The sequence below is a fragment of the Tabrizicola thermarum genome (assembly GCF_003574395.1).
Taxonomy (GTDB): domain Bacteria; phylum Pseudomonadota; class Alphaproteobacteria; order Rhodobacterales; family Rhodobacteraceae; genus Tabrizicola; species Tabrizicola thermarum.
In genome coordinates this window covers 163,108-218,396 of sequence record NZ_QMJY01000083.1, presented here as the reverse complement: position 1 = coordinate 218,396, position 55,289 = coordinate 163,108, and the positions used below count along the sequence as shown (strand labels likewise).

Sequence of the window (55,289 nt, the reverse complement as noted above, 5' to 3'; positions counted from 1 at the left end):
GGCGTCGTCGCGTTTGGCCAGCCGCTTGCCCTGATCGTCGCGGATCAGGCGGTGGTGGTGGTAGTCCGGGGTCGGCAGGCCGAAGAGATGTTGCAGGATCACCTGGACCGGGGTGAAGTCGAACAGGTCCTCGCCGCGGATGACATGGGTGATCCCCTGATCGGCATCGTCGAAGGCCGAGGCGAGGAAATAGGCCACGATGTCCTCGCCCTTGCGCGACAGGACCACATCGCCGATCTGGCGCAGGGCTGCGTCCGGGTCAACCCGATGGTGGCCAGCATGGGCGGGGCCGGTCTCGGTGAAGCTCAGATCGGCGGCCGCAAGAAACTCCAGGGCGGCGGCAAGGTTCAGGCGCAGGGCGTCGCCGGGTTTGCGGCTGTCCATCCGGCGGCCCCGGCAGGTGCCGGGGTAGACGTTGAACGCAATGCCTTCCTGCGGGGCGGCAAGGGCCGCGCGGATGTCGGAGCGGGTGCAGGAGCAGGGGTAGAGAAGTCCTTTGCCGTCAAGGGCTTCGAGGCGGGCGTTATAGCTGGCGATGTGCCCCGCCTGGCGGTGGATCGGGCCATCCCAGGTCAGGCCGAGCCAGGTCAGATCCTCCTGGATCAGGGCGTCGTATTCGGGCTTGCATCGGTCGAGATCGGTATCTTCCATCCGCAGAAGGAAGCGTCCCCCTGCGGCCCGCGCCATGTCATGCGCGAGGATCGCGGAATAGGCATGGCCAAGATGCAGGGGGCCGGTAGGAGACGGGGCGAAGCGGGTTACGAACATGCGACCCCGTCCCGGGCTTGACCCGGGACCTCTCGGGTTGCGGGAGGCCCCGGCTCGGGGGCCGGGGCGGGGTTTCCCGGGAAGGCGTTCAGCCCGACAGCCATGCGGTGAACGCCTGTTTGGCGCGGTCGGTATAGGCCTTGTAGCGGTCGTGGCGGCCTCGACGACCTCCGCGCGCGTCGATGGGGGGAAAGAGGCCGAAGTTCACGTTCATCGGCTGGAAGGTTCTTGCCTCGGCCCCGCCGGTGATGTGGGTGACAAGCGCGCCCATCGCCGTTTCCGGGGGCGGAGGGGGCAGTTCGCGCCCGAGGGTCTCATGCGCAGCCATGCGGCCCGCGAGAAGGCCCATCGCGGCGGATTCGACATAGCCCTCGACCCCGGTGATCTGGCCCGCAAAGCGTATATACGGGCGTGATTTCAGCCGTAGCTGCGCATCAAGGAGTGTGGGCGAATTGATGAAGGTGTTGCGGTGGATGCCGCCCAGACGCGCGAAACTGGCATTCTCCAGACCCGGAATCATTCTGAAAACAGAGGTTTGCGCGCCGTATTTCATCTTGGTCTGGAAGCCGACCATGTTGTGCAGCGTCCCCAGCTTGTTGTCGCGGCGCAGCTGGACCACGGCATAGGGTTTCACGTCCGGCTGGTGCGCGTTGGTCAGGCCCACCGGCTTCATCGGCCCGTGGCGCAGCGTTTCGCGTCCGCGTTCGGCCATCACCTCGATGGGCAGGCAGCCGTCGAAATAGCCGGCCGTCTCGCCCTCGTGGAACTCCGTCTTTTCGGCGGCGAGGAGGGCGTCGATGAAGGCCTCGTACTGATCCCGGGTCATCGGGCAGTTGATGTAGGCGCGGCGTTCGTCCTCGGTGTCGCCCTTGTCGTAGCGGCTTTGCAGCCAGGCGACAGACATGTCGATGGTGTCTGTATATACGATGGGCGCGATGGCGTCGAAGAAGGCGAGCGCCTCGGCCCCGGTGGCGGCGCGGATGCTTTCGGCCAGCGCGGGGCTGGTGAGCGGGCCGGTGGCAATGATCCAGCGGCCGGATGAGGGAAGGGATGTAACCTCCTCACAGGACGTGGAAATCAGCGGATGCGACTTCAGTTTCGCCGTCACGGCAGCGGCAAAGGGCTCGCGGTCCACAGCGAGGGCGCCCCCGGCGGGAAGGCGGTGCCGATGTGCCATCTCCATCACCAGGCTGCCCGCCTGACGCATCTCCCAGTGGATCAGACCCACCGCATTGCGTTCGTGATCGTCCGAGCGGAAGGAGTTGGAACAGACCATCTCGGCGAAATCGCCGGTCCGGTGCGCGAAAGTGCCGACCCTGGGGCGCATCTCGTGCAGCACCACGGGCACGCCCAGGTTCGCGGCGGCCCAGGCAGCCTCGGAGCCCGCCATGCCGCCGCCGATGATGTGAAGGGGCTCTGTCATGGGGCGGATGTAGCGGGGCGGGCGGCGGCGAACAAGGCCCGGCGTTCGGCGTCGATGTCCACGCTGCGGCCAAGCGCGGCGGCCTTGGCGAAGAAGCCCGGGGCCGGGTGGCCAAGGGGCGAAAGCCGCTGGCGGAGGAGCGCGGCGCGGAAGGGCTGACCTGCGGCGGCGTCGGTTTCCATCAGGGTTTCCAGGCGAGCCGTCAGATCGGCCATGCGCAGGCCGAGTTCGCGCGCAAGATCGCCATAAGAGATGGTCTCGCCCGCCGCCGCGAGGGCGGCGAGGCGGTCCTCAAGCCGCATCACCCTGATCCGCCACGCGGGCGACGGAGACGACTTCCTCATCCGCGCCGATGGCGAAGATCTTGACGCCGCCCGCCGAGCGCGAACGGAAGCTGACCTGATCGACCGGCACGCGGATCGACTGGCCGGTGGAGGTGGCGAGCATGATCTGGTCGGAAAGCTCCACCGGGAAGGAGGCGACGATGCGCCCGCCGCGCGGGCCGGGGGAGATGGCCTTGACGCCCATGCCGCCGCGGCCGCGGACGGGGTAGTCGTGGCTGGACGACAGCTTGCCCGAGCCGCCCTTGGTGACGGTGAGGATCAGGTCCTCGGCCGCGGACATCTCGCTGTAACGTTCGGGGCTAAGCTGTCCTGCTGCAACGGTTTCTTCGTCATCGTCCGCCTCGTCCTCGGTGATCCCGGCCATCAGGCGGCGCTGTTTCAGATAGGCGGCGCGTTCCTCGGGCGTGGCCTCGAAGTGGCGGATGATCGACATGGAGACCACCTGGTCGCCGGGGGCCAACTTGATGCCGCGGACGCCGGTGGATTCGCGCGACCGGAACACGCGGATCTCGGTCGTGGAGAAACGGATCGCGCGGCCGGCTTCCGTCACCAGCATCACATCGTCGTTCTCGTCGGCGATGGCGGCGTTCACCAGGGAGACACCCTCGGGCAGCTTCATCGCGATCTTGCCGTTGCGCATGACGTTGGTGAAGTCGGAGAGGTCGTTCTGCCGGACGTCGCCATCGCTGGTGGCAAAGACGATCTGGAGGTTGCCCCAGTCTTCCTCGGGCACGTCCACCGGCATCAGGGCGGCGATGGAGATGCCGGCCTCGATCGGCAGGATGTTGACCAGAGCCTTGCCCTTCGCGGTGCGGCCGGCAAGCGGCAGGCGCCAGGTCTTCAGCTTGTAGACCATGCCGTCGGTTGTGAAGAACAACAGCCAAGTATGCGTATTGGCGACGAAAAGTGTCGTCACGACATCGTCGTCCTTGGTCTGCATCGACGACAGGCCCTTGCCGCCGCGGTTCTGGGCGCGGAATTCGGCAAGCGGCGTGCGCTTGATGTAGCCGCCCGAGGTGATGGTCACGACCATGTCCTCGCGTTCGATCAGGTCCTCGTCCTCCATGTCGCCGGACCAGTCGGCGATCTCGGTGCGGCGGGGGACGGCGAAGAGCGCCTTCACCTCGCGGAGTTCATCCGAGATGATCGCCATGATCCGCTCGCGGGAGCCGAGAATGTCGAGGTAGTCCTTGATCTTGGCGGCCAGGTCTTCCAGTTCGTCGGTGACCTCTTTCACGCCAAGCGCCGTCAGGCGCTGAAGCCGCAGGTCGAGGATGGCGCGGGCCTGGATTTCCGACAGGTTGTAGGTGCCGTCGTCATTGATCGTGTGCGACGGGTCATCGATCAGCTTGATATACTGGGCGATGTCCTGGGCGGGCCAGCGGCGGGTCATCAGCCTTTCGCGGGCCTCGGCGGCGTCGGCAGAGGCGCGGATGGTGCGGACGACCTCATCCACGTTCGACACCGCGACGGCGAGGCCGCAGAGGACATGGCTGCGCTCGCGGGCCTTGCGGAGTTCAAAGGCGGTGCGGCGGGCGACAACTTCTTCGCGGAAGGTGATGAAATGGCTGAGGAAATCGCGGAGCGTCAATTGTTCGGGCCGCCCGCCGTTCAGGGCCAGCATGTTGCAGCCGAACGAAACCTGCATCGCCGAGAAGCGGAAGAGCTGGTTCAGCACCACATCGGGCGTCGCGTCGCGCTTCAGCTCGATCACCACGCGGACGCCGATCCGGTCGGATTCGTCGGCGATGTTGGCGATGCCCTCGACGCGCTTTTCGCGGACCAGTTCGGCGATCTTCTCGATCATCGTGGCCTTGTTGACCTGATAGGGGATCTCGTCGATGACGATGGCCCAGCGGTCCTTGCGCAGCTCCTCGATATGGGTCTTTGCGCGGATGATGACAGAGCCGCGGCCTTCCAGATACGCCTTGCGCGCGCCGGAGCGGCCGAGGATCACGCCCCCGGTGGGAAAATCGGGGGCCGGGATGATCTCCATGAGTTGCTCCATGGAGATGTCGGGGTTCTCGATCAGCGCCAGCGTGCCGTCGATCACCTCGCCCAGGTTGTGGGGCGGGATATTGGTGGCCATGCCGACCGCGATGCCGCCCGCGCCGTTGACCAGCATGTTCGGGAACCGGGCGGGCAGGACGGTGGGTTCGCGGTCCTTGCCGTCATAATTGTCCTGGAAATCGACGGTTTCCTTGTCGATGTCGGCCAGGAGGAAGGCGGCGGGCTTGTCCATCCGCACTTCGGTATAGCGCATGGCGGCGGCGTTATCGCCGTCCATCGAGCCGAAATTGCCCTGGCCGTCCAGCAGCGGCAGCGACATGGAGAAAGGCTGCGCCATCCGCACCAGCGCGTCATAGATCGCAGAGTCGCCGTGGGGGTGGTATTTCCCCATCGTGTCGCCCACCGGGCGGGCGGACTTGCGATAGGGCTTGTCGTGGGTATTGCCCGATTCCTGCATGGCGAACAGGATGCGGCGATGCACCGGCTTCAGCCCGTCGCGCAGGTCGGGGATTGCCCGCGAAACGATCACGCTCATCGCGTAATCGAGATAGGCGGTCTTCATCTCGGCCGCGATGTCGATCTGGGGGCCGTGCCAGCTGGGACGCTCCGGGCTTTCTTCTTTTTTATCAGTCTCTTCCGGGGTATCGGCCATGGTGGCGCGCGCCTTCCTTGCGGGATCAAGATGTAGCAGGCGCGACGATACACCATCCCAGCTATGGGGTGCAATGGCGGGTTGCAGTCGTGCTGGCAGCCATCAAGTGTGAGTGACAACATACTGTTTTCATTGATTTTTAATCGCACCCTGTCATGATTCCGTCATGGACCGACGGAAAGGAGGATCGGAATGGTCGGACGCGAGACGGAGCTGATGCTGAAGGGCTATGGGCTGACCACGGCCGAGCTGTATTACCGGATGCCGGATTATCGCAATGTTCTCAACAGTTTCCTCTGGCAGGAGTATGATCTGGCACCGGATTACCCGGAGCTGTTCAAGTTCATCGAGTTCTGGCAGGAGAAGATCGAAGGGCCGCTGCATTCGGTGCGCTTCACCCATCGCAAGCTGATTGCGCCGGGCGAATGGCGCAATGTCGTGGGCGAGTTCCGGGTGCATTAGCGACCGAGCATCGAGCCCGGCCCATGGGGTTGCGGTCGGGCCTGACCGGGGATAGGCGGCGGGCGATGAAGACCGGACCGATCCCCGAAGCCCTGACCCGCCTTGACGCGCTGGAGCGTGAAGGCCTTACCGATCCTGCCGAGCGTAAGGCTCTGGAGGCGGTTGCAGCGGAATTCCGGGTCCGCGTCTCATCCGCCATGGCGACGGTTCCCACCGCGGGCGTGCGGGCGCAGTTCCTGCCCGATGTGCGCGAGTTGCAGGTCCGACCCGAGGAACTGGTCGATCCGATCGGGGATGAGGTCCACGCTCCCGTGCCCGGGCTGACCCATCGCTATGCGGATCGGGCGATCCTGCACGCGACCAAGGCTTGCGAGGTCTATTGCCGGTTTTGCTTCCGCCGCGAAACGGTGGGGGAAAGCGGGCACCTGGGCGAGGCGGAGTTCGACCGGGTGGTCGACTATCTGGGCCGGACCCCAATGGTGCGTGAAGTGATCTTCACGGGGGGCGACCCGCTGGTTCTGTCGCCCCGGCGGCTGGGGGCGATGCTGGACCGGCTGGAGGGCCTCGGGACGCTGGAGGTCGTCAGGTTTCATACGCGGGTTCCGGTGGTCGCGCCCGGGAAGGTGACCGAAGCCCTGGTGCGGGTGCTCGACCGGGCGCTGCCGGTCTGGATGGTGGTGCATACCAACCATCCCGACGAGATCACCGAAGCGGCCTCGGCGGCGTTGCGGCGGCTGAACCGGGCGGGGGTGCCGCTTCTGTCGCAGACGGTGCTGCTGAAGGGGGTGAATGCGGATGCGGATACGCTGGAAGCCCTGTTCCGAAAACTGATCCGCAACCGGGTGAAGCCCTACTACCTGCACCATCCCGACCTGGCGAAGGGAACCGGACATTTCCGGGTGACGCTGGCCGAAGGGCAGGCGATCATGGCGGCATTGCGCGGGCGGCTGACGGGGATCGCGCAGCCGCTGTATGTGCTGGACATTCCGGGCGGCCACGGCAAGGTGCCGGTGGGGCCCGGCTATCTGCGCCGTGACGGAAAGGCCTGGATCGTCACCGATCCGCGGGGGGCAGAGCATCCCTACCGCGACCTTTGAGACGGTCGCACCCGCCTCAGGCGGCGCGCAGGATCATGCCGAAGAGGTCGCGCGGATCGTCGGGGTCGGCAATCATGTCGAGAGTGTCGTAAAGCCCGGTCTCCAGTGCTCTGTCGCGGATGTAGCGCAGGGCCGAGAAATCCTCGATCGCGAAGCCGACGCTGTCGAAGAGCGTGATCTCGGCTGCACTGGTGCGGCCGGGCACCTCGCCGGCGATCACGCGCCAGAGCTCGGTGACGGGGTGGTCGGGGGCCAGCTGCTGGATTTCGCCTTCGATGCGGGTCTGGGGCGGATATTCGACGAAGATCGAGGAGCGAAGAAGGATGTCGCGGTGCAGTTCCGTCTTGCCGGGGCAGTCTCCGCCGACCGCGTTCAGGTGCACGCCCGCGCCCACCATGTTGTCGGTCAGGATCGTGGCACAGGTCTTGTCGGCGGTGACGGTGGTGATGATGCCCGCGCCCTGGATCGCCTCTTCCGCCGTGCGGCAGGTCGTGACGGTCAATCCGCGCCCGGCGAGGTTTCGCGCACATTTCGCGGTGGCGGCGGGGTCGATGTCGAAAAGGCGGACCTCGCGGATGCCGCAGATCTGCTGGAAGGCCAGCGCCTGGAACTCGGCCTGTGCGCCGTTGCCGATCAGAGCCATCCTGTCGGTCTGCGGTGCCAGCCATTTCGCGGCCATGGCGCTGGTCGCGGCGGTGCGCAGGGCGGTGAGGATGGTCATCTCGCTGAGCAGCACCGGATAGCCTGTAGCTACATCGGCCAGAAGTCCGAAGGCAGTAACAGTTTGCAGCCCCTTCTTCATGTTGGCGGGGTGGCCGTTCACATATTTGAAGCCGTAGGTTTCCCCGTCCGAGGTGGGCATCAGTTCGATCACGCCGACGTCGGAATGGCTGGCGATGCGCGGCGTCTTGTCGAAGAGCGGCCAGCGGCGGAAGTCGGCCTCGATCTCGGTGACCAGGTCGTGCAGGACCCGTTCGATGCCAAGCTGAAGCACGAGCTTCATCATGCTGTCGACCGAGACGAAGGGAACGAGATTCAGGGTCATTTCGATCTTTCCTATTTCGACCTTGTGGGACGGTCGAAGACCTTCTTGCCCATCAGCGAGCCCACCAGATCGACCATCAGCCGCGCGGTCATGCCGCGGTCGTCGAGGAAGGGGTTCAGCTCCACCAGGTCAAGCGAGGTCACGAGGCCGGATTCGTGGAGGAGTTCCATCACCAGATGCGCCTCGCGGAAGGTGGCGCCGCCGGGGACGGTGGTGCCGACGGCGGGGGCGATGGAGGGGTCGAGGAAATCGACGTCGAGGCTGACGTGCAGCATCCCGCCCTCGCGCCGGACGAGGTCGAGGAATTCGCGCAAGGGCGCCACGAGGCCGCGTTCGTCGATCACGCGCATGTCGTTGATGAAGATGTCGCGTTCCAGCATCGCGGCCTGTTCGGCCGGATCGACCGAGCGGATGCCGAACATGCAGATCCGGTGCGCGGGGACCGGCGCGGGGAAGGGCGGGAAGGCATCGAACCCGTCGCGGCCGGCGATATAGGCCAGCGGCGTGCCGTGGAGGTTGCCGGAGGTGGTGGTGAGCGGTGTGTGGAAATCGGAATGGGCGTCGAGCCAGAGCAGGAAGAGCGGGCGGTCCTGACGCGCGGCGAAGGCGGCGGCCCCGGCCGCGGACCCGAGCGCCAGGGAATGATCGCCGCCCATGATGATCGGAAAGCCGCCCGCGCTGAGGGCATCGTCGACGCGGTCCCTCAGGATCTCGGTCCAGCCCACGGTTTCGGCCAGGGAGTGGACGGCCGGGTTGGAGCAGGTGACAGGCTTCAGTTCGGGAAGGCTGAGATCGCCCCAATCCTCGACCCCGTGGCCTTCGGCGGACACCTCGCGCGCGATACCGGCGACCCGGTAGGCGGCCGGGCCCATCAGGCAACCGGGGCGCTTCTGGCCCGAGTCGATGGGCGCGCCGATCAGGATACATCTGGGCATGGAAACCTCCGCTTTGCGCACGATGTAGCGGGGCGGCCGGGCGCGTGGCAACCGGCAAATCGGCGGATGCGGCGGGCCGGGACGGGCAAAATGGAGTCCGTGGCGCGGCGGAACGGCGCAGGCCTTTCCCCCGGGCCCGTGGGAGCCTATCATGCTGACAGCAACGGGAGAGGCTGATGGTCGTCGAACTTGGACATTTCGCGCTGATCCTGGCGCTGATGGTGGCTTTGGTGCAGGCCACTCTGCCCCTCTGGGGCGCGCAGCGCGGCGATCCGCGCCTGATGGCGCTGGCCGGACCGGCGGCGGGGTTGCAGCTGCTGCTGGTCGGGGCGTCTTTCGCGGCGCTGATGTGGGCCTTTGTGGTGTCGGACTTTTCGCTGGCGGTGGTGGTGGCGAATTCGCACACGGCAAAGCCGCTGCTGTACAAGATCTCGGGGGTGTGGGGGAACCATGAGGGCTCGCTCTTGCTGTGGGTCCTGATCCTGGCGGTCTACGGCGCGGCGGTGGCGGTTTTTGGCGGCGGGTTGCCCGACCGGCTGAGGGCGCGTGTCCTTGCGGTGCAGGGCTTGATCGGGGTGGCCTTCATGGCCTTCCTTCTGTTCACCTCGAACCCGTTCTGGCGTCTGGCGACGCCGCCGCTGAACGGGCAGGACCTGAATCCTCTGTTGCAGGACCCCGGTCTGGCCTTCCACCCGCCGTTTCTGTATCTGGGCTATGTCGGCCTTTCCATGGCGTTTTCCTTCGCGGTGGCCGCGCTGATCGAGGGCCGGGTCGATGCCGCCTGGGGGCGTTGGGTGCGGCCCTGGACGCTGGCGGCCTGGATCTTCCTGACCATCGGCATCGCTCTGGGATCCTGGTGGGCGTATTACGAGCTTGGCTGGGGCGGGTTCTGGTTCTGGGATCCGGTGGAGAATGCCAGCTTCATGCCCTGGTTGCTGGCGGCGGCCCTGCTGCATTCGTCGATCGTCGTCGAAAAGCGCGAGAGCCTGAAGGCCTGGACGATCCTTCTGGCGATCCTCGCCTTCGGGTTCAGCCTGATCGGCACCTTCCTCGTGCGGTCGGGGGTCATCACATCCGTTCACGCCTTTGCCAATGACCCGGAGCGCGGGGTGTTCATCCTGATGATCCTTGGCGTCTTCACCGGCGGGGCGCTGCTGCTGTTCGCCGCGCGGGCCGGAACGATGGAGTCTCGGGGGGTGTTCAGCCTGGTCAGCCGCGAAAGCGCGCTGGTGGCGAACAATATCCTGCTGAGCGTGTCGGCGTTTGTGGTCTTCATCGGGACAATCTGGCCGCTTGTGGGGACAATGTTGCTGGGGCGTGACTTGTCGGTGGGCGAGCCGTTCTTCAACGCGGCCTTCTCGCCCTTCATGGTGGCGCTGGCGGTGATCCTGCCCCCGGGTGCGATGCTGGCCTGGAAGCGGGGTTCGATCGAACGCAGCCTGCGCGGGCTGGTCCCGGCGCTGGTGCTGGCGCTGGCCCTGGGGGCGCTGGCCTTTGCGATGCAGACCGGGCGGTCGGCTCTGGGGCCGGTGGGTCTGGCCCTGGGGGCCTGGGTGGTGTTCGGGGCGCTGACCGACCTGTGGGCGCGCACCGGGCGCGAGGCGGTGGCGGCGCGGTTTGCGCGGCTGTCGCGGTTGCCCCGGGCGGACTGGGGCAAGGCCACGGCGCATATGGGGCTGGGGGTCACGATCTTTGCCGTGGCCGCGATGAATGCCTGGAAGATCGAGGACATCCGCGTGGTGCAGGAGGGCGAGAGTTTCCCTCTGGGCGCCTATGAGGTGCGGCTGGACCGGGTCGAGGAGGTTCAGGGGCCGAACTATGTCTCGACCATGGGCACGATGACGGTGACGCGCGGCGGTGCGCTGGTGGCGGTCCTGAACCCCGAAAAGCGGGTCTATCCGGTGGCAGGGATGCCGACCACGGAGGCGGCGATCGACTATGGCCTTGTCCGCGATCTGTATCTGGTGCTGGGCGACAGGCAGAAGAGCGGGGGCTGGGCGGTGCGGAGTTACATCGAACCTTTCGCCAACTGGCTGTGGGCAGGCGCGTTCCTGATGGCGCTTGGCGGCGGGCTCAGCCTGTCGGACCGCCGGTATCGGGTGGCGGCGGGGGCGCGGAAGGTCCCGGTCGGAGTGCCGGCGGAATGAGGCGATCTGCAAAAAGGCGGTGGGCAGATTGCCCACCCTACTTCCTGGCGCTGTTCCTGATGCTGAGCCCGGCCTGGGCGGTGCAGCCCGACGAGATGCTGGCCGACCCCGGGCTGGAGGCGCGCGCCCGCGCGATCAGCCGCGACATCCGCTGTCCGGTCTGTCAGGGCGAGACGATCGACGATTCGAACGCCCCCATCGCGCGCGACCTGCGGATCATCATCCGCGAGCGGCTGGTGGCGGGCGACAGCGACCAGGCGGTCATCGACTATGTCGTGGCGCGTTATGGCGAGGGAGTGCTGTTCAATCCGCCGGCCGAGGGGGCGAACCTGATCCTGTGGCTGGCGGGGCCGGTGCTGCTTGTGGCCGGGATCGGCGTGGCCATGGCGGCGGCGCGGCGGCGGGTGGCGCCCGAGGCGTCGCTGTCGGCCGAGGAAGAGCTGCGCTTGCGGGAAATCCTGAAGGAGTGACGCCGCGTTCGTCTTTGGCCGCGCGCCGCCCGTCGCTAGGGTGGCGCAGCGGCTTTGGAGGGCGGATGATGGCGGAACTGGTGCGGGTCGAGACGGAAGGTGGCATTCACCGGATCACGCTGAACCGGCCCGAGATGATGAACGCGCTGAACCGCGATCTGCGGCGGGATCTGACGGCGGCGCTGCTGGCCGGACACGCGGCGCGGGTGATCGTGCTGACGGGCGAGGGGCGCGGGTTCTGTTCCGGCCAGGATCTGAGCGATGCCTCGGGTCTGGATGCGGCGGGGTTCGAAGCGACCCTGAACGACGAATATGTGCCGATGATCCGGGCGATCGTGGAGGCTCCGGTCCCGGTGATCGCGGCGGTGAACGGGGCGGCGGCGGGGGCGGGGGCGAATCTGGCGCTGGCCTGCGACCTGGTGATCGCCTGCGAAAGTGCGGTGTTCATCCAAGCTTTCACGCGCATCGGGCTGATCCCGGATGCGGGCGGCACATCCTTCCTGCCGCGCCGGGTGGGCTTTCAGCGCGCGATGGGGGCGGCGCTGCTGGCCGAGCCGGTTTCCGCGCGCCAGGCCGAGGCCTGGGGGATGATCTGGGAAGCGGTGCCGGACGAGCGGTTCGCCGAGGTGGTGGGCGCGCGGGCGGCAAAGCTGGCGGCGGGGCCGACGGGGGCCTATGCGGCGCTGAAAGCGGCCCTGCGCGGGGCGTTCGACCAGAGTCTCGAGGCGCAACTGGCGGTCGAGGCGCGGTTGCAGGGGGCCTGTGGCGTGTCCCGGGACTTCCGCGAAGGCGTGGCGGCGTTTCTCGAGAAGCGCGCACCTCGCTTTGTCGGGCGCTAGGCCCGGGACGCTTCGCCAAGGCTTCCCGAAGCGGCGGGGTTCAGACCCCGCGCTTCAGACCCGCGACGCCGGTGCGGGCGATTTCGAGGAGGCCAAGGGGGCGCATCAGCTCGGCGAAGGCGTCGATCTTGTCGGGCGTGCCGGTCATTTCGAAGACAAAACTTTCCAGCGTGGAATCGACGACATTGGCGCGGAAGATCTCGGCCAGTTGCAGGGCCTCGACCCGGGCGGCGCCGGTGCCTGCCACCTTCAGGAGCGCCAGTTCGCGCTGGACGGATGGCCCCTCCATCGTCAGATCGTGGACCTCATGCACCGGGACCATGCGCGACAGTTGCGCCTCGATCTGGTCGATCACGGCAGGCGTGCCGCGGGTGACGATGGTGATGCGGCTGCGGTGGCCGGTATGGTCCACCTCGGCCACGGTCAGGCTGTCGATGTTGTAGCCGCGCCCGGAGAACAGGCCGATCACGCGGGCCAGGACGCCGGGCTCGTTCTCGACGATCACGGCGAGGGTGTGGGTTTCCTCGATCTCGGAATTGGTGGCGCGGAGGTCATAGGCGGAATGGCTGCTTGAGCCCTTCTTGATGTTCAGTGCGGACATGGGGTCCTACCTTTTTCTGGCTGTGTGCATGGGGTCTAGAAGCCGATCCAAGAGGGGCGGCCGATCCGGCGGATGAGGACGTAGATGACAAGCGGGCCGATGATCCCGGCGAGGGTGCCGGCGATCATGTGGAGCGTGATGTCCTGGGTCAGGCGGGACAGAACGGCGCGGGTTCCGGCCGAAAAGATGGTGTGGGCGAGGTAGATGCCCATGGAGCCTAGCCCAAGCCAGGCCAGAAGGCGGATGGTGGCGGACTGGCGCGCCGTCGTAAGGATGTAGACTATCGCCAACGCCAGAACGGCCAGGGCGGTGCCGAAAAGCTGGCGGTTCAGGAGGTCCTGCGGGACACGGAAGCTGAGCAGCTGGAGGCCGACGAAAAGGGCTGCGGCAAGGGCGAAGGCAATCGCGCCGTGCGGACGCCAGGCGATGCCGCCAAGGGCGAGGCCGGCCAGGAAAGATCCGGCATAGGTCAAGGCGCCGTGGGTCCAGGCGCTCCAGCCGAACGGGCTGTAGCTGGAGGCAAGCGTTGCCAGCGCCGCAAGGGCTGCCCAGGCGGTGGCAGAGAGCGGGCCGGTGACGAAGCGGATCAGGGCGAGGATCGCAAGCTGTTGCAGGAACAGCGCCCAGAGGAACCAGAAATGGTCGCGCGGGGGCAGGGGGAGGAAGGCCAGGCTGTGCCAGCCGACGACCCGGGTGTTGGCGGCATCCCCGGCAGCGAACCGGGCGATGGTGAAGATGTAGGACCAGAGGATGAGCGGCCAGAGGAGGCGGGTGACGCGGCTGATCGCGGCCTCGGCCACGGGGCGGCGGAGCGCCCAGTCCTGAAAGGTCATGCCGGAGAGCAGGAAGAAAAGCGGCATGTGGAAGTTGTAGATGAGCTGGTCGATGACCTTGAACAGTGTCAGACTGCCGATCATCCCCGCCGAATACAGCCCGCGCCAGGCATGGCCGACCACCACGAGGAGGATGCCGACGCCCTTGGCGACGTCCAGCGACAGGTCGCGGGTCTTTGGAGTGGCCTCGACAGAGAGGGTCATCGGGAGTCCGGTTCTGCTTCCTTGCGGTGTCGGTCGTCGGTCCCCGAGACGTCTTCGGGGACCGCGCGGATCACACCAGCACCGCGCCCTTGGCGCCGATCACGCCCTGGGTGTCGGCCTCGCCCAGCAGCATCTCGTTGTGCGGCTTGCCCGAGGGGATCATCGGGAAGCAGTTTTCGTGCTTTTCCACCAGGCAGTCGAAGATCACCGGGCCGTCGTAGCGGATCATCTCCATGATCGCGTCGTCGAGGTCCTTGGGATCCTTGCACTGGATGCCCTTGCAGCCGAATGCCTCGGCCAGCTTGACGAAATCGGGGAGCGATTCCGACCAGGACGACGAATAGCGTTCGCCATGGAGAAGCTCCTGCCACTGGCGCACCATGCCGAGGCGTTCGTTGTTCAGGATGAACTGCTTGACGGGGGCGCGGAACTGCATCGCGGTGCCCATTTCCTGCATGTTCATCAGCCAGGAGGCCTCTCCGGCGACGTTGATGACCAGCGCCTTGGGGTGGGCGATCTGTACGCCGATGGAGGCGGGCAGGCCATAGCCCATGGTGCCGAGGCCTCCGCTGGTCATCCAGCGGTTGGGATCCTCGAAGCCGAGGAACTGCGCGGCCCACATCTGGTGCTGGCCGACCTCGGTGCAGATGTAGCGGTCCATGCCCTTGGTCAGCGCCTCGAGCCGTTCCAGCGCGTATTGCGGTTTGATCGTGGTGGTCGAGGGCTTGTAGGACAGGCACTTCACCGCGCGCCATTCGTCGATCTGTTTCCACCATTTGGCCAGCGCGGCCTTGTCGGTGCGGCTGCCGCGCGCGCGCCACTGGCGCAGGACTTCCTCGAGCACTTTCGTCACGTCGCCGACGATCGGCACATCGACGCGGATCACCTTGTTGATCGACGAGGGGTCGATGTCGATGTGGGCCTTCTTCGAGCGGGGCGAGAAGTCCTTGACGCGGCCGGTGATCCGGTCGTCGAAGCGCGCGCCGATGTTGATCATCAGGTCGCAGCCGTGCATGGCGAGGTTGGCCTCGTAGAGCCCGTGCATGCCGAGCATCCCGACCCAGTTCCTGCCCGAGGCCGGATAGGCGCCAAGGCCCATCAGGGTGGAGGTCACGGGGAAGCCCGTCTCGTTGGCCAGTTCGCGCAGCAGCTGGCTGGCGCGGGGGCCGGAGTTGATGACACCGCCGCCGGTGTAGAAGATCGGGCGTTCGGCGGTTTCCATCATCTCGACCAGGCGGGCGATCTGGGCCGGGTCGCCCTCGGTGCGCGGCTGGTAATGGGCGACCTTGGCCTTTTCCACGGGCACATAGTCCGAAGTGGCGAATTGGACGTCCTTGGGAATGTCGATCAGCACGGGGCCGGGGCGGCCGTGGGTGGCGACGTGGAAAGCCTGGTGGATGGTTTCCGACAGTTTCGCGGTGTCCTTCACCAGCCAGTTCATCTTGGTGCAGGGGCGGGTGATGCCCACGGTGTCGGCCTCCTGGAAGCCGTCGGTGCCGATCATGAAGGTCGGAACCTGGCCGGTGAGGACCACGATCGGGATCGAATCCATCAGCGCGTCGGTGAGGCCCGTGACGGCATTGGTCGCGCCGGGGCCGGAGGTGACCAGCGCCACGCCGGGCTTGCCGGTAGAGCGGGCATAGCCTTCGGCCATATGGACCGCACCCTGTTCGTGGCGGACGAGGATATGGCGGATGTCGTTCTGGAGGAACAGTTCGTCATAGATCGGAAGCACCGCACCGCCCGGATAGCCGAAGACGACCTCGACGCCCTGGTCCTTCAGGGCCTGGATCACCATCTTCGCACCGGTCATCTGCTTCGACATTTCCGTCTCCATTCAGCCGCAACAAAAAGCCCCCGAGGTTTCCTTCGGGGGCGCATGGGAACCTTTATGGTCAACCGTCACCGGCCCATGCGCGTCCTTCCTACGATGACAAGAAGTCTGGCCATCGGCCCATCCCCTTCACGTTCGGTCGGAACAGTAGGGCGGGGTATGCCGGGCGTCAACCGGATTTGCAATACGAAAGTGTCGCGTTCAGGCGCGGATTTTGAACTTTTCTTGCGGCAGGGTCTCTCGCTGCGCAACATTCCGAACAGAAGGTATCGCCGAGTGACTCGCGCCACTCGGCGAGGGGGTCAGCCGATGAACCAGACATAGGCGCCATAGGCTGCCAGAAGGCCGGCGCCCGCGATCCGGGGCAGACCGCCTGAGGCAAAGGCCACGATGGCAAGGCCCAGCGAGGAGGCCGCGACCCACCACATGTCGATCGCGGCAAAGCGCGCCTCGGCGGGGATCGGGGCAATCAGCGCGGTCAGCCCCAGGATGCCGAAGATGTTGAACACATTCGACCCGACCACGTTGCCGACCGCGATGTCGGTGTGCCTGCGGAAGGCGGCGATGACGCTGGTGGCAAGCTCGGGCAGCGAGGTGCCGACCGCGACGATGGTCAGGCCGATGACGGCTTCGGAGATGCCGAAGTCGCGGGCGATGATGGTGGCGCTGTCCACCAGGAGGCGCGCGCCGATCACCAGCCCGACGAGTCCCGCGCCGGTCATGACCCAGGGCTTCCAGTTCGGGCCGAAGGTCTCGGTGATGCCGTCTTCCGGCAGGTGACCGCTGCCGGCGATGAAGGCCACGGTCAGGAAGGCAATCAGCCCCGCGACGAGGATCAGCCCGTCGATCCGTGTGATGTCGCCGTCAAGCAGCATGACCCAGACGATTGCGGTGGCCGCCAGCATGAAGCCGAGGTCGCGCCAGAGCCTGCGGCCGGGGATGACGAGCGGCGCGATCAGCGCCGAGATGCCGAGGATCAGGAGGACGTTCGAGATGTTCGAGCCGATCACGTTGCCGATGGCGATGCCCGGCTGACCGGCAAGGGCGGCCTGGACCGAGACGATCAGCTCGGGTGCCGAGGTGCCGAAGCCGACGATGGTCAGGCCGATCAGCAAGGGCGACAGGTGGAAGGCGCGGGCGATGGAGGAAGCACCGCGCACAAGAAACTCTCCCCCCGCCACAAGAATGACGAGGCCGACGACGAACAGAAGATAGGTCACAAGGAGCCCCCGTTTTGTTTTGGGGAAGGTTGGGTTCCGGTGGCCGAATGCAAGGGGGCAGGGCACCGTTTTCGCCTCGCACGGCGACGATTTGCCGGGGGGCAGGCGGGGGCCGTGGCGCGGCAGTAACAGGCGGCGTTCAGCGTGCTGCCGTCTGGGTGCGGATCAAGGCGGCGTGGAACGCCTCGACGGCGAGGCGGGTTTCGGCGAGGAGCCGACCATCGCCGCGGTCCCCGGCGTGGGGGTGCTGCACTGAAGGGCCGGGACTGTCCAGCTCGCGGGCGGCCGTTCGGTGCCCTGGGTCCCGGGTCTTGATCCGGTGATGGCCGATGCAGGCGAAAATCGCAGCGTTGAAGGTCGGGGCGTCGGCAAGGTTGCGGGGGCCGGAGACATGGCCGAACATGCTTTGCACCATTTCGGCACAGCGATTCACCGCCCGGACAGGCATGTTTGCCTGCTTTCCCGGCAGATGCCTGCGCTATCGCGCCCCCGGACCGGAATGATAGCGCCAACACGGCAAGGCAATCAGAGCTTGCGGGCCTCTGGTAAGGTAATCTGACCAGATTGGCGCCTGTGGTGCAGATTTGGGTTCTCATCTTGCGCAAGCTTGTCTAGGTTCTATGTCGCAGAGATGCCTGAGCCGGGGCCAACGATCCCGGACGGGCCAACAGTGGAGGAGAACTGCATGGATAGACGTTCGTTTCTGACCAAGGCCTCGATCGGTGGTGTCGCGGCCGCCGGGGCGGCTGCGCTGGCTGCGCCCGCGATTGCGCAGGAGGCACCGACCGTGACCTGGCGCGTCACCTCGTCCTTCCCGAAATCGCTGGACACGATCTACGGTGCCGCCGAGACGATGTCGAAATATGTCGCCGAGGCGACCGACAACAAGTTCCAGCTGCAGATCTTCCCGGCGGGAGAACTTGTCCCGGGTCTGGAAGCGGCGGATGCCGTGTCGGCTGGCACGGTCGAGGCCTGTCATACGGCCAGCTACTACTACTGGGGCAAGGACCCGACCTATGCGCTGGGGACGACGGTGCCCTTCGGTCTGAACTACCGGCAGATGAACGCGTGGCTGTATTACGGCGGCGGCATCGACCTTTTGAACGAGTTCTATCACACCCAGAAGCTGCATTATCTGCCTTGCGGCAACACCGGGGTGCAGATGGGCGGTTGGTACCGGAAAGAGATCAACTCGGTCGCGGATCTTCAGGGCCTGAAGATGCGGATCGGCGGCTTTGCCGGCAAGATCATCGAGAAGATCGGCGTCGTCCCGCAGCAGATCGCCGGCGGCGACATCTACCCGTCGCTGGAGAAGGGCACGATCGACGCCGCCGAATGGGTCGGCCCCTATGACGACGAGAAGCTCGGCTTCTACAAGGTCGCGCCCTACTACTACTATCCCGGCTGGTGGGAGGGCGGGCCGACGCTGTCGACCATGGTCAACCTCGACAAGTGGAACGAGCTGCCGAAGTTCTATCAGGGTGTGCTCGCCACGGCTTGCGAGGCGTCGAACTCGAACATGATGGCGAACTACGACTACAAGAACCCGGCGGCGCTGAAGTCGCTGGTGGCGAACGGGGCGCAGCTGCGGCCCTTCCCGCAGGATGTGCTGTCTGCGGCCTTCGATGCGGCGCAGTCGACCTATGCCGAGATCAGCGCCACCAACGCGGCGTTCAAGAAGATCAAGGACAGCCAGGACGCGTTCAAGAAGGACGCCTATCTCTGGGCGCAGATCGCCGAATACAACTACGACGTCTTCATGATGACGCAGCAGCAGGCGGGCAAGCTGTAAGGCTTTCCCAAGGCTGGAAACCGAAAGGCCCCGGAGCGATCCGGGGCCTTTTTCGTGTCACGGGTTTATCACCGGCGCCCCGAGTTTCGGCAACCCGCCCGGCGCGGGGGCTGTCCCCTCGGCCGGGGGTGTCCCGCCGAGGTTCGGCGCACCAAGCGTCGGTGCGCCGGGCAGGCCGGGCAGACCTCCGGGGGCGGGCAGGGAGCCTCCGGTGTTGCCCGGGGCCATCGGCGTGAAGCCCGGCACCTTGATCTCGATGGTCGAGGGGTCCACGACCGGCCCCTTGTAGTGCATCACCATCTGCGGAAAGAGGACCACGGCGAAGATCATCATCACCTGGATGAGGATGAAGGGGATCGCGCCCTGATAGATCTCGCCGGTCTTGATGCCGTCCATCTTCTTCCCGGTGATCTTGTCGATATAGGGCACCTTGGCCGCGACCGAGCGCAGGTAGAACAGCGCAAAGCCGAAAGGCGGGGTCAGGAACGAGGTTTGCAGGTTCACCCCGATGATGACGCCCAGCCAGATCAGGTCGATCCCCAGGGTCTGGGCCGGTGCGATCAGAAGCGGGATCAGCACGAAGGCGATCTCGAAGAAGTCGAGGAAGAAGCCGAGGACGAAGATGATGAGGTTGACCACGAAGAGGAAGCCGTATTGCCCCCCGGGCACGGCGGTCAGCAGATCCTCGACCCAGATGTGGCCGTTCACGCCGTAGAAGGTGAGGCTGAACATCCGCGCGCCGATCAGGACGAACAGGACGAAGGCGGAAAGGCGTGTGGTCGCGACCAGCGCCGATTGCAGGACCGGGAACCTGAAGCGGCCCTTGGCCCAGGCCAGCACCATCGCGCCGACGGCCCCCATCGCGCCGCCCTCGGTGGGCGTGGCCAGGCCGATGAAGATCGTGCCGAGGACGAGGAAGATGAGCGCGAGCGGCGGGATCAGCACCATGATGACCTGCTGGGCGAGACGCGACAGCAGGTTCAGGCCAAGGTAGCGGTCGGCCAGAGCGTAGGCGTAGACCGCGATCGTGCCGATGGTTGCGCCAAGGATGTCGGCGTTCGCGCCCCAGTCCGCATAGGCCCAGAGATGCGCGCCATAGCCGATGGTCCCCCCGGCGGCCAGGGCAACCAGAAGCGAGGTGACACCGCCGCCCAGGGTCCGCGCCTCGGGTGGCAGGGCGGGGACCTTGTGCGGCTGGAAGATCGCGATCATCGTGATGTAGCCGAGATACATCCCGGTCAGGATCAGCCCGGGGATCAGCGCGCCCTTGTACATGTCGCCCACAGACCGGCCGAGCTGGTCGGCCAGCACGATCAGAACCAGCGAAGGCGGGATGATCTGCGCCAGCGTGCCGGAGGCTGCGATGACCCCGGTCGCCGTGCGCCGGTCATAGCCGTAGCGCAGCATGATCGGCAGCGAGATCAGGCCCATCGCGATGACCGAAGCGGCGACGACGCCCGTTGTGGCGGCCAGAAGCGCCCCGACCAGGACCACGGCAAAGGCAAGGCCGCCGCGGATCGGGCCGAAGAGCTGGCCGATGGTGTCGAGGAGGTCCTCGGCCATGCCGGATCGTTCCAGGATGATGCCCATGAAGGTGAAGAACGGGATGGCGAGCAGCGTCTCGTTCGACAGGACCCCCCATAACCGTTGTGGCATGGTGCCGAGAAGCGGCCAGTCCAGCGTGATCTCGCCATTGGAATAGGGCGCCAGCCAGACGCCGATGACGAAGAAGATCAGCCCGTTCGCGGCCAGAGAGAAGGAGACCGGATAGCCGATCAGCAGGAACAGGACGAGGCTTGCGAAGATGATCGGAGCCATGTTGTGGGCGATGAGCTCGATCATTGCTTGGCCTCGGCGGCTTTGGCGGCAACTTCGGCGGCAAGCTCCTCGGCGTCCTTCAGGGCTTGTTCCTTGGGCGAGATGAAGGGGTGGGGGTCCTCCATCAGCCCGCGCATCACGGCGATCTTCTTCACGATTTCGGCCAGCGCCTGGAAGGTCAGCATGACGAAGCCCGCCAGAAGGATCGCGCGGGCGGGCCAGATCAGCAGGCCGCCGGCGTTGGTGGAGACCTGGCCGGAGTAGAAGGACTGGACGGTGTAGGGCCAGAGATACCAGGCCATCAGCGCGACGAAGGGCAGAAGAAAGAAGGTGTGGCCCAGAAGGTCGATCCAGTGCTGGGTCCGGCGCGAGCGCGTGCCGTAGAAGACGTCGATCCGGATGTGTTCGTTCATCTGCAGCGTATAGGCGGCGGCCCCCATGAAGGCGGCGCCGAAGAGATACCACTGCAATTCGAGCCAGGCGTTCGACGAGAGGTTGAACAGCTTGCGGCTGACCGCATTTCCGGCGCTGACGAGGACCGCCAGCAGGATCAGCCAGATCACGGCCTTTCCGATGAACGCATTCACGCGGTCGATCCCGCGCGAGATCGCAAGCAAAGCCTGCATCCTGTTCCCCTCCCAAGGTTTGCCGCCAATTTCTTTGGCTGGCATCGATTATCTGGTAATATTTTCTGTCCAATTAGCGCAGTTCGGGCCTGCCGGTCAACCTTTCCCTGCACCTCGGCCGCTCAGGCGGCGGAGGCCCTGTTCTTCAGGCGCTGGCCGACCTCGGCAATGGCCTGGATCACGGGCATGAATTCCAGCCCAAGCTCGGTCAGCGCATATTCGACCGACGGGGGCGAGGTTTCCATCACGCGGCGCAGAAGGATCCCGCGCTCTTCCAGTTCGCGCAGACGCTGGGTCAGGACCTTGGCCGAGACGAGCGGGATGTCGGCGCGCAGTTCCGAAAAGCGGCGGGGGCCAGAGGAGAGATACCAGATGATGTTCGGCGTCCAGGCGCCGCCGATGAAGGCCATGCAGTCCGACAAGGGACACATCGGGTGCGGCGTGCGGTTCTTGCGGCGCTTCAGCGTCATCGGCATGCCTTCGGCGTGGTTACCAGTCGGATACCGCATTCTTGCTGTTACTGCAAGTTACCCCGTTACCAAAGGTGACCGATTGCTTTAGCCAAGGCGGCATCGGAAACCAGAGGAGATGACGATGAAACTCTACATCAAGCCCGGAGCCTGTTCCATGGCCTCGCATATCATCCTGGCCGAGATCGGCGGGGACTATGCGGTGGAAATGGTGGACACGGCCAACGGCGAGACGGCCAGCGGGGCGAACTATCGCGAGATCAATCCGAAGGGGAAGGTTCCCGCGGCGGAAGACTTGGGCATCGGCGGGCTGCCGGTCGGGGATTATCGGGCCGGGGTCCGGGCCGGTGGGTGAGGCGGTGCGGCAGGCCGCCCTGATGGTCGCGGCAGGGGTGGGGATCCCGCTTCTCGCCGCGCTGGCGAAGGTGCCGATGCAACCGCCGGTCCTGTTCCTCGCCGGGTGCCTTGTCGCCTTCTAATCCTGTCGATCACCTTCGTGGCGCCGCGCCTTGGCCTGGCAAATGCGATCCTGTTCGTCCTTCTGGGTCAGCTGGTCAGCGCGGCGGTGATGGATGCGACCGGGCTGACAGGGCTGGCGTCCCGCCCCGTCACATGGGCCCGCCTCGCCGGGCTGGGGCTGATGGCGGCGGGGGTGCTTCTTGCGCAGCGCGGCTAGGACCGATCAGGTCCCAGCGGTTGCCGAAGGGATCGCGCCAGACGGCGACCGTGCCATAGGGTTCGTGGCGGGGGGCTTCCTCGAACACGACGCCTGCGGCCAGCATCGCGGCATGGTCGCGGGCGAAGTCGTCGGTGGCCAGGAACAGGAAGACGCGGCCCCCGGCCTGGTTGCCGATGGCGGCAGACTGCTTCGCGCCCTCGGCCCGGGCCAGCACCAGACGGGTTCCGCCGCCGGGCGGTTCGACCGTGACCCAGCGTTTGGGCCCCAGGTCGATGTCTTCGGTCAGGCGAAAGCCGAGTTTGCCGACATAGAAGGCGAGGGCCACGTCGTAGTCGGGCACGACAAGCGCGAGGGCGGAAATGCGGGCGGGCACTTACAGGCGCGTGTCCGGCAGGCTGATCCGGGCGACCTGTTCGGCGATCGGGTCGACCGAAAGCGGATGCAGGTCGGCGCTGTGGTCGGCTGCGTTGCCCACCGGCACCCATTGGCCGCCCTTGTAGATCTCCAGTGCCGAGAACCCGGCCTTGTAGCCCATCTTGCGGCTGCCGGGGACCCAGTAGCCGAGGTAGACGTAAGGCAGTCCCGCCTCGCGCGCGATGGCGATGTGGTCCAGGATCACATGGGTGCCAAGGCTGAGGTTGGGGAAGTCCGGGTCGTAGAAGCTGTAGACCATCGACAGCCCGTCATCGAAGACGTCCGTCAGACAGACGGCAACCAGCGGGCGACCCCGTTCCCCCTCGCGCGGGGGGCGGGTGTATTCGATCACGCGGGACTTGATCGGGGTTTCCTCGATCATCGCGGCGAATTCGAAGATGTCCATGTCGGCCATGCCGCCGTCGGCGTGGCGATGATCGAGATAGCGGCGGAACAGCGCGAACTGGTCTTCGGTCGCCCAGGGGCTGGTCGCGTTGCGGCGCAGGTGACTGACCCGCTTGAGGATCCGCTTCTGCGTCCGCGAGGGCTGGAAATCCGCGACGCGGATCCGCGCCGACAGGCAGGCCGAGCATTCCGCGCAGGAGGGACGGTAGAGCACGTTCTGGCTGCGGCGGAACCCTTGCTTGGACAGGGTGTCGTTCAGCTTTTGCGCGTGTTCGCCCTGAAGCGCGGTGAACAGCTTGCGCTCCATCCGCCCCGGCAGGTAGGGGCAGGGCTGGGGCGCCGTCACATAGAACTGGGGCGTCAGGGGAAGCGAGTGGCGCATTGCAGGGTCGGCCGGAGTGAAACAGAGGGGATGCTAACAAGCCCGGAGCGATCCGCCAAGGGGTCAGTGCGGCCCTGACAAGGACCCCACCCTGCCTGCGACGGGGTGGGGCCGAATTGCATCAGGCGGTGTTGCCGCCGCTCCGGTCAGTATTCGCCGGGACGGGCGCCGGTTTCAGGCTTGGGCGCGGTGTCGGTCACATTCTCGGCCATGCCGGCGCGCGCCCGGTCTTCCATGAAGGCGTCGAACTCGGTCTTGTCCTTCGAGGCGCGCAGGCGCTGGAGGAAGGCCTCGAACGCCTCCTGTTCCTCTTCCAGGCGACGCAGCGTTTCGGCCTTGTAGCTGTCGAAGGCGCGATTGCCGGTGGGCTGGGCGGCCCGCATCGCGTGACGGCCCCAGTGGTGGTCATGGCCCTGGCCATGGGCGCGGCGGTGGCCGCAGGAACGTGAGAACATCTGCTTTCCCCAGATCATGTAGGCCAGAAGGGCAAGTCCCACGGGCCAGAAGAAGACAAAGCCCAGGATCATCGCGGCGATCCAGGCCCATTTGCCCTTGGCATCAAGCCAGTCTTCGCCGCGGTGAAGGGCGCTGCGAAACCCGCCAGGCCGGGCGGTGTCGGTGGTGGTCATCATCGGCGGGTCTCCATCGTTATGTGAATGTCTTTCACATGAGGCTAGATGGTCCTGCGCTGGCCAATGTGCAAGGGGTATGTGAAGATAATTCACATCATCGGTCGGCGACCGCCTGAGTCACGCGCCTCGGGCCAGGCCACCCGCCGCCGATCCCGGTGTTCTGACAGCGCCTTCGGGTGGGGCGAATGGGATTGACCGCATCCGCGCCGCACCGCAAGCTTGCCTCATGACGCTTGCCTCTCGTATCCGCCGCCTGCCCATTGCCTTTGACCAAGCGTCCGCCGCCGACCTGCGGTCCCTGTTGGACGGCTTCGAGCCGGGGGTTCTGGACCTTCTGGCAGCCACGGCGGGGTGCAGCCCCTATCTGCGCGATCTGATCCTGCGCGAGCAGGACTGGCTGCGCTCGGCGGTGGATGATCCCGAGGCGGCGCTTGCGGCGATCCGGGCCGGGCTGGATGCGGTCGGGATCGAGGCCTTGCCCTTGGCGCTGCGCGAGGCGAAGCGGCGCGTCGCGCTGGTGGTGGCGCTGTGCGATCTGGCCGGGGCATGGTCGCTGGAACAGGTGACCGGCGCGCTGACGCAACTGGCGGACCGCGCGGTGCATCTGTCGCTGACGCTGCTGGTGGCCGAGGAGATCCGCCGGGGCAAGCTGCCCGGCGCCACCCCGGAGGATGCCGCGACGGCGGGGGGCATGGTGGCGCTGGCGATGGGGAAGATGGGTGCGGGAGAGCTGAACTATTCTTCGGACATCGACCTGATCTGCCTTTTCGATGAAACCCGCTACCCGGGCGAGGAGCAGGAGGCACGGGCGAGTTTCATCAAGGTCACGCGCCGGATGACGGCGATCCTGTCGGATGCGACCGATGGCTATGTGTTCCGGTCAGACCTGCGGCTGCGTCCCGATGCCGGCGTGACGCCCGTGTGCCTGTCGATGGGCGCGGCCGAAGCCTATTACGAGGCCGAGGGCCGCACCTGGGAACGCGCGGCCTATATCAAGGCGCGGCCCTGCGGCGGCGATCTGGCGGCGGGCGAGCGGTTTCTCAAGACGCTGACCCCCTTTGTCTGGCGCAAGCATCTGGATTTCGTGGCGATCCAGGATGCCCATGACATGCGGCTGCGCATCCGCGACCATCGCGGGCTGCATGGGCCGATCACGGTGGAAGGCCACAACATGAAACTTGGGGCAGGGGGAATCCGCGAGATCGAATTCTTCACCCAGACCCGGCAGCTGATCGCGGGAGGGCGCGACCCGTCGTTGCGGGACCGGACGACAGTCGGGGGGCTTGCGGCGCTGGCGGCGAAGGGCTGGATCCCGCCCGAGGTGGCGGCGGAACTGACCGACCTCTACCGCGCCCACCGCGAGGTCGAGCATCGGTTGCAGATGGTGAATGACGCGCAGACCCACACGATGCCCGCGACGGCTGAAGGTGTCGCGCGGATCGCGGCCTTCTGCGGCCAGACCGAGGCCGACTTCCGACGGGATCTTCTGGACCGGCTGAACCGGACCGAGCGGCTGACCGAAGGCTTCTTTTCACCCGCCGAAACGGAGGCGGGGCCGGAATTGTCCGAAGCCGCCCGCGAGATCACGCGCGGCTGGGAAGGCTATCCGGCGCTGCGCTCTGACCGGGCGCGGGCGATCTTCCGCAGGCTGCGCCCTCGGCTTCTGCGCGAACTGGCGCGGGCGGCCAATCCCGACGAGGCGCTGGTGGCGCTGGACGGGTTTCTGGCCGGTCTGCCGGCCGGTGTGCAGATCTTTGCGCTGTTCGAGGCGAACCCTGCATTGATCGAGCTGATCGTGGACATCGCAGGTTCGGCCCCTGGCCTGGCGCGCTATCTGTCGCGCAACGCAAGCGTTCTGGATGGAGTGATCGGCGGCAGTTTCTGGGGCGACTGGCCCGGATTGGCGGGGTTGCGCCCCGATCTTGCGGCCCGGCTGGCGCTGGCGCCGGACTATGAGGCGCGGCTCGACATGGCGCGGCGCTGGATGAAGGAATGGCATTTCCGGATCGGCGTGCATCATCTGCGCGGGCTGATCGACGGGTTCGAGGCCGGCAAGCAATATGCCGATCTGGCCGAGGCGGTGGTGGGCGTGATCTGGGACGAGGTCACCGCCGATTTCGCGCGCAAGCACGGGGCCATGCCGGGGCGCGGGGCGGTGGTGCTGGGCATGGGCTCGATCGGTGCGGCACGGCTGAACGCGGGGTCGGACCTGGACCTGATCGTGATCTATGATGCGGCGGGGGTGGAGACGTCGGACGGCGCCCGGCCGCTGGCGACCCGACCCTATTACGCCCGACTGACCCAGGCGCTGGTCACTGCCCTGACGGCGCAGATGCCGGAGGGGCGGCTTTACGAGGTCGACATGCGGCTGCGCCCCTCGGGGCGGGCGGGGCCGGTGGCGACAAGTCTGCAAAGTTTCATCACCTATCAGGAGACCGAGGCCTGGACCTGGGAGCATCTGGCGCTGACCCGCGCGCGGGTGCTGGCGGGAGAGCCGACCCTGGCCGGAGAGGTGGAGGCGTTCCGTCGCGCGCTTCTGGTCGCGAAGGGCAAGGGTGCAACGGTCCGCCGCGATGTGGCGGAGATGCGCGCAAGGCTACAGGCGGCGAAACCGGCGCAAGCGGTCTGGGAGGCGAAGAACGGGCCGGGGCGGATGATGGACATCGAGCTTGCCGCCCAGACCTGCGCGCTGATCGCGGGCAGCCCGGCGCGCAGCGTCGAGCGTCAGCTGGCGGCGGCGAAGGGCTCTGTCATGCCGGATTCGGACGTGCAGGCGCTGACATCCGCCTACAGGCTGTTCTGGCGCCTGCATGCGGCTTCACGGCTGCTGAGCGAGCGGCCGCTTGAGTTCGACAGCCTTGGCGAGGGCGGGCGGAGTTTCATCCTGCGCGAAACCGGGGCCGAGGGAGAGGCAGAGCTGGCCGGGATGCTGGAACGGGCGGTCGAGACGACCCGGGCCGCGGTGGACCGGCTGGTCGGGGGCAGGGACGGGGAAGAGGACGGAGAGGCAGGCGATGGATCTGGCTGAGGCCGACCCGAAGGGGCTGGTGCGGGAAAGTTACCGGATCGACGGCATCACCGCGGGGGAATGCCGGTCGATCTTCATGGACTGGGCGCTGTCGATTCCGGTGGGACAGTCGGTGCCCGAGTCCGTCCGTGTGCTGATCGGCACCTACGCGGATGCAGCCCCCGATCATCCGATGTCCGCCGTGCTGCGCCAGGCGCTGGCCGAGCCGGGTGCACCGCGCCGCCGGGGCGGGCGGATCGGTCGGCAGGGCGCTAGCGACTGAGGGCTGCGGCCTCGCGGGCAAGGCGCGTCACTTCCGCCCAATCGCCCCGGGCCATCGCCTCCTTGGGGGCGACCCAGCTGCCGCCGACGCAGAGGATGTTCTTCAGCGCCAGGTAGTCCGGCGCGATCTTGAGGCTGATGCCGCCGGTCGGGCAGAACCGGACCTGCGGAATGGGCGAGCCGATCGACCTGAGGTAGGCAGCCCCGCCTGCCTGTTCGGCCGGAAAGAACTTCTGGACGGTGTAGCCCTTTTCCAGAAGCAGCATGATCTCGGTCGCGGTGGCCGCGCCAGGGAGAAGGGGCAGGCCCTCATCCTCACATGCGGCGATGATGCGGTCGGTGGCCCCGGGCGAGACGCCGAACATCGCGCCCGCAGCCTTGGCGGCCTTCACATCGGCGGGGGTCATGAGCGTGCCCGCGCCGACGACGCCGCCCGGAACTTCGGCCATCGCGCGGATCGCGTCCAGCGCGACCGGCGTGCGCAGGGTCACTTCCAGCCCGGGCAAGCCGCCCGTGACCAGCGCCTCGGCCAGCGGTCGGGCATGGGCGAGATCGTCAATCACGAGGACCGGCACCACCGGCGCTAGGCGGCAGATCTCGGCGGCTTTTTGCGATTGCAGGGCGGGGGTCATCTTGGGTTCCTTCAGGTCCCGGCGTCGGGAAGGTGGAGAGTGCGGGTGCCTCCGGCGGGAGTATTTGAAAAAAGAGCAAGCGGCAAAGAGGATTCGCGGGCTTGAGACGGCGCCGGGGGCGGTTGAGGTTCAGACGACCAGAGCGGCGCCGGTATCGGCAGAGCCGACGTGGCGGCGGAAGGCGGCAAAAAGCTCGCGCCCGATGCCGTGGTCGTTGGCGGAGAGGTCGGCGACCACCGGCGTGCGGCTTTCGAAATCGGGGGCCAGCACGGACAGCTCGCCCGCCACCGCGTCAAGCCGGACGATGTCGCCGTCGCGGAGCCGCGCGAGGGGGCCGCCTGCTGCCGCTTCGGGCGCGACATGGATCGCGGCGGGCACCTTGCCCGAAGCGCCGGACATGCGGCCGTCCGTCACCAGCGCCACTTTCAGCCCGCGATCCTGGAGGACGGTGAGCGTGGGGGTCAGCGAATGCAGTTCCGGCATGCCGTTGGCCTGAGGGCCCTGAAAGCGGACGACGACGACGGTGTCCGAGGTGAACTCGCCCGCCTTGAAGGCGTCCTTGACCGCGTTCTGGTCGTGGAAGATGCGTGCGGGGGCTTCGATGATGTGCCGGTCCGGGGCGACGGCCGAGACCTTCATGACCCCCTTGCCGAGGTTTCCGGTCAGCAGCTTCAACCCGCCCTGCGGAGCGAAGGGATCGGCGGCGGGGCGGACGATCCTGTCGTTGAGGCTGGCCCTGGGTCCGTCGCGCCAGCCGAGGCGACCGGCGTCGAGGATCGGCTCTTGCCGATAGGCGATGAGCCCGTCGCCGGCCACGGTCCTGGCATCGGGATGCAGAAGCCCTGCGTCCAGAAGCTGGCCGATGAGGAACGCCAGGCCCCCGGCGGCGTGGAAGTGGTTCACGTCGGCCAGCCCGTTCGGATAGACCTTCGCCATGAGCGGGACGGCTTCGGAGAGATCGGCAAAGTCCTTCAGGTCGAGGATCACGCCCGAGGCCCGCGCCATGGCGGGCAGGTGCAGGACCAGGTTGGTCGAACCGCCCGTGGCCATGAGACCCACGATCCCGTTCACATAGGCGCGTTCGTCCAGGATCTCGCCCGCCGGGCGGAAATCGTTGCCAAGTGCGGTGATCGCGGCGGCGCGTTCGACGGCAGCGGCGGTCAGCGCGTCGCGCAAGGGCGTGCCGGGGTTGACGAAGCTGGCGCCGGGCAGGTGGAGGCCCATGAACTCCATCAGCATCTGGTTGGTGTTCGCGGTGCCGTAGAAGGTGCAGGTGCCGGGGCCATGGTAGCTGGCCATTTCCGCGGCCATCAGCTCTTCGCGCGTGGCGCGGCCTTCGGCATAGGCGTTGCGGACCTTGGACTTCTGGTCGTTGGGGATGCCGCTGGTCATCGGGCCTGCCGGGACGAAGACCGCGGGGACGTGGCCGAAGGTCGCCGCGGCCATGACCAGGCCGGGGACGATCTTGTCGCAGACGCCCAGATAGAGCGCAGCATCAAAGCAGTTGTGCGACAGGGCCACCCCTGCCGCGAGCGCGATCACATCGCGCGAGAAGAGCGACAGCTCCATCCCCGGCTGGCCTTGGGTGACCCCGTCGCACATCGCCGGGACGCCGCCGGCGACCTGGACGGTCGCCCCGGCCTTTCTGGCCGCAGCGCGGATCAGGTCGGGATAGCGTTCGAACGGCTGGTGCGCCGAGAGCATGTCGTTGTAGGCCGTGACGATGCCAAGGTTCGGCACCCGTGCAGCCACAAGCGCGTCCTTGTCGGCCCCCATTGCCGCATAGGCATGCGCCTGGTTGCCGCAGCTGAGATGCGCCCGAACCGGGCCGTTCGACACCGCCCGCGCCATCCGTTCAAGATACTGACCCCGGGTATCGGCCGAACGGGCGCGAATGCGGTCGGTGACATGGGCGATGACAGGGTGGAGCGACATGGCATCCTCTCGGCTTTCTTGCGCGCCAGACATAGCACCATATGTTAGCGCTAACAACAGACATTTGGTCGCAGAGTGACATCAATCCGGCAACCCGAAGGGGAATAGATGACTTGTTGTCCGATCAGACGCGAGACTGCCCGATTGTCGTCCGAATCTTTACCGCAGCAGACCCAAAAGCCAACAAACAAAAGAGTCATGCAAGCCGTATCGCCCCCCTGCTTGCGGGAGAGTTCACGATGAAGAAGATGACGATCCTCGTTCCTGCCACGATTGCCACGGCCATGCTGTCCGCCGTCGTGTTCGCCTCGACGCCGACCTCGGAATCGAAAGGCACCCCGGCGAAGGCGCCCAACCGTGCCGAGGTCTTTGACGTCGCAACCTGCGCCGTCCCGGCGCCCGTGGCCACCGTTCAGACGACCGGCTGGCACAATGCCCTGGGCAGCAAACGGGTCCAGGACCGCGCGCTGATTCAGGCCAGGGACGGCGCTGCAAAACCCTGCGCCCCGATCAGCCTGTAATTCCCTGCCCGACCCTGCCTGGACGCCCGTCCAGGCCCCGGCCTTGGACGGGCTTTTCCTTTGCGCTATCAGACTCCCTTTCCGCGACCCGGGAAACCGGATACTCGCGTGGACAATTGCAGCAACGGGACCGGGGTTAATACATGTCTGAACAGGAAAGCCTGCCGCGTGGACGTCCGGTCGTGCGGCTGAAGCCGAAGGCCGAGGCGCGTGCCATCCGGCATGGCTTTCCCTGGGTCTATGCCGATGAGCTGGTGACGGATCGCCGGACCCAGGCTCTGGTTCCCGGCGCGCTGGCGGTGCTGGAGGATGGCGAGCGCCGGCCGATGGGGCTGGTGACGGTCAACCCGCGCTCGAAGATCATCGCCCGGATGCTGGACCGCGATCCGGCGGCCGAGATCACGCAGCCTTGGTTCGCCGAGCGTCTGTCCCGGGCGCTGGCGCATCGGGCACGGCTGTATCCGCAGCCCTTCTATCGTCTGGTCCATGCCGAGGCGGACGGCTTGCCGGGTGTGGTGATCGACCGATTTGGCGATGTGGCGGTCGTGCAGCCCAACGCGGCCTGGGCCGAGGCGCATCTGGCGCCTCTGGTGGCGGCGCTGGTGGCGGTGACCGGGGTGACGACGGTCATCAAGAACGGCTCGGGCCGGGCTCGGGGGCTTGAGGGGCTGGAGGAGGAGATGGCCGTGGTGCATGGGCTAGCACGGTCCGGGCCGGTGCCGGTGCCGATGAACGGGGCGATCTACATGGCCGATCTCATGGGCGGCCAGAAGACCGGCCTGTTCTTCGACCAGCGCGAGAACCACGCCTTTGCCGCCCGTCTTGCACACGGGGCGCGAGTGCTGGATGTGTTTTCCCATGTCGGCGGGTTTGCGCTGGCGGCGCTGGCCGGGGGGGCAGAGAGTGCCCTTGCCGTCGATGCCTCGGCTGCGGCACTGACGCTGGCGGGGCAGGGGGCAAAGGCTTCGGGGTTCGGGGACCGTTTTGCCACCCGGCAGGGCGATGCCTTCGAGGTGCTGGAAGCGCTGGGGGCGGAAGGAACACGGTTCGACCTGGTGATCTGTGATCCACCCGCCTTTGCGCCCGCGAAACCGGCGCTGGAGGCGGGGTTGCGGGCCTATGAGCGCATCGCGCGGCTGGCCGCGCCGCTGGTGGCGCCGGGGGGGTATCTGGTGCTGTGCTCCTGTTCCCATGCCGCCGATCTGCTGGCCTTCCGCAATGCCAGCGCGCGCGGGATCGGGCGAGGTGGGCGCAGGGGGCAGATCGTCCACACCGGCTTTGCCGGGCCGGACCACCCGGTGCTGCCGCAATTGGCGGAAAGTTCCTACCTGAAGGCGCTGGCGTTCCGGCTGGACGGATGAAGGCGGTCCTTGACGCCTGTGTGCTGTATCCGACCGTCCTGCGCGAGATCCTGCAAGGCGCTGGCGAGGCGGGTCTCTACCAGCCGGTCTTTTCCGAGCGCATCCTGCGCGAATGGGTGCTGGCGACGGCCAGACTGGGGCCCGAGGCCCCGATGATCGCAGAAGGCGAGGCGGCTGCGCTGCGGGCGGCCTTTCCGCGCGGGCTGGAACGGGCGCATCCCGAGATCGAGGCGCGGCTGATCCTGCCCGATCCGAACGACCGCCATGTGCTGGCCTGCGCCATTGCCAGCGGGGCGGATGCGATCGTCACCTTCAACGCGCAGGACTTTCCCGGCCATGTTCTGGCCGCCGAAGGCATCGCGCGACGCGACCCGGACGGGTTTCTGTGGGAGCTTCACTCGCGCCATCCCGAGGTCATGGGCCGGATCGTCGAAGCCGTGCGCGCCAAGGCCGAGGCGATTTCGGGTCAGCCGGTGGCGCTGAACGCGCTGCTGAAGCGGGCGCGGCTTTACCGGCTGGCCAAGGCGCTGGGGGTCTAGGGCACGGGGCCTCAGCCCCGGCGCGCCGTCACCATGTCGCGGGCCATCCGCAGGGCGGCGATCAGGCTGGAGGCATCGGCCCGGCCTTGCCCGGCGATGTCGTAGGCGGTGCCGTGGTCGGGCGAGGTGCGGACGAAGGGCAGCCCCAGGGTCACGTTGACGCCGCCCGCAAAGTCGATGGTCTTGATCGGGATCAGCGCCTGATCGTGGTAGGCGCAGACGGCGGCGTCATAGCCCGCTCGCGCTGCCGCATGGAACATGGTGTCGGCGGGCCAGGGGCCGGTGATCGCCAGCCCTTCGCCCGCAAGACGGGTGACAAGCGGGCGGATCATCCGCTCTTCCTCCCATCCCATCGCGCCGCCTTCGCCTGCATGGGGATTGAGCCCCGCCACCGCAATACGGGGATCGGGCAGGCCGAAATCGCGGATCAGTCCGGCATGGGTGATGCGGATGGTCTCTTCCAGCAGGGTTTCGGTCAGGGCGGCGGGCACCTCTGACAGGGGAATGTGGATCGTCGCCGGCACCACGCGCAGACCGGGGCAGGCAAGCATCATGACCACGCGGTCCACACCCGCAAGGTGGGCGAGATATTCGGTATGGCCGGGAAAGGCGAACCCGGCCCCGTCCTTCAGCGCCTTCTTGTTGATCGGAGCGGTGCAGACGGCGGCTCCCTGGCCGGACCGGACCAGCCGGACTGCGCGTTCGATCACCGCGATGACGCTGGCGGCGTTGGCGGGGTCGGGCCGACCGGCCGGGGCGAGACCTGGGAAATCGTGTCGCAGGACCGCCATGGCCCCGTCACCGGGCGGATCGCCCTCGGCCACTTCGCGCCAGTCGGTGCCGGGGGGAAGATGGCGGGGATCGCCGATCCAGACGAAACGCTCGCCCGCAGACCAGGCCTTTGCCGCGATCTCGGGCCCGATGCCGGCGGGGTCGCCGCAGGTCAGCAGGATCGGACGGCTCACGGCTCGCGGATGATGGCGGCAGAGCGCAGCTCTTCCAGATAGCCTTCCGCCAACCCTTCCAGCTTCTGGTTGATGACCTGTTCCCGGATCTGGTCACGGGTCGGAGCCGGTTCGAGCACCTGTTCGCGCCCGCACAGCATCAGGAACCGGCGGAAGCCGCCCCGGGTCAGGTTGACCGAGCTTTCACCAGGGTCAAGCCGCGCCAGTTCCAGCGCGACGTCGCCCGGAACCGTTTCCAGGCCCGCCTTGGTGATGGTCAGCCGATCCTCGGGCAGGCCCTTGGCCAGACCATACAGATCGTTGCAGTCGTCACTCGCCGCGCGGATCCTGGCGATTTCTGCGGCATCGTCGGGAACCAGGAACTCGGCCCATTCGACGCTGACCGAGATCGGTTCGGCCTTGGTGTCCCTGGCCACGTCGCGCAGCAGGAACAGAACGACCGCCCCGGGCACCGCGATGGGATCGGACACCTCTCCCGCGCCCAGCGCAAGGATCTTCTGCCCGATGGCAGCGGGCAGGTTGGCCAGCGGCAGCCAGTCCAGCCGCCCGCCCGACCCTGCGGTCGATGCGGCCGAATAGCGCCGGGCAGCCGAGGCAAAGGCAGCCTCGCCGCTGAGGGTGTCCGAAAGCTCTTGTGCCTTGGCCATCGCGGCCTCTTCCTGGCCTTCGGGGGCCGGGATCACCAGTTCGCTGACAAGGACCTGCAACGCGCGGGGCCGGGCCGAGGCTTCGAGCGCGCGGTCGATGTCGTTTTCCGAGATCTGCACCTGTCCCAGGAAACGCGCCCGCACCGCCTGCCGCCACAGCAGCCCGGCCGCGACGAAGTCACGGAAGGTTTCGGGAGCGATACCGGCCTTGCCAAGCTCGGTCACGAATTCCTCGGGGGTAAGGTTCGCGCGCGCGGCGAATTCGGTGAGGCCGGCCGTGAGATCGGCCTCGCTCAGCTTGAGGCCAAGGCGTTCGGCTTCGGACTGCCGCAAGCGGTCCTCTGTCAGGGCTTTCAGCGCCTCTTCCTCGGGGTTGCCGGGCGCGCGCAGGACGCGCAGGAACAGGGCGCGCTGTTCGACCTCGTAATTGGTGATGACCCGGTCGTTGACGTAAAGCCGGGGGGTGAACAGGTCTTGCGCCAGCACCGGGGCCGTCAGGGCCAGGGCCAGGGCGACAGCCGCCACCTGTCGTTTCAGAACCGAGACTTTCATCGTTTCCGCCGCTCTTCCTCAATCCCGCGGGTCTTTGGCCCGCCGCTTCTGCCGCCCCGTCGCACCCGCGTCTACTGCCGACAGGTCCGCGCCGGGCCGCCGGTCACACCGCTGCCGAACCCGACAAGGTCCAGTGACAGGCCGAAATCCGTCGTCGGCTTCACACTAGTGGATGACGTGAAGCGACGCGAGAGGGAAACATCAAACCGGATGCATTCGTTCAGGAACTCCAGCCCCAGCCCCGCCACCGTGCCGCGGTCGGCGACAAAATCGTAGCGGCCGGAGAAGTTTGCCGTCCAGTTCGGCGTGATCTTGCGGCGCGCGTCGAAGGTGATCTCCTGCGTCGGGACGGGTCGGCTTTCCAGCGGGTCGGCCACGGCCCAGATGACCGAGGTGGCAACCGCGGTCTTCGGCCCGTTGACAGTGACACGCGCCTCGCCCTTGGTCACGCTGAGGTCGTCGTCAAGCACAAGTCGCCCGCTGAGCGCCAGCCCGTCGGCCAGGGTGAAGTTGACGGCGGCCAGCCAGTCGGAGCTTGCCCCTGCCAGACCCGAGCCCGGGCTGAACTGGCCAAGGCCGGCTTCACGGATGACGCGACCCAAGGTCACGCCCAACGACCAGCCGTTCGGATCAAAGCGGGTCCAGGTCACGCCCAGATTGGCCCGGGTGCCACGTTCCACGGCATCCGAGCCGGGGAAGCGGTCGAGCGAGAAGAGATTGCCTTCGTCGAATTCCACCAGAGCCGAATCCTCGTTCGGCACGGTGTCCGAACTTTTCGGGGCATAGACAAGCTGGACCACGGGTTCGATCACATGGGTCGCGCCCGTCGCCCCGGCCTTGACCCATGGCCAGCGCAACTCGACACCGGCTGCGGCATGGGTGCGGTTCTTGCTGCCCGCATAGGTTGCATCGTTGGTGATGGAATAGGCATCGGCGGTCGCTTCGCCCAGGACCGAGGCCTCGATCCCGACCGGAAGCAGGAAACTTCTGCGCCAGTCGATGCGGGCCGAAATGCGCCCCATGTCGCGCCCGTCGGGGATCGTGTCGGCGTCGGGGCCGTCGATCGGACTGGTCGAAGTGCGGTAGTGGTTGTGGGTCTGCAGCCGAAGGCCGCCTTCGCCCCCCAGCGGCCCCAGCGAAAAGCGCCGGTGGAAGGTCAGGTCGGCCACGAGCGAAGGAATGGCGCTGTCGACCTCGTCCTCGCGCAGGGTCTGGAAGCTGATGATGCGGGCCGAGATATGTTCGTTGCGGCGGGTGCGCCTGATCTCGACCCGGCTGTCCAGGCGGTCGGCGTTGCCAAGCCCGTAATCCAGCATGTAGGCCGGATCGGTCACGGTCTGCCCGTCGAAGGTCAGAAGGAAGCGCTCGGGCAGGGTGAACTCCCCCGTGACCCGCAGATAGCCGCGGGTTTCGCCGGGAAAGAGCTTGTCGCGCGTCACCGATCCGGTCGCGTCGATCTGGCCGGTCGCAAAGGCCTGCCGATAGCGCAGTCCCAGGGTCTGCGACTGGCGCGCTGTCAGGTAGGGGGTCAGCGTCAGGTCGGCGGATTTGCCGAGGACGATGAAATAGGGGACCTTGATCCCGGTGCCGAGGTCAGAGGTCGTGCGGACCTGTGGCATCAGGAAACCCGTCGCGCGCTTCAGCGTCGGGTCGGGCATCCGCAGGCGCGGGATGTAGAGGATCGGCACTCCGGCCAGCCGGAACTGGGCGCGGTCGAAGTAGATCTGGCGTTCCTGTTCGTCGTGCACCACACGGCGGGCGCGGATTTCCCACAGGGGCGTCGGGTCCCCTTCGCAGACCTTGCAGGACGAAGCCGCCACCGTCTGCAACGCGGTATAGCGCCCCGAGACGCGGACCATCCGGTTTGCCGCCATCTGCAACTGCTGGTTCAGGACCAGCCGCGCCGAGGACAGGATGCCTTCCGAAAGGTCGGCCGCAAGCTCGGCCTGGCTGGCGAGGATCAGGGTGTTCCCCGTTTCCTCGGTCAGGACGATGGGTCCGGTGATCTCCAGCCGGTCGGTGGACTGGTCAAAGACGATCCGGCTGGCCTTCAGGCGGCGGCCCTTGAAGAAGACCTCGACATTGCCGTCCGCGATCAGCCTTGTATCGCCGGTGATCTGCAGATTGTCCGAGACCAGCGTGGCCCGATCCTGCGCGAGGGCAGGCAGGGCGAAGGTCGCAAGCGCCAGGATCAGGCCAAGGAGGCGCCGCATGTCAGCCGTCCTCCAGGTGCAGAAGCAGGCCAAGCGACAGCATGACGGCGGCGACCGGCGGGCTCCAGGCGGCCAGAAGGACGGGTATCTGCCCGCTGTCCCCCAGGGCCTGGGCGAAGTTGCGCAGGAAGTAGAAGCCGAACCCGGCCAGCAGCGCGAAGAGGACCATGCGCCCGGTCCCGCCAAAGCGCACATGGCGCATGGTGAAGCCTGCCGCCACCAGCACCATGGCCGCCATGAGAAGGGGCAGGGCAAGTTCCATCTGATACCACAGCCTGTAGGACTGGGCCGAGAATCCGGCGCGCTCCAGATCCGCGATATAGCCGGGCAGGTCCCAGAAGGCTATGGCCGAAGGGGTGCCGAAGCTGTCGCGGATCCGTTCCGGCGTAAGGTCCGAAGGCAGGGCGATGGGGCCGGGATCGACCACGGCCAGAAGCTCGGGGTTCGGCAGGGTCAGGTCCCAGGTCTTGGTCCCGGTCAGTTCCCAGGCGCCTTCCACCAGCCGCGCCGTCTCGGCCTCGATCCGCGTGCCGGGGGTGCCGTTCAGGTCGAAGCCGATGAAGGTCACCCCGAACAGTTCGGTGCCGTCCAGGTTCGACCGCGCGGCCTGGATGACGGTCTGGCCGTCTTCGGACCCCTGGCGCAGCCATAGCCCGGTGTCGGCCACCGAAAGGACCGACCGCCCGCCGTGGCTCAGTTCGGACCGCCTGTCGTCATAGGCCTTGGAGGTGGCGGCAACGAGGGGATTGAAGAAGGCCACCGCCAGAAGGCCCAGGGCAACCGAGACCAGAAGGGGAGTCATCAGGAAGTGCAGGCCGGACCGCCCCGCTGCCCGCACGACGACCAGTTCGGACGACCGCGCGAGACCGAGGAAATTGGCGATGGCCCCCATGACCATGATAAGCGGCAGGATGCGGTAAAGCGTTTCGGGCACGCTGAGCAGCGACAGTTCCGCCGCACCCGTCAGACCGATGCCGGCATCGGAGAACCGCCGCAGCTGTTCGATCATGTCGATCAGCATCAGGATGGCGAAGAAGACGAGGAAGACCTTGCCCACCGTTCCCAGAAACCGCCGCGCGATGTAAAGGTTCAGCGTCACGCCGCCGCCCTCCGCCGTCTGGGCTGCTGGGCATACCAGAGCAGACCGCAGCCCAGGACGATCCCGACAACAGGCGCGAGATAGAGGACCGGCCATGAGGTGGCCGAGCCGATGGCGACGCCGCCCGCCCAGGTCCAGACCAGCTGGACCGCGATCAGCAGAGCGACCGCCAGCGCCATCTGCCGCCAAAGGCCAAAGCGCGAAAAGCTGCCCAGCATCAGCGCGGCAAAGCCGATCAGGGGGGCGGCGACTCCCAGAAGCGGCGCGGCGAGGCGACCGTGGCCCTCTTCCAGAAGCTGCGCCGCGCTGGCCCCGGTTGCTGCCTGGGTCTCGGCAGAGGCCTCGAGCAGCACTGGGGTCGGCAGGGCGTTCAGGGCAATCTGCCCGCCGTCTGCGATCGAGACGAGGCCGCTCAGATCCAGCGTGAAGTCGGCAAAGCGCGTCACCGACATCCGCGCCCCGTCGCGGGTGAGCGTCTGGGTGGATCCGTTCACCATGACAAGTTTCGGGGCGACCTCGCCGCGAACCAGAAAGGCCTTGCGGGCCGAATGGACCGCGCGTTCGGTGGGTGAGCGTTCGTCGGACAGGAACAGGTCCAGAAGTTCGCCGGTCGGGCTGACTTCGCGGATGTAGAGCGTGACCCCCCTGGTCGGATGGATGAACTGTCCGGCGCTCAGGAAGCGCGAGGTGACATTCCGGGAAATCTCGGCCGAGCGTTCGCCAAGGATCCGCTGGCTGGCCGGAACCAGAACATTCGTCAGCACCAGATGCATCAGCATCACGGTGAGGCCGAAATAGACCACCGGGCGGGCAAGGCGAAAGGCCGAAAATCCGGTGGCCTGCATGACCACCAGCTCGCTTTCCTGCATGAGCCGGTTGGTCACATGGACCGTCGCGGCGAAGGCCGCCACCGGCAGCACAAGGCGGATCGCGTTCGGCAGGGTCAGAAGCGAGAACTCAAGGAACACAAGCGCCGACTGGCCGTCGCCGATCAGTTGATCGAACAGGCCCACGGCCCGGTTGACCCAATAGACCGCCACCAGCACCAGGGCAAAAAAGCCAAACAGCGCGAGCAGTTGCGACAACAGATATCTGTCGAATCTAGACACGCCCGACCCGGCCTCTACTACATCTGGGGCGGACCCTAGCGGAATTCACCGGCGGCGAAAACTGCTATCTGGCCAAGCGCCGGTCAGGGTTGTAGCGTCCCGGCAAGCCCCCGCCGAAGGGCGGAAAACCTGACCAGACGAGAGAGCAAGATGCCAAAGCCCCTGCCGATCCAGTTCCAGGCCACCGATCTTGAGGCCCTTTCCAGGCAGACGGGTCGCATCGCGGTCCTTGCCGAGCCCGGCCAGCCGCCAAGCCCCGGCTTTCGCCGCCTTGACCGGCTGGCAAAAGGCGCCCTGTCGCGGGCCTACGGGTCGGAAGCCTTTGGCAAGCTGAAGCCCGGCGAGGCGATGGATCTGGCCTTTCCGCCCGGGATGGCGGCAGATGCGGTGCAATTGATCCGGCTGGGAAAGAAGGCGGACCAGGCCCAGGCGCGCAAGGCGGGGGCTGCGGTCGCGCGGACGCATGGTGCAGCCGGGTCGCTGCTGCTGGCCGAGGGGCATCCGCGCGCGGCCGACATGGCCTTTGGCCTGGCCATGCGCGCCTACGATTTCGACACGCACAAGAGCGGCGAGAAGACCGCGCCCGGCCCGGTGACGCTGATGGCGACCAACCCCGAGGCCGTGGCCAGGGCAGCCGCCCCGATGGCTGCCGTTGCGGAAGGTGTGTTCTTCACCCGCGACCTGGTGAACGAACCCGCCAACGTGCTGACAACGCACGATTTCGCCGCCCGTCTTGCCGCAATGCAGGAGCTTGGCCTTGACGTCGAGATCCTGGAGGAAGACGAGTTGATGAAGCTGGGCATGGGGGCCCTGATCGGCGTGGGGCAGGGGTCGGAAAGCCCCTCGAAGGTGGTCGTCATGCAATGGCACGGCGGCAGGAAGGGCGAGGCGCCGTTTGCCCTGATCGGCAAGGGCGTGGTCTTCGACACCGGCGGCATCTCGATCAAGTCTGCAAGCGGCATGGAAGAGATGACGATGGACATGGGCGGCGCGGGCGTCGTGGCCGGGGTCATGCGGACGCTGGCGCTGCGCAAGGCCAAGGCGAATGTGGTGGGCCTTGTCGGGCTGGTGGAAAACATGCCGGACGGGCGCGCGCAGCGTCCCGGGGATGTCGTGAAGTCGATGAAGGGCGACACGATCGAGGTCATCAACACCGATGCCGAGGGGCGTTTGGTGCTGGCCGATGTGATGTGGTATGCCCAGGAGCGGTTCAAGCCGACCGGCATGATCGACCTTGCCACGTTGACCGGCGCGATCATCGTTGCGCTTGGCCACGAGAACACCGGGGTCTTTTCCAACAACGACGATCTGTGCAACGCCTTCCTTGCCGCCGCCAAGGCCGAAGGCGAGGGTGCCTGGCGGATGCCCCTGGGCGAAGCCTATGACGCCAAGCTGAAGTCGCGCATAGCCGACATGATGAACGTCGGCGGCCGCGACGGCGGGGCGATTACCGCGGCGCAGTTCCTGCAACGCTTCGTCAAGCCCGGGACACCCTGGTGCCACCTGGATATCGCGGGGACCGCGCTTTTGAAATCGGAGTCGACGCTGGCTCCCAAGGGGGCGACGGGCTGGGGGGTCATGGCGCTGGATCGGCTGATCCGCGACCGGTTCGAGAAGTGAGGCTCCTGCGCGGTCCGGGCTGCGCGGTGCCGGGTCGCGCGATGTCAGGAAGACGCCTCGGAGACAGGACGAGCGGACCCTGATGGGCACGGTGATGTTCTTCCATCTGATGCAATCGGCCCCTGCCGATACGCTGGCGATCAACGCCCCGCGTGCGCTGGCGCAGGGCTGGCGCGTGATGGTGCGTGGCACAGATCCCGCAGAGCTGGAGCGGCTCGATGCGGCGCTCTGGCTGAAAGGTGGCGATGAGTCCTTTCTGCCGCATGGTCTGCAAGGCGGCCCGCATGATGCCGATCAGCCGGTGCTGCTGGGTCTTGGCGCGCCCACGAACGGGGCCAGGGTGCTGGCCCTTGTCGATGGCGCGGATGCCAGCGATGCCGAGATCAGGGCGATGGAGCGGGTCTGGGTCCTGTTCGATGGCAACGACCCGGACCGTCTGGCCGTAGCGCGCGCCCAGTGGAAGGCGATGACCGGCGCCGGTCACGCGGCGCAATACTGGTCCGAAGAGTCGGGCCGGTGGGAGAAGAAGGCGGAAAGGACCGCGCCGTCCGAGGGCTGATCAGCCCCTGCGCAGCAGCCGCGCGACCTCGGGCGCGAAATAGGTGAGGATCCCGTCGCAACCCGCGCGCTTGAAGGCCATCAGGCTTTCCAGCATCGCCTTTTCCCCATCAAGCCAGCCGTTCTGTGCTGCGGCCTTCAGCATCGCGTATTCGCCCGAGACCTGATAGGCGAAGGTCGGCGCGCCGAAGGTCTCTTTCACCCGGGCGCAGATGTCGAGATAGGGCATCCCCGGCTTGACCATCACCATGTCGGCGCCTTCGGCCAGATCGCGCGCGACCAGCCGCAGCGCCTCGTCGCGGTTGGCGGGGTTCATCTGATAGGTCTTCTTGTCGCCCTTCAGCGCCCCCGTTGCCCCGACCGCATCGCGGAACGGACCGTAGAAGGCCGAGGCATATTTGGCGGCATAGCTGAGGATCGCCACATCCTTGTGACCCGCCGCCTCCAGCGCCCGGCGCATCGCCCCGATCCGGCCGTCCATCATGTCCGAGGGCCCAAGGATATCCGCCCCCGCATCCGCCTGCGCCAGCGCCATGCGGACCAGCGCCTCCACCGTTTCGTCGTTCAGGATGACCCCGTCGACCACCAGACCGTCATGGCCATGCGCATTGTAGGGGTCAAGCGCGACATCGGTCATCACCGCGATGTCCGGCACCTGAGACTTGATCGCGCGGATCGCCCGGTTGGTCAGGTTGTCGGGGTTCCAGGCCTCTTCGCAGCCCGGGGTCTTCAGGCCGGGATCGGTGTAGGGAAACAGGCAGACCACCGGAATCCCCAGATCGCTTGCCTCGGCAGCCGCTTCGACGACAAGGTCCAGCGATCGCCTCTCCACCCCCGGCATCGACACAACCGGCTGACGCTGACCCTCGCCATCGCACAGGAACACTGGCCAGATCAGGTCAGCGACAGCCAGGGTGGTTTCCTGCGTCAGCGCACGCAGGGCCGCCGTGCGCCGCAGCCTGCGGAAGCGGGTCAGCGGGTAGGCGGCCTGGACGGGTTGCATGTGTGGCTCCTTCTTCCCGGAACATTCAGGGACTTGCGGCTTCCTGCACTGCCTGCCATGGAAAGACATTCGCCTCAAGTCGGCACTTGACGATACGGCGCGGCACCGGGATACCTGAACCTGTGGAAGTGTTCGATACAGCACTGGAAGTGATTGACCTAAGGTCGTTTTCGAACCTCTGGTACTGGATCGCGCTTGCCGTCCTCTGGTCCTCGGTCAGCCACTGGTCGCTGGGGGTGCCGCATGACATGATCCAGCGCGCGCGCCGCGAGGGGGGGCAAGCGCTCGCCGATGTCGAAGACCTGGTGCGCATCAATGTCAGCCGGCTTCTCGGTCTTGTCGACAGCGGCGCTTTGATCTTGGTCGCCCTGATCGGGTTCTGGCTGTCGGTGTTGACGGTCCTGGCCTTCTATTACAGGATCGAGTTCGCGCAGGCGGTGCTGCTGCTGCTTGGCCCGCTGGTGCTGGTGCTGTGGGTCAGTGTCCGGGAAGGTCGCCGGATTGCCGCAGGGGCCAACAAGGGTGATGCCCTGCTGCGGCGGCTGACGGTGCATCGCCGGATCCTGCAGGTCATCGGGATGACCGCGATCGCAGTGACCGCATTCTATGGCACCTGGCAGAATATCAGTGTCTCGATCCTGTACTGATAGCGTCGCACCTGACCATGACCGCTGAACGCATCTTGATGGGCGGGGCACCCGAAGGGTTCGATGCCCGCATCCTTCAGCGCGAACTGGCGCGGGGCGGGGCGGTCATCCACATCGCGCGCGACGACAAGCGGGCCGAGGCGATGCGCGCGGCGCTGGCCGTCATGGCGCCCGAGGCCGTGGTGCTGGACTTCCCGGCCTGGGACTGCCTGCCCTACGACCGGGTCAGCCCCAACCCCGAAATCTCGGCGCGGCGCATGGCGACGCTCGCCACACTGGCCGACGGGCTGTCAGGGCCTTTCGTGCTGCTGACCACGCTGAACGCCGCGACACAGAAGGTTCCGACGCGCGAGGTGGTGCGGGCGGCGTCGTTCCGGGCCTCGGTGGGAGAGAGGGTTGACGAGGCGCGCCTGAAGGGGTTCCTCGCGCGGATGGGGTTCACGCCTGTATCTACAGTGGCCGAACCGGGGGATTATGCCCTGCGGGGCGGCATCGTGGACATCTTTCCGCCCGGGCGTGGCGGGCCGATCCGGCTGGATTTCTTCGGCGACGTTCTGGATGGCGCGCGGCGGTTCGACCCGGAAACGCAGCGGACCACGGAAAAGCTGAAAAGGGTCGAGTTTTCCGCCGTTTCCGAGGTGATCCTCGACGAGGCCGCGATCGCACGGTTCCGGCAGAACTACCGCATCGCCTTCGGCGCGGCGGGGACGGACGATCCGCTGTATGAGGCGGTCAGCGCCGGCCGCAAGCACCAGGGGATGGAGCATTGGCTGCCCTTCTTCCATGAGCGGCTGGAGACGATCTTCGACTATCTGCCGGGCGCTTCGGTGGTGCTGGACGACCAGGTGACGGCCGCACGGCTGGCGCGGTGGGAGGGGATCGCGGACAGCTACGATGCGCGGCACGAGGCCATGGGGGCCAGGGGGCGGATCGATACGGTCTACAAGCCGGTGCCGGCCGAGGAGCTGTATCTGGACGATGCGGCCTGGGAACAGGCGATCGCCGGGCACCGGGTGGTGCAGCTTTCGCCCTTGCCGCAGTCGCCGGGGCCCGGTGTCCTGGATGTGGGCGCGCGGGCCGGACGGAACTTCGCGCCCGAGCGTCAGCAGGAGAAGATCAATCTTTTCGCTGCCTTGGCCGAACATGTTCAGACCTTGGCGCAGACGGCGCAGGTGGTCATCGCCTCGTGGTCCGAGGGCGCGCGCGAGCGGTTGAAGGGACTTCTGGCCGACAATGGTGTGACCGGCGCCAGGGAAATCGCGGATTTCCGCGAGGTGCCCGAGGGGAAGGGTGGGCTGTTTCTGGTGGTCTGGCCGCTGGAAGCGGGGTTCGTGGCGCCAGGCCTTGCGGTGATTTCGGAACAGGACGTGCTGGGCGAACGGCTGACCGCAAAGCCGCGCCGGACGCGCAAGGCCGACAACTTCCTGCGCGAGGTGGACACGCTGTCCCCGGGCGATCTGGTGGTGCATGTGGAACACGGCGTGGGCCGCTATCTGGGGATCGAGACGATCACCGCCCTTGGCGCGCCCCATGCCTGCGTGGCGCTGGAATATGCCGAGAACGCGAAACTCTATCTGCCGGTCGAGAACATCGAGCTGCTCAGCCGCTATGGGCATGAAGAGGGGCTTCTCGACCGCCTCGGCGGCGGGGCCTGGCAGGCGAAGAAGGCCCGGCTGAAAGAACGGATCAGGGAAATCGCCGACCGGCTGATGCGGGTCGCGGCCGAACGGGCCTTGCGCCACGCCCCGATCCTGGAGGCGCCGCATTCGATCTGGGAGGCCTTCGCGGCCCGCTTCCCCTATCAGGAGACCGACGACCAGCTTGCGGCGATTGCCGATGTGGTGGCAGACCTCGAAAAGGGTTCACCCATGGACCGCCTCATCGTGGGCGATGTCGGCTTCGGCAAGACCGAGGTCGCGATGCGGGCGGCCTTCGTGGCGGCGCTGTCGGGGATGCAGGTTGCGGTGATCTGCCCGACAACGCTGCTGGCGCGCCAGCACTATCGCAGCTTTGCCGAGCGGTTCCGAGGATTTCCCATTTCGGTCAAACCCTTGTCGCGCTTTGTTCCAGCGAAGGAGGCCAATGCCACCCGGGCGGCAATGGCGGACGGGTCGGTTGACATCGTCGTCGGCACCCATGCGCTGCTGGCCAAGGGCGTGAGTTTCAAGAAGCTGGGGCTTCTGATCATCGACGAGGAACAGCATTTTGGCGTCGCCCACAAGGAACGGCTGAAGGAAATGCGGTCGGAGGTCCATGTCCTGACCCTGACCGCGACGCCGATCCCGCGGACCTTGCAGCTGTCCCTGACCGGCGTGCGCGATCTGTCGATCATCGCGACGCCCCCGGTGGACCGGCTGGCGATCCGCACCTACGTTTCCGAATTCGACACGGTCACGATCCGCGAGGCGATCCTGCGCGAACGCTATCGCGGCGGGCAGACGTTCTTCGTCGTGCCCCGCATCGCCGATCTGCCCGAGATCGAGGATTTCCTGAAGACCCACGTCCCCGAGGCGACATATGTCATCGCGCATGGGCAACTGGCGGCGGGCGAGCTGGATGACCGGATGAACCAGTTCTACGACGGCAAGTATGACGTGCTTCTGGCGACGTCGATTGTTGAGAGTGGCCTGGATATTCCTACGGCGAACACGATGATTGTCCACCGTGCGGATATGTTCGGGCTAAGCCAGCTCTATCAGATCCGGGGCAGGGTGGGGCGGTCCAAGACTCGCGCCTATTGCTATCTGACGACCAAGCCCCGCGCGCCGCTGACGCCGCAGGCGACGAAACGGCTGCGGCTTCTGGGCAGTCTCGACAGCCTGGGCGCGGGGTTCAACCTTGCCAGCCATGACCTCGACCTCCGCGGCGCAGGCAATCTGCTGGGTGAGGAGCAGTCGGGCCATATCCGCGAGGTGGGCTATGAACTTTACCAGTACATGCTGGAGGAAACGATCGCCAAGATCAAATCCGGCGAGCTGCAGGGTCTGACCAGTATCGACGACGACTGGTCGCCGCAGCTGAACCTCGGGGTGCCGGTGATGATCCCCGAGACGTATATACCCGATCTCGACATCCGGCTGGGGCTGTATCGACGCCTGTCCTCGCTGACGACCAAGGTAGAGCTTGAAGGGTTCGCGGCCGAGCTGATCGACCGGTTCGGGCCGCTGCCGAAGGAAGTGAACACGCTGATGCTGATCGTGCGCATCAAGGCGATGTGCAAGCGGGCGGGGATTTCCCGGCTGGACGCGGGACCGAAGGGCGCGACGATCCAGTTCCACAACGACAAGTTCGCCAATCCGGCGGGTCTGGTGGACTTCCTGAAAGCGCAAGGCCCAGCGGCGCGGGTGAACGGCAACCGGATCGTGCTTGCCGGCGAGATGAAAACGGAAGCCGACCGGATCAAGGGAGCGTTCAACATTGCCCGCGATCTGGCCGAAGTGGTGAAGGCCGGAAAGAAGGGCTAGGCGCGCGGCTCGCCCAGGGTCTTCAGCGACAGGATCAGATTGATCGCGGTCAGGACCGTGACGCCAAGGATGAGGGGCGTCGAGGTGCCGTTGAACGCAAGGCCGATCGGGATGGCGAGGATCACCGAACCGACCGTCGCCAGCGAGGAGATCACCGACGCGGCAAGGCCCGCCATGTGGCCCAGCGGTTCCATCGCCAGGGCGTTGAGGTTGCCGATGGTGAGACCCATCATCGAGAAAAGGCCAATGCTCCAAATCATTTGCATGGCGAAGCTGACGTTGCCCGATGCGAGGCTTGTGAAGGTGCCAAGGGCCATCAGCGACAGGATCAGCACACCCGCATAGGTGCGCCGCACAACGCGGCGCATCCCCAGCGTCATCACGATGCGGGAGTTGAGGAGACTGCCGCTCATCGACGCCACAGCGATGAGGGCAAACCAGAGCGGGAAGCTCTCGGCCCGGTCGAACTGGCGTTCGAAGATGCCTTGCAGGCTGGAAAGCGTGGCGAAGAGGCAGGCCAGCGTCAATGTCTGGAGGAGCGTGGAGACGAGAACGATGCGATGGGTGAAGAGGTGTTTCGTTCCGCTCCACAGGGTGCCGAGGTGAAGCGGGCGACGGTTGGCAGCCGGAAGCGTCTCGGGCTGCCGAAGACCCAGCCAGAGCATCGAGAGACCGGCAAAGAGGATGTAGGCAAGGAAGATCGACTGCCAGCCGCCCAGGGCGATGATGCCCTGGCCCATCAGGGGCGCGATGGCGGGGACGATGGTGAAGATCATCATCACGAAGGACATGATCCTCGCCATCTCGCGCCCCGAGTGAAGGTCGCGCACCATCGCAATGGCCACAGTGCGGGGGGCGGCTGCGGCAAGGCCCTGGCACAGGCGTGCGGCCAGCAGGATTTCAAGGCTGGGCGCGAAATAGCAGGCGAGGGCGCAAAGGGCGTAGAGGCCGGAGCCCACGAGGATCACGCGCTTGCGACCGAAGGCGTCGGAAAGGGGACCGGTGAAAAGGGTGCCGATGCCCATCCCGAGGACAAAGCTGGTGACGACAAGTTGCGCGGCGTTAGGCGTCTCGGGCGAGAGGGTCGCGGCAATTTCGGGCAAGGCGGGCAGCATCGCGTCGATCGAGATCGCGATGGTGGCGAACAGCATGGCGACCAGCGCCACGAATTCGGTCTGGGAGGGGCGGGACCGCATCACTCGGCGCGGCCTGTCAGCTCTTCGATGACCTTGCCCCAGGTCTCGGGCGGCTGTGCGCCGCTGACGACATATTGCTGCGCGATCAGGAAGGTCGGCACGGCGGTCACCCCCTTGTGGCGGGCGTCCTGGTCGCGGGCGGCGATATCGTCGGCATCGGCGTCAGAGCGCAGCAGGCGCAGCGTGGCCGCGCGATTCATGCCGTTCTCGCCTGCAATTCCGGCGAGGGTTTCAATGTCGCCGATGTCGCGCCCTTCCGCCCAGTAGGCGCGCATCAGGGCATCCACCACGGCGCCCTGCACGCCCTCGATCCCCGCCCAGTGGATCAGGCGGTGGGCGTTCAGCGTGTTCGGCAACCGCTGCGGTCGGTCGGGGTCCATGGCGACGCCGGCGGCGCGGGCGACCTCACGCAGGCGTTCGTGGATCGCTTCGACGCGGTCCTTGCCACCGAACTTCTGCTCCAGGTAGGCACGTTTTGCCACGCCTTCTGCGGGCATGTCCGGGTTCAGCTGGAACGGATGCCACCGGATCACGAAAGGGTGGTCGGGGTGATCGGCCAGAGCGCGGTCGAGGTTGGCCTTGCCGACATAGCACCAGGGGCAGACCGGGTCCGAGAAGATGTCCAGACGAATGGGGCCGGTGGTCATTCGGGTCTCCTGTAGCGGGCGGCCAGCGCCTTGCGGATCAGCTTGCCGGTGCCCGTGGCGCTTGCGGTGCGGGGCAGGGCGTCGAGGCGCTGGTAGTGCCTTGGCTGCTTCCAGCGGGCAAGGGTCTTTTCCGCGCATTGGTGCAGAAGGTTCTCGTCGATGGCGCACGAAGCCTCGTAGAACAGCGCGATGATCGTGGTGCCGGGCCTGGGCTCGATCTGGACCGCCGCGCAGGCCTGCAGGCCCGGACAGTCCTGGAAGGCGGCTTCGACTTCCGTCGGCGAGACCCGGAAGCCGCCTGCGTTCAAGAGGTCGTCCTTGCGCCCCAGATGGGTGATTGCGCCATCCGCCGCCATCCGCGCCACGTCGCCGGTGCGATACCATTGGCCTTGCGGCGGCGGCTGGCCGAGATAGCCGCGCATCAGGCCGGGGTCTTCTGTTGACACCGCCAGCTCACCGATCTCACCGCGAAGCAGGGGTGTGTCCGCTTCGCCCAGAATGGCGACATGGCGGCCCGGTTGCACATAGCCCGCGCTGCCCTCTGGTGCCGGTCGGTCGGGCGAGCCGGAGACATAGGTCGAGATTTCGGTCATCCCCAGCGCCTCGTGCAGATCGGTGCCGGTGCGGGCGCGCCACTGGTCGCGCAAGGCAGGAAGCAGCGCCTCGCCCGCCGACAGGCCGTGGCGCAGATGGGGGAGTGGGGGCATTTCGTTGCGCAGAAGCTGGCGATAGACACCGGGGGCAGCGGCCAGAATGGTGGCGCGGCTGCGCTGCAAGAGCGCGGGCAGATCGGCCGCAGAGGTGCCCGCTGCCGGAATCAGCGCGGTCGCGCCCAGGGTCCAGGGGTCCAGAAGCCCGGTGCCCAGCGTGTAGGTCCAGTTGAACGCCCCGGCGTGCATGATCCGGTCGCCCTCGCCCAGGCCCTCCCAATGCTTGTGCATGGACTGCCGGGCCAGGATGGCGCGGTGGGCATGGCTGACGGCCGTCGGCTGGCCGGAGGTGCCGGAGGTGAAGATGACATAAGCCTCCCGCCCCGGATCGCCAAGGTGCAGGGGCGCGGGCGGCAGCTCGGCCCAGGTCGCGAGATCGGGCGAAAGACAGGGGATCGGCATATCGGGCAGGGCGATGCCGGGATCGGCCACCACCAGTCGGGGGGTGACAAGGGCCGACAGCCGGGTGATCTCGCGCCCGGTCAGGGCGGCCGAGGTCGGCACCGGAACCAGCCCGGCCCAGAGCGCGCCAAGGAAAAGGATCGGGAAGGCCAGGCTGTTCCCCAGACGCAGGAGCACCCGATCTCCGGGAACCAGACCGAAGGCTGAAAGCGCGGTTGCAGCGCCCTGGGTCAGCCGCGTCAGCTGCGCGAAGCTGAGCGTTTCGTCACCATCCGGTCCGAGCAGGGTCAGCGCCGGCCTGTCGCCGAAGCGGTCCGCCCGCGCCAGAACATGCCCGGCCAGATTGAAGGCGCGCGGTGCCACGGGAAACGGTCGATTGTCGACGACGGACAGCATGACGAAGGGCTAGGCAGCCGACGCGGCAGTTGCAAGCGGGGAATGGCTGCACTATCGGGGGCCCATGCAGGTGACCGATCCGAAAAGCATGATCCGCGTGGCGCGCGAAGCCGGGGGAGAGGCTCATGTCGAGCCGCTGAACCTGGGCGAACGGGTGCGCGAATTGCGCCGGTCACGCGGCTGGACGCTGGAAGAGGCGGCAAGCCGGGCGGGTCTTGCGCGCTCCACCCTGTCCAAGATCGAGAACGGGCAGATGAGCCCGACCTACGACGCGCTCAAGAAACTGGCAGGCGGGTTGTCGATCACGGTGCCGCAACTCTTCACGCCGCCCTCGAAGGCGCAGGTCAACGGCCGGATGGCGGTGACACGGCTGGGCGAGGGTCAGGCGCAGGCCACGGCAACCTATGAGCACGAGCTTCTTGCCGGCGTCCTGACCAAGAAGCAAATGCTGCCCTACCGCGCGACGATCCGGGCGCGGACCTTCGAGGAATTCGACGGCTGGGTCCGCCACGACGGCGAGGAATTCCTTTATGTGCTGACCGGAGTCATCCGGCTTTATACCGAGTTCTACGAACCGGTGGACCTGCGTCGGGGCGACAGCGCCTATTACGATGCGGCGATGGGGCACAACGTGGTCAGCCTGTCGGAAGAGGACGCGACGATCCTCTGGGTGACGGCACTGACCTAGGCGGGCAGGTCATCGCGCCTGCCGCCGCCCGATCATCGGTCCCTCCCGGGTCAGAAGGTGTCCCGCACGGTGCGGGCCGTGCCCGAAATGTCCTCGCCCACGCCGGCGATGGTGTTGCAGCCAGCCAGTGCCGCCAGAAGGGCGAGGATTGCCAGTCTTTTCATGCTCTTGCCTCCTACTTTGCCTCATACCACCAGGTGTCGGGCAGAAAACCCGTCCAGTCCCCGTAAAGTGGCAGTCTCTCGGGATACTTCAGCTTTGCCGAATATGCCAAGCGTGAAACGTCCGAATACCAGATCGGAATCACATAGCGCCCCGAGGTCAGGACCCGGTCCAGCGCCTTGGTCGCGGCGGTGAAGTCCTCGTTGGTCGGGGCCTTCAGCATGGCGGCGATCATGGCTTCGACGGCAGGAGAGTTGACCCCCATCCAGTTGCGCGTGCCCGGTTCCGTCACGCCCGCAGATCCCCAGTACAGCAGTTGCTCATTGCCCGGCGACAGGGACAGCGACCGGATGTAATGGGTCATGTCGAAGTCGTAGGCGCTGGTGCGTTCCTTGTACTGGGCATCGTCGATCTTGTTCAGCCGCGCGGTGATGCCAAGCGCCTTGAGGGCCTCGATGTAGACCTCTGCGACCGAGGCCATCTCGTCCTGCCCGGTGACGAGCAGGATCTCGAAGGTGAAGGGCTCGCCATTGGCATTCCTCAGCACTCCGTCGGCGCCGACCGTCCAGCCCGCCTCTTCCAGCAGGGCCGCCGCCGCGCGGATGTTCTTGCGATTCGCCTGGTCCCCGTCAGAGACCGGAAGCGCATAGCCTTCGATGGCGCCGGGCGGCAGTTCGGACTTGAACGGCTCCAGAAGTTCCAGTTCCCGTCCCGTGGCGGGCGTTCCCGGCTCCATCCCCAGGAATGAGTTGCCGAAGTAGGACGGGATCCTGGGCAGCAGCCCGCCGTTCAGGGTCTGGTTGATGAATTCGAAGTTGAAGGCCAGGGTCAGCGCCTCGCGGACACGCCAGTCGGCGAAGAGGGGCCTGCGGGTGTTCATCACGAAGCCCTCGATCCCCGATGGGCGGCCATGCGGGATTTCCGCCTTGATGACGTCGCCGGACTGCACCGCCGGGAAATCGTAGGACGACAGCCACTTCGAGACATTGGCCTCGCGGTAGGCCGAAACCTGACCGGCCTTGAACGCCTCGAAGATCGCCTGCGGGTTGGCGTAGTAGTCATAGCGGATCTCGTCAAAATTCCACTGGCCCCTGTTGAACGGCAGGTCCTTGCCCCACCAGTCCGGGTTGCGCCTGTAGGTGGCATGGACGCCAAGCTCCGAGGCGGACAGGACATAGGGACCCGAGCCGATCGGGACCTCCATCGTCGCCTCGGCGAAGTCCTTGCCCTCCCACTGGGCCTTCTTCAGGATCGGGCGCAGCCCCAGGATCAGCGGAAGTTCGCGGTCCTCGGTGTTGAAGGTAAAGCGCACCGACCGTTCGCCCGTCTTTTCCATCGAGGCGATCTTCTTCCAGGCTGCTGCATAGCGCTGGTTGCCCTGGGTGCCCAGTGTCTCCATCGACCACATCACGTCCTCCACCGTGACGGGCGAGCCATCAGAGAATCGGGCCTCGGGGCGCAGGGTGAATTCGACGTAGGACCGGGCCTCATCGGTGTCTATCGATTCGGCCAGAAGGCCGTAAAGCGAGAAGGGCTCATCATAATTCCGCCCCATCAGAGTCTCGACCGTCAGGGTCGCAATGCCGGCCGCGGGCCGTCCCTTGGTCACATAGGGGTTGAAGCTGTCATAGCTGCCCGCCTCGCCCCAGCGGAAACTGCCACCCTTGGGCGCATCGGGGTTCACTTGCGGCAAAGACACAAAATCCGGGGGGAGAGCGGGGTCTCCATACATAGCTATGCCGTGCCTGGGCTCGGCCGATGCGCCTGCCGCAAAGACCGACAGCACCACCGCCAACCCGGCCACGCGCAAAATTGTGCCTCGTGCCGCCATCATCGCCCCATGCTCCCCATTCCCTGCGGTTGTGTTCGCGCAGAGTAGGACGGAGATCGTGCCAATTCAAACTTTTAGCTTGGCCATCGGCAGAGAGCGGACTATAACAACCTTACTGCTCGATAGGTTTCTTGCCTGTATGAAACCTGCCTCAAAGACTTGACGCCGGCCTCGTGCCGGCGTTTTTTTGTCTGCGCTCCGTGACTTCCGTTCATCCGCAAGACATGCCATGCTTTCGCAGGTGCAGCATCTGGAGCGGATCATGACACTTTCGGGCAAACGGGCGATCATCACCGGGTCCAATTCGGGAATCGGGCTGGGTGTGGCCGAAGCTCTCGCCGCCGCCGGAGCCGAGGTGATTCTGAACAGTTTCACCGACCGGCCCGAAGATCATGATCTGGCCCGCGATCTTGGTGCCCGGCACGGGGTGGCGGCGCGCTATATCGCGGCCGACATGTCCAAGGGGGCCGACTGCCGCGCGCTGATCGAAAAGGCCGGCGGCTGCGACATCCTGGTGAACAACGCCGGCATCCAGTTCGTGGCGCCGATCGAGGAGTTTCCGGTCGAGAAATGGGAGGCGATTCTGGCGATCAACCTGACCTCGGCCTTTCACACCATCGCCGCCGCCCTGCCGGGAATGCGGGCAAAGGGCTGGGGCAGGGTGGTCAACATCGCCTCGGCCCACGGCTTGACCGCCAGCCCCTACAAAAGCGCCTACGTCGCCGCCAAGCACGGCATCGTCGGCCTGTCGAAGACCGTCGCTCTTGAAACTGCCGGGCAGGGGATCACCTGCAACGCGATCTGCCCGGGCTATGTGCTGACCCCCCTGGTCGAGGCGCAGATCCCCGAACAGATGAAGGTCCACAAGATGGACCGCGAGACGGTGATCCGCGAGGTCATGCTTCTCCGGCAACCGTCCCGGCAGTTTGCCACGGTCGAACAGATCGGCGGCACGACGGTCTATCTCTGCTCTGCCTCGGCCGACCAGGTGACCGGCACGACGATCAGCGTCGACGGCGGCTGGACGGCGCTGTGAGACGCATCAATCTGGCGTTGCAGGGCGGGGGTGCCCATGGCGCCTTTACCTGGGGTGTGCTGGACCGCCTTCTGGAAGACGAGACGCTGGAAATTGCCGGGATCTCCGGCACCTCGGCGGGCGCTCTGAACGGGGCGGCGCTGAAAGCCGGGCTCCTGGCCGGGGGCAGAGGGGCCGCGCGCAAGCGGCTGGATCGGCTCTGGGATCAGGTCGGCGCAATCGGCGATTTCCGCATGTTGCCTTGGATGCAGGCCTTTCTGCCGATGCTGCGGTTCTGGCAGACGGCAAGCGCGGCCTTGCTTCCCATCTCGCCCCAGGCCATCGCGGCCCAGCTTTATTCGCCCTATGTCTTCGGCAACAGCTGGCAGAACCCGCTGGAGCCGGTGGTCCGCGATCTGGACTTCCGTCATGTCTGCGCGGCGGAAGGCCCCCGGCTATTCGTCAGCGCGACGAACGTGCGGACCGGCCGGATCAAGGTTTTCGAGGGGCAGGACATCGGCCCCGAGGCGCTGTTGGCTTCGGCCTGCCTGCCGACGGTGTTCCAGACGGTCGAAATCGGCGGCGAGGCCTATTGGGACGGTGGCTATTCCGGCAATCCGGCCCTTTTCCCGCTGTATGAACCCGATCTGCCCGACGATATCCTGGTGGTGTCGATCAACCCGATGCGGACCGAAGACATCCCCGGCACGCCACTGGAGATCCAGAACCGGATCAACGAGATCAGCTTCAATGCCAGCCTTCTGGGCGAATTGCGCGCCATCAGCTTCGTCCGCCGCCTGATCGCCGAGGGGCGGATGGAGCGGGGGTCGATGAAGGCCGTGAACGTCCACATGATTTCGGACGACCGGTTGATGAACGAGCTGTCCGCCGAATCGAAGCTGGCACCAACCCCCTATCTGCTGGAGCGGCTGAAGGCCGCGGGTCGGGCGGCGGCAGAGCAGTTCCTGCAGGATGGCGGCACGAAGATCGGGCAAGAGGGCAGCGTCGACCTGCGCAGTCTGCTGCGTCAGACCACCGGATCTTTCGGCAACGGGTAGACCAGCCCGCCTGACACGATCAGCTTGGCCGCGTCGTCGACGCCCATGTCCATCATCACCAGGTCCTTGGTCGGCACGAACAGGAGCATGCCCGAAGTGAAGGGCGTCAGACCCACGAAGACCGCCGACATGTCCGGCCCCATCGTCGCAAGCCGCTCGGCCAGTTCGCCCTTCGGCTGCGTGGACATGAAGCCAAGCGCCCAGGAGCCCGGTCGGGGAAATTCGACCAGCACGACCTTGTCAAAACTCTTGTCCTTCTTGTTGAAGAAGGTCTCGGCCACCTGCTTGATGCCGCTGTAGACAGAACGGACCACCGGCATCCGCTCGACCAGGTTCTCGCCCGACCGGATGATCGAGCGACCGATCAGCCCCTTGGCCAGCCAGCCCACGATGATCGTCACCACCAGGAAGACCAGGACGCCGACACCTCGGACCGGGAATTCGTACTGCGGGCCGAACCAGCGGCCCATGACGGCGTCGGGCTGCCAGTAGGCCGGGATCAGGGGCAGGATCCATCCATCGATCCAGCCGATCACTGCCCAGACGAAATAGATCGTCAGGCCGATCGGCAGCACGACGACAAGGCCCGTCAGGAAACTGGCGCGCAGGCTGGCAAGAAAACCGCGACGGCTCGGAATGTTTGGTTCGGTCACGAGTGGATGTCCCCTTCGGCGTCTATCTAGGGGGTCCATCGGCGGCTTCGCAAGGACGCGCGCGGCAACTTGGGGGGAAAATCAGCCCTGCCTGGCCAGTTCCCGGGCAATCGCCGCCCCGAGCCGCGCATTGTTCAGGACCAGTTCTATATTCGCCGCCAGCGACCGCCCGCCCGTCAGCTCGAAGATGCGTTGCAAAAGAAAGGGCGTGACCGCCTTGGCGGCGATGCCATGCGCGTCGGCCTCGGCCAGGGCCGCCTCGATATGCGGCGTGA

Annotated in this window: 53 protein-coding genes (2 of these 53 only partly in view); 21 read left to right on the top strand and 32 right to left on the bottom strand. The window is 66.5% G+C overall.

What is annotated here, in order from left to right; genetic code table 11:
• The 4 genes from gluQRS to gyrA all read right to left on the bottom strand — a co-directional run.
• On the bottom strand, nt 1-768 hold the 5' portion of the coding sequence (gene gluQRS, locus D5084_RS17365) for a tRNA glutamyl-Q(34) synthetase GluQRS (RefSeq protein WP_128516768.1). 78 nt of this gene lie to the left of the window's left edge; the window shows 768 of its 846 coding nt (coding positions 1-768); it begins with the start codon at nt 766-768; its stop codon lies beyond the left edge, outside the window.
• An 88-nt stretch (nt 769-856) separates the two neighbouring features.
• Nucleotides 857-2,191, bottom strand: a complete 1,335-nt coding sequence (gene trmFO, locus D5084_RS17360) for a methylenetetrahydrofolate--tRNA-(uracil(54)-C(5))-methyltransferase (FADH(2)-oxidizing) TrmFO (RefSeq protein WP_128516767.1) — start codon at nt 2,189-2,191, stop codon at nt 857-859.
• Nucleotides 2,188-2,493, bottom strand: a complete 306-nt coding sequence (locus tag D5084_RS17355) for a hypothetical protein (protein WP_128516766.1) — start codon at nt 2,491-2,493, stop codon at nt 2,188-2,190. Before D5084_RS17355 ends, trmFO begins: the two co-directional genes overlap by 4 nt.
• Nucleotides 2,483-5,197, bottom strand: a complete 2,715-nt coding sequence (gene gyrA / locus D5084_RS17350; RefSeq protein WP_128516765.1) for a DNA gyrase subunit A — start codon at nt 5,195-5,197, stop codon at nt 2,483-2,485. Before gyrA ends, D5084_RS17355 begins: the two co-directional genes overlap by 11 nt.
• 192 nt (nt 5,198-5,389) lie before the next feature.
• Here gyrA and D5084_RS17345 point away from each other — a divergent pair, with 192 nt between their 5' ends.
• Together D5084_RS17345 and D5084_RS17340 are read left to right on the top strand one after the other, a co-directional pair.
• The gene (locus tag D5084_RS17345; protein WP_128516764.1) at nt 5,390-5,659 is read left to right on the top strand and encodes an usg protein; all 270 of its coding nucleotides are present in this window, start codon (nt 5,390-5,392) and stop codon (nt 5,657-5,659) included.
• Between the two features lie 65 nt (nt 5,660-5,724).
• Nucleotides 5,725-6,756, top strand: coding sequence for a lysine-2,3-aminomutase-like protein (locus tag D5084_RS17340; RefSeq protein ID WP_128516763.1), 1,032 nt, complete (start codon nt 5,725-5,727; stop codon nt 6,754-6,756).
• A 16-nt stretch (nt 6,757-6,772) separates the two neighbouring features.
• Here the strand turns inward: D5084_RS17340 and ocd are convergent, their stop codons facing one another.
• Entirely contained in the window at nt 6,773-7,801 is a 1,029-nt protein-coding gene (gene ocd / locus D5084_RS17335; RefSeq protein ID WP_202910081.1) for an ornithine cyclodeaminase, read from the bottom strand.
• 11 nt (nt 7,802-7,812) lie between these two features.
• Nucleotides 7,813-8,736 (bottom strand): arginase, encoded by a 924-nt coding sequence (rocF, locus tag D5084_RS17330; protein ID WP_128516761.1) that lies wholly within the window; start codon nt 8,734-8,736, stop codon nt 7,813-7,815.
• Between the two features lie 176 nt (nt 8,737-8,912).
• On the opposite strand from rocF, the gene D5084_RS17325 reads away from it, so the two are divergent.
• The 3 genes from D5084_RS17325 (at nt 8,913) to D5084_RS17315 (ending at nt 12,192) form a co-directional block, all read left to right on the top strand.
• Nucleotides 8,913-10,883, top strand: a complete 1,971-nt coding sequence (locus D5084_RS17325; RefSeq protein ID WP_128516760.1) for a heme lyase CcmF/NrfE family subunit — start codon at nt 8,913-8,915, stop codon at nt 10,881-10,883.
• Nucleotides 10,880-11,353 carry a cytochrome c-type biogenesis protein gene (locus D5084_RS17320; protein WP_128516759.1) on the top strand — a complete coding sequence of 158 codons (474 nt, stop codon included), beginning with the start codon at nt 10,880-10,882 and terminating at the stop codon, nt 11,351-11,353. The genes D5084_RS17325 and D5084_RS17320 overlap by 4 nt, the downstream gene beginning before the upstream one ends.
• A 65-nt stretch (nt 11,354-11,418) precedes the next feature.
• Nucleotides 11,419-12,192, top strand: a complete 774-nt coding sequence (locus tag D5084_RS17315) for an enoyl-CoA hydratase-related protein (RefSeq protein ID WP_128516758.1) — start codon at nt 11,419-11,421, stop codon at nt 12,190-12,192.
• A gap of 40 nt (nt 12,193-12,232) precedes the next feature.
• On the opposite strand, the gene ilvN is transcribed toward D5084_RS17315, so the two are convergent.
• The 5 genes from ilvN to D5084_RS17290 all read right to left on the bottom strand — a co-directional run bounded on the left by ilvN (nt 12,233) and on the right by D5084_RS17290 (nt 17,317).
• Nucleotides 12,233-12,793, bottom strand: a complete 561-nt coding sequence (ilvN, locus tag D5084_RS17310; RefSeq protein WP_128516757.1) for an acetolactate synthase small subunit — start codon at nt 12,791-12,793, stop codon at nt 12,233-12,235.
• Nucleotides 12,794-12,828: 35 nt separating this feature from the next.
• Nucleotides 12,829-13,830, bottom strand: a complete 1,002-nt coding sequence (locus D5084_RS17305) for an acyltransferase family protein (RefSeq protein WP_128516756.1) — start codon at nt 13,828-13,830, stop codon at nt 12,829-12,831.
• A 70-nt stretch (nt 13,831-13,900) separates the two neighbouring features.
• A complete protein-coding gene (locus D5084_RS17300; protein WP_128516755.1) occupies nt 13,901-15,655 on the bottom strand; it encodes an acetolactate synthase 3 large subunit in 1,755 nt (584 codons plus the stop codon).
• A gap of 311 nt (nt 15,656-15,966) precedes the next feature.
• Complete coding sequence (locus tag D5084_RS17295) at nt 15,967-16,884, bottom strand: calcium/sodium antiporter (protein ID WP_128516754.1); 918 nt, start codon at nt 16,882-16,884, stop codon at nt 15,967-15,969.
• 139 nt (nt 16,885-17,023) lie between these two features.
• Nucleotides 17,024-17,317 carry a hypothetical protein gene (locus D5084_RS17290; RefSeq protein ID WP_155523145.1) on the bottom strand — a complete coding sequence of 98 codons (294 nt, stop codon included), beginning with the start codon at nt 17,315-17,317 and terminating at the stop codon, nt 17,024-17,026.
• Between the two features lie 252 nt (nt 17,318-17,569).
• Between D5084_RS17290 and D5084_RS17285 the strand changes: the two genes are divergently transcribed.
• Entirely contained in the window at nt 17,570-18,676 is a 1,107-nt protein-coding gene (locus D5084_RS17285; protein WP_128516752.1) for a TRAP transporter substrate-binding protein, read from the top strand.
• A 57-nt stretch (nt 18,677-18,733) separates the two neighbouring features.
• Here the strand turns inward: D5084_RS17285 and D5084_RS17280 are convergent, their stop codons facing one another.
• The 3 genes from D5084_RS17280 to D5084_RS17270 all read right to left on the bottom strand — a co-directional run bounded on the left by D5084_RS17280 (nt 18,734) and on the right by D5084_RS17270 (nt 21,629).
• Nucleotides 18,734-20,518 carry a TRAP transporter large permease gene (locus D5084_RS17280; protein ID WP_128516751.1) on the bottom strand — a complete coding sequence of 595 codons (1,785 nt, stop codon included), beginning with the start codon at nt 20,516-20,518 and terminating at the stop codon, nt 18,734-18,736.
• Nucleotides 20,515-21,120: a TRAP transporter small permease subunit gene (locus D5084_RS17275; protein ID WP_128516750.1), complete on the bottom strand. Its 606-nt coding sequence runs from the start codon at nt 21,118-21,120 to the stop codon at nt 20,515-20,517. The genes D5084_RS17280 and D5084_RS17275 overlap by 4 nt, the downstream gene beginning before the upstream one ends.
• Before the next feature lie 122 nt (nt 21,121-21,242).
• Entirely contained in the window at nt 21,243-21,629 is a 387-nt protein-coding gene (locus D5084_RS17270) for a winged helix-turn-helix transcriptional regulator (RefSeq protein ID WP_238382696.1), read from the bottom strand.
• An 85-nt stretch (nt 21,630-21,714) separates the two neighbouring features.
• Between D5084_RS17270 and D5084_RS17265 the strand changes: the two genes are divergently transcribed.
• The 3 genes from D5084_RS17265 to D5084_RS17260 are packed head-to-tail and all read left to right on the top strand — an operon-like array spanning nt 21,715 to nt 22,266.
• Complete coding sequence (locus D5084_RS17265; RefSeq protein WP_128516749.1) at nt 21,715-21,945, top strand: glutathione S-transferase family protein; 231 nt, start codon at nt 21,715-21,717, stop codon at nt 21,943-21,945.
• Nucleotides 21,938-22,069 carry a hypothetical protein gene (locus D5084_RS18910; RefSeq protein ID WP_274378905.1) on the top strand — a complete coding sequence of 44 codons (132 nt, stop codon included), beginning with the start codon at nt 21,938-21,940 and terminating at the stop codon, nt 22,067-22,069. Before D5084_RS17265 ends, D5084_RS18910 begins: the two co-directional genes overlap by 8 nt.
• On the top strand, nt 22,051-22,266 hold the full coding sequence (locus D5084_RS17260; RefSeq protein ID WP_238382695.1) for a DMT family transporter: 216 nt from the start codon (nt 22,051-22,053) through the stop codon (nt 22,264-22,266). Before D5084_RS18910 ends, D5084_RS17260 begins: the two co-directional genes overlap by 19 nt.
• Here the strand turns inward: D5084_RS17260 and D5084_RS17255 are convergent.
• The 3 genes from D5084_RS17255 to D5084_RS17245 form a co-directional block, all read right to left on the bottom strand.
• On the bottom strand, nt 22,199-22,642 hold the full coding sequence (locus tag D5084_RS17255) for a VOC family protein (protein ID WP_128516748.1): 444 nt from the start codon (nt 22,640-22,642) through the stop codon (nt 22,199-22,201). The two genes, D5084_RS17260 and D5084_RS17255, sit on opposite strands and share 68 nt — an antisense overlap.
• Complete coding sequence (locus tag D5084_RS17250; RefSeq protein ID WP_128516747.1) at nt 22,643-23,470, bottom strand: arginyltransferase; 828 nt, start codon at nt 23,468-23,470, stop codon at nt 22,643-22,645.
• Between the two features lie 146 nt (nt 23,471-23,616).
• Entirely contained in the window at nt 23,617-24,102 is a 486-nt protein-coding gene (locus D5084_RS17245) for a DUF2852 domain-containing protein (protein ID WP_435532684.1), read from the bottom strand.
• Nucleotides 24,103-24,328: 226 nt separating this feature from the next.
• Here D5084_RS17245 and D5084_RS17240 point away from each other — a divergent pair, with 226 nt between their 5' ends.
• Both D5084_RS17240 and D5084_RS17235 read left to right on the top strand, forming a co-directional pair.
• A complete protein-coding gene (locus tag D5084_RS17240) occupies nt 24,329-27,130 on the top strand; it encodes a [protein-PII] uridylyltransferase family protein (protein ID WP_128516746.1) in 2,802 nt (933 codons plus the stop codon).
• Nucleotides 27,117-27,392 (top strand): hypothetical protein, encoded by a 276-nt coding sequence (locus D5084_RS17235; RefSeq protein WP_128516745.1) that lies wholly within the window; start codon nt 27,117-27,119, stop codon nt 27,390-27,392. The genes D5084_RS17240 and D5084_RS17235 overlap by 14 nt, the downstream gene beginning before the upstream one ends.
• On the opposite strand, the gene eda is transcribed toward D5084_RS17235, so the two are convergent.
• Together eda and edd are read right to left on the bottom strand one after the other, a co-directional pair.
• The gene (gene eda, locus D5084_RS17230) at nt 27,382-28,023 is read right to left on the bottom strand and encodes a bifunctional 4-hydroxy-2-oxoglutarate aldolase/2-dehydro-3-deoxy-phosphogluconate aldolase (RefSeq protein WP_128516744.1); all 642 of its coding nucleotides are present in this window, start codon (nt 28,021-28,023) and stop codon (nt 27,382-27,384) included. The two genes, D5084_RS17235 and eda, sit on opposite strands and share 11 nt — an antisense overlap.
• A 129-nt stretch (nt 28,024-28,152) precedes the next feature.
• Nucleotides 28,153-29,958, bottom strand: coding sequence for a phosphogluconate dehydratase (gene edd, locus D5084_RS17225; RefSeq protein WP_128516743.1), 1,806 nt, complete (start codon nt 29,956-29,958; stop codon nt 28,153-28,155).
• Between the two features lie 239 nt (nt 29,959-30,197).
• On the opposite strand from edd, the gene D5084_RS17220 reads away from it, so the two are divergent.
• The 3 genes from D5084_RS17220 to D5084_RS17210 all read left to right on the top strand — a co-directional run bounded on the left by D5084_RS17220 (nt 30,198) and on the right by D5084_RS17210 (nt 32,379).
• Nucleotides 30,198-30,479: a hypothetical protein gene (locus D5084_RS17220; RefSeq protein ID WP_128516742.1), complete on the top strand. Its 282-nt coding sequence runs from the start codon at nt 30,198-30,200 to the stop codon at nt 30,477-30,479.
• Nucleotides 30,480-30,622: 143 nt separating this feature from the next.
• Nucleotides 30,623-31,840 carry an RSP_2647 family RNA methyltransferase gene (locus D5084_RS17215; RefSeq protein WP_128516741.1) on the top strand — a complete coding sequence of 406 codons (1,218 nt, stop codon included), beginning with the start codon at nt 30,623-30,625 and terminating at the stop codon, nt 31,838-31,840.
• Nucleotides 31,837-32,379, top strand: a complete 543-nt coding sequence (locus D5084_RS17210; protein WP_128516740.1) for an RSP_2648 family PIN domain-containing protein — start codon at nt 31,837-31,839, stop codon at nt 32,377-32,379. The genes D5084_RS17215 and D5084_RS17210 overlap by 4 nt, the downstream gene beginning before the upstream one ends.
• 11 nt (nt 32,380-32,390) lie before the next feature.
• Here the strand turns inward: D5084_RS17210 and pdxA are convergent, their stop codons facing one another.
• The 5 genes from pdxA to lptF all read right to left on the bottom strand — a co-directional run bounded on the left by pdxA (nt 32,391) and on the right by lptF (nt 38,964).
• Entirely contained in the window at nt 32,391-33,344 is a 954-nt protein-coding gene (pdxA, locus tag D5084_RS17205; protein WP_128516739.1) for a 4-hydroxythreonine-4-phosphate dehydrogenase PdxA, read from the bottom strand.
• Complete coding sequence (locus D5084_RS17200; protein ID WP_128516738.1) at nt 33,341-34,543, bottom strand: peptidylprolyl isomerase; 1,203 nt, start codon at nt 34,541-34,543, stop codon at nt 33,341-33,343. The genes pdxA and D5084_RS17200 overlap by 4 nt, the downstream gene beginning before the upstream one ends.
• 71 nt (nt 34,544-34,614) lie before the next feature.
• The gene (locus tag D5084_RS17195; protein WP_128516737.1) at nt 34,615-36,756 is read right to left on the bottom strand and encodes an LPS-assembly protein LptD; all 2,142 of its coding nucleotides are present in this window, start codon (nt 36,754-36,756) and stop codon (nt 34,615-34,617) included.
• Nucleotide 36,757: 1 nt separating this feature from the next.
• On the bottom strand, nt 36,758-37,855 hold the full coding sequence (gene lptG / locus D5084_RS17190) for an LPS export ABC transporter permease LptG (protein ID WP_128516736.1): 1,098 nt from the start codon (nt 37,853-37,855) through the stop codon (nt 36,758-36,760).
• The gene (gene lptF / locus D5084_RS17185; protein ID WP_128516735.1) at nt 37,852-38,964 is read right to left on the bottom strand and encodes an LPS export ABC transporter permease LptF; all 1,113 of its coding nucleotides are present in this window, start codon (nt 38,962-38,964) and stop codon (nt 37,852-37,854) included. Before lptF ends, lptG begins: the two co-directional genes overlap by 4 nt.
• A 150-nt stretch (nt 38,965-39,114) precedes the next feature.
• Between lptF and D5084_RS17180 the strand changes: the two genes are divergently transcribed.
• Both D5084_RS17180 and D5084_RS17175 read left to right on the top strand, forming a co-directional pair.
• On the top strand, nt 39,115-40,584 hold the full coding sequence (locus D5084_RS17180) for a leucyl aminopeptidase (protein ID WP_128516734.1): 1,470 nt from the start codon (nt 39,115-39,117) through the stop codon (nt 40,582-40,584).
• An 82-nt stretch (nt 40,585-40,666) separates the two neighbouring features.
• Complete coding sequence (locus D5084_RS17175) at nt 40,667-41,143, top strand: DNA polymerase III subunit chi (protein ID WP_128516733.1); 477 nt, start codon at nt 40,667-40,669, stop codon at nt 41,141-41,143.
• Here D5084_RS17175 and hemB read toward each other — a convergent pair whose 3' ends face one another.
• Complete coding sequence (hemB, locus tag D5084_RS17170) at nt 41,144-42,145, bottom strand: porphobilinogen synthase (protein ID WP_128516732.1); 1,002 nt, start codon at nt 42,143-42,145, stop codon at nt 41,144-41,146.
• A 149-nt stretch (nt 42,146-42,294) separates the two neighbouring features.
• Here hemB and D5084_RS17165 point away from each other — a divergent pair, with 149 nt between their 5' ends.
• Both D5084_RS17165 and mfd read left to right on the top strand, forming a co-directional pair.
• Nucleotides 42,295-42,792, top strand: a complete 498-nt coding sequence (locus tag D5084_RS17165; RefSeq protein WP_238382694.1) for a component of SufBCD complex — start codon at nt 42,295-42,297, stop codon at nt 42,790-42,792.
• Between the two features lie 17 nt (nt 42,793-42,809).
• On the top strand, nt 42,810-46,256 hold the full coding sequence (gene mfd, locus D5084_RS17160; RefSeq protein ID WP_128516730.1) for a transcription-repair coupling factor: 3,447 nt from the start codon (nt 42,810-42,812) through the stop codon (nt 46,254-46,256).
• On the opposite strand, the gene D5084_RS17155 is transcribed toward mfd, so the two are convergent.
• Genes D5084_RS17155 through D5084_RS17145 form a run of 3 tightly spaced genes read right to left on the bottom strand, consistent with a single transcriptional unit; the run spans nt 46,253 to nt 49,607 of the window.
• Complete coding sequence (locus D5084_RS17155; protein WP_238382693.1) at nt 46,253-47,452, bottom strand: multidrug effflux MFS transporter; 1,200 nt, start codon at nt 47,450-47,452, stop codon at nt 46,253-46,255. The genes mfd and D5084_RS17155 overlap by 4 nt on opposite strands.
• Entirely contained in the window at nt 47,452-48,099 is a 648-nt protein-coding gene (locus D5084_RS17150; protein ID WP_128516728.1) for a DsbA family oxidoreductase, read from the bottom strand. Before D5084_RS17150 ends, D5084_RS17155 begins: the two co-directional genes overlap by 1 nt.
• Nucleotides 48,096-49,607, bottom strand: a complete 1,512-nt coding sequence (locus D5084_RS17145) for a class I adenylate-forming enzyme family protein (RefSeq protein WP_128516727.1) — start codon at nt 49,605-49,607, stop codon at nt 48,096-48,098. Before D5084_RS17145 ends, D5084_RS17150 begins: the two co-directional genes overlap by 4 nt.
• Before the next feature lie 64 nt (nt 49,608-49,671).
• Between D5084_RS17145 and D5084_RS17140 the strand changes: the two genes are divergently transcribed.
• Complete coding sequence (locus D5084_RS17140; RefSeq protein WP_128516726.1) at nt 49,672-50,295, top strand: helix-turn-helix domain-containing protein; 624 nt, start codon at nt 49,672-49,674, stop codon at nt 50,293-50,295.
• Nucleotides 50,296-50,345: 50 nt separating this feature from the next.
• On the opposite strand, the gene D5084_RS17135 is transcribed toward D5084_RS17140, so the two are convergent.
• Nucleotides 50,346-50,459 (bottom strand): entericidin, encoded by a 114-nt coding sequence (locus tag D5084_RS17135; protein WP_128516725.1) that lies wholly within the window; start codon nt 50,457-50,459, stop codon nt 50,346-50,348.
• A gap of 11 nt (nt 50,460-50,470) precedes the next feature.
• Nucleotides 50,471-52,291, bottom strand: a complete 1,821-nt coding sequence (locus D5084_RS17130) for an extracellular solute-binding protein (protein ID WP_435532683.1) — start codon at nt 52,289-52,291, stop codon at nt 50,471-50,473.
• Between the two features lie 259 nt (nt 52,292-52,550).
• On the opposite strand from D5084_RS17130, the gene D5084_RS17125 reads away from it, so the two are divergent.
• On the top strand, nt 52,551-53,324 hold the full coding sequence (locus D5084_RS17125; protein WP_128516927.1) for a 3-hydroxybutyrate dehydrogenase: 774 nt from the start codon (nt 52,551-52,553) through the stop codon (nt 53,322-53,324).
• A complete protein-coding gene (locus D5084_RS17120; RefSeq protein ID WP_128516724.1) occupies nt 53,321-54,361 on the top strand; it encodes a patatin-like phospholipase family protein in 1,041 nt (346 codons plus the stop codon). The genes D5084_RS17125 and D5084_RS17120 overlap by 4 nt, the downstream gene beginning before the upstream one ends.
• Here D5084_RS17120 and D5084_RS17115 read toward each other — a convergent pair.
• Nucleotides 54,331-55,053 (bottom strand): DUF502 domain-containing protein, encoded by a 723-nt coding sequence (locus D5084_RS17115; RefSeq protein WP_128516723.1) that lies wholly within the window; start codon nt 55,051-55,053, stop codon nt 54,331-54,333. The genes D5084_RS17120 and D5084_RS17115 overlap by 31 nt on opposite strands.
• Before the next feature lie 42 nt (nt 55,054-55,095).
• A protein-coding gene (locus D5084_RS17110) for a pseudouridine-5'-phosphate glycosidase (RefSeq protein ID WP_202910080.1) crosses the window boundary here: on the bottom strand, nt 55,096-55,289 show its final stretch. 721 nt of this gene lie beyond the right edge of the window; the window shows 194 of its 915 coding nt (coding positions 722-915); its start codon lies beyond the right edge, outside the window — the gene reads right to left on this strand; it ends in the stop codon at nt 55,096-55,098.

What these genes read in the sequence shown, in the direction of transcription:
- D5084_RS17220 (WP_128516742.1), top strand. Translation starts at nt 30,198, where the DNA reads ATGAAGAAGATGACGATCCTCGTTCCTGCCACGATTGCCACGGCCATG.
- D5084_RS17240 (WP_128516746.1), top strand. Translation starts at nt 24,329, where the DNA reads ATGACGCTTGCCTCTCGTATCCGCCGCCTGCCCATTGCCTTTGACCAA.
- D5084_RS17140 (WP_128516726.1), top strand. Translation starts at nt 49,672, where the DNA reads ATGCAGGTGACCGATCCGAAAAGCATGATCCGCGTGGCGCGCGAAGCC.
- D5084_RS17340 (WP_128516763.1), top strand. Translation starts at nt 5,725, where the DNA reads ATGAAGACCGGACCGATCCCCGAAGCCCTGACCCGCCTTGACGCGCTG.
- D5084_RS17155 (WP_238382693.1), bottom strand. Translation starts at nt 47,452, where the DNA reads ATGCGGTCCCGCCCCTCCCAGACCGAATTCGTGGCGCTGGTCGCCATG.
- D5084_RS17320 (WP_128516759.1), top strand. Translation starts at nt 10,880, where the DNA reads ATGAGGCGATCTGCAAAAAGGCGGTGGGCAGATTGCCCACCCTACTTC.
- D5084_RS17280 (WP_128516751.1), bottom strand. Translation starts at nt 20,518, where the DNA reads ATGATCGAGCTCATCGCCCACAACATGGCTCCGATCATCTTCGCAAGC.
- D5084_RS17355 (WP_128516766.1), bottom strand. Translation starts at nt 2,493, where the DNA reads ATGCGGCTTGAGGACCGCCTCGCCGCCCTCGCGGCGGCGGGCGAGACC.
- D5084_RS17175 (WP_128516733.1), top strand. Translation starts at nt 40,667, where the DNA reads ATGGGCACGGTGATGTTCTTCCATCTGATGCAATCGGCCCCTGCCGAT.
- D5084_RS17210 (WP_128516740.1), top strand. Translation starts at nt 31,837, where the DNA reads ATGAAGGCGGTCCTTGACGCCTGTGTGCTGTATCCGACCGTCCTGCGC.
- D5084_RS17125 (WP_128516927.1), top strand. Translation starts at nt 52,551, where the DNA reads ATGACACTTTCGGGCAAACGGGCGATCATCACCGGGTCCAATTCGGGA.
- D5084_RS17315 (WP_128516758.1), top strand. Translation starts at nt 11,419, where the DNA reads ATGATGGCGGAACTGGTGCGGGTCGAGACGGAAGGTGGCATTCACCGG.
- ocd (WP_202910081.1), bottom strand. Translation starts at nt 7,801, where the DNA reads ATGACCCTGAATCTCGTTCCCTTCGTCTCGGTCGACAGCATGATGAAG.
- D5084_RS17270 (WP_238382696.1), bottom strand. Translation starts at nt 21,629, where the DNA reads ATGCGGTATCCGACTGGTAACCACGCCGAAGGCATGCCGATGACGCTG.
- D5084_RS17195 (WP_128516737.1), bottom strand. Translation starts at nt 36,756, where the DNA reads ATGCGGCGCCTCCTTGGCCTGATCCTGGCGCTTGCGACCTTCGCCCTG.
- D5084_RS17250 (WP_128516747.1), bottom strand. Translation starts at nt 23,470, where the DNA reads ATGCGCCACTCGCTTCCCCTGACGCCCCAGTTCTATGTGACGGCGCCC.
- gyrA (WP_128516765.1), bottom strand. Translation starts at nt 5,197, where the DNA reads ATGGCCGATACCCCGGAAGAGACTGATAAAAAAGAAGAAAGCCCGGAG.
- hemB (WP_128516732.1), bottom strand. Translation starts at nt 42,145, where the DNA reads ATGCAACCCGTCCAGGCCGCCTACCCGCTGACCCGCTTCCGCAGGCTG.
- D5084_RS17130 (WP_435532683.1), bottom strand. Translation starts at nt 52,291, where the DNA reads ATGATGGCGGCACGAGGCACAATTTTGCGCGTGGCCGGGTTGGCGGTG.
- D5084_RS17180 (WP_128516734.1), top strand. Translation starts at nt 39,115, where the DNA reads ATGCCAAAGCCCCTGCCGATCCAGTTCCAGGCCACCGATCTTGAGGCC.
- rocF (WP_128516761.1), bottom strand. Translation starts at nt 8,736, where the DNA reads ATGCCCAGATGTATCCTGATCGGCGCGCCCATCGACTCGGGCCAGAAG.
- trmFO (WP_128516767.1), bottom strand. Translation starts at nt 2,191, where the DNA reads ATGACAGAGCCCCTTCACATCATCGGCGGCGGCATGGCGGGCTCCGAG.
- D5084_RS17325 (WP_128516760.1), top strand. Translation starts at nt 8,913, where the DNA reads ATGGTCGTCGAACTTGGACATTTCGCGCTGATCCTGGCGCTGATGGTG.
- D5084_RS17345 (WP_128516764.1), top strand. Translation starts at nt 5,390, where the DNA reads ATGGTCGGACGCGAGACGGAGCTGATGCTGAAGGGCTATGGGCTGACC.
- D5084_RS17215 (WP_128516741.1), top strand. Translation starts at nt 30,623, where the DNA reads ATGTCTGAACAGGAAAGCCTGCCGCGTGGACGTCCGGTCGTGCGGCTG.
- D5084_RS17300 (WP_128516755.1), bottom strand. Translation starts at nt 15,655, where the DNA reads ATGTCGAAGCAGATGACCGGTGCGAAGATGGTGATCCAGGCCCTGAAG.
- D5084_RS17200 (WP_128516738.1), bottom strand. Translation starts at nt 34,543, where the DNA reads ATGAAAGTCTCGGTTCTGAAACGACAGGTGGCGGCTGTCGCCCTGGCC.
- D5084_RS17275 (WP_128516750.1), bottom strand. Translation starts at nt 21,120, where the DNA reads ATGCAGGCTTTGCTTGCGATCTCGCGCGGGATCGACCGCGTGAATGCG.
- D5084_RS17235 (WP_128516745.1), top strand. Translation starts at nt 27,117, where the DNA reads ATGGATCTGGCTGAGGCCGACCCGAAGGGGCTGGTGCGGGAAAGTTAC.
- D5084_RS17150 (WP_128516728.1), bottom strand. Translation starts at nt 48,099, where the DNA reads ATGACCACCGGCCCCATTCGTCTGGACATCTTCTCGGACCCGGTCTGC.
- eda (WP_128516744.1), bottom strand. Translation starts at nt 28,023, where the DNA reads ATGACCCCCGCCCTGCAATCGCAAAAAGCCGCCGAGATCTGCCGCCTA.
- D5084_RS17305 (WP_128516756.1), bottom strand. Translation starts at nt 13,830, where the DNA reads ATGACCCTCTCTGTCGAGGCCACTCCAAAGACCCGCGACCTGTCGCTG.
- D5084_RS17115 (WP_128516723.1), bottom strand. Translation starts at nt 55,053, where the DNA reads ATGGACCCCCTAGATAGACGCCGAAGGGGACATCCACTCGTGACCGAA.
- ilvN (WP_128516757.1), bottom strand. Translation starts at nt 12,793, where the DNA reads ATGTCCGCACTGAACATCAAGAAGGGCTCAAGCAGCCATTCCGCCTAT.
- D5084_RS17245 (WP_435532684.1), bottom strand. Translation starts at nt 24,102, where the DNA reads ATGATGACCACCACCGACACCGCCCGGCCTGGCGGGTTTCGCAGCGCC.
- D5084_RS17135 (WP_128516725.1), bottom strand. Translation starts at nt 50,459, where the DNA reads ATGAAAAGACTGGCAATCCTCGCCCTTCTGGCGGCACTGGCTGGCTGC.
- D5084_RS17145 (WP_128516727.1), bottom strand. Translation starts at nt 49,607, where the DNA reads ATGCTGTCCGTCGTCGACAATCGACCGTTTCCCGTGGCACCGCGCGCC.
- D5084_RS17265 (WP_128516749.1), top strand. Translation starts at nt 21,715, where the DNA reads ATGAAACTCTACATCAAGCCCGGAGCCTGTTCCATGGCCTCGCATATC.
- mfd (WP_128516730.1), top strand. Translation starts at nt 42,810, where the DNA reads ATGACCGCTGAACGCATCTTGATGGGCGGGGCACCCGAAGGGTTCGAT.
- edd (WP_128516743.1), bottom strand. Translation starts at nt 29,958, where the DNA reads ATGTCGCTCCACCCTGTCATCGCCCATGTCACCGACCGCATTCGCGCC.
- D5084_RS17285 (WP_128516752.1), top strand. Translation starts at nt 17,570, where the DNA reads ATGGATAGACGTTCGTTTCTGACCAAGGCCTCGATCGGTGGTGTCGCG.